Genomic DNA, 57,105 nt, shown 5'->3' on the forward strand with positions numbered 1-57,105 from the left:
TTTTAGTATCATTTGTGACTACGATCGCGATTACACAATCATCTTGTTGTTTATATACTGAGCATAAAAAAGCGGTTATTAGCAAAAAGGTGGTGCGTACTTCGCCATAATTTATTGATAATTTTATAATTAATCGCATAAAAACGAGAGTTGATGGGCTTTTCTTTCCCGGTGACACGCAGTATAGTAATGCACCGTCGCCATGTTCCTGACGACATCAAAAATGTTACTATAGAAACATTAACAGCAGGATGATGAGAGGGAAAATGGAGACTAAGCAGAAAGAACGTATCCGCCGCCTGATGGAATTATTGAAAAAAACCGATCGTATCCATCTCAAAGACGCTGCGCGGATGCTCGAAGTCTCCGTCATGACCATCCGTCGTGATTTCAGTCAGGAAGAGAGCGAACCGCTGCCGCTGACTCTGCTGGGCGGCTATATTGTTATGGTCAATAAACCAGTCCAGTCAGTTCCTCAGCCACCTGCTCTCACACCACATCATCAGAGCGATTTGCCCGTGGCTATTCTGGCTGCCGGCCTGGTCAGTGAAAACGATCTGGTTTTTTTTGATAATGGCCCGGAGATGCCGCTGGTCATTAGTATGATCCCGGACGACATCACCTTTACCGGCATTTGTTATTCGCATCGGGTCTTTATGGCTCTGAATGAAAAGCCTGGCGCGACGGCTATTCTTTGTGGTGGCACCTATCGGGCAAAAAGCGATGCTTTTTATGATACCAACCATCCATCACCGCTGGACTCGCTCAATCCGCGTAAAGTGTTTATTTCTGCCAGCGGCATCCATGAGCATTTTGGTGTGACCTGGTTTAACCCGGACGATCTGGCGACCAAGCGTAAAGCCATGGAGCACGGTCTGCGGAAAATCCTTCTGGCGCGACACGCGCTATTTGATGAAGTTGCGCCTGCCAACATGGGGCCGTTATCGGCCTTTGATGTGCTAATCAGCGATCGGGCGCTGCCCGCGGATTATGCGGCTCACTGTCGGAATGGTTTTGTGAAGGTGATTACGCCTGAATCTGAGGGTGAGTAAACGTCAGGAAAGGCTGAAGGCCGGGACCTGGCTGATACGTGTATCCGTACTATCCAGATCAAAGATAGTGACTTTATCGCTTGCCGAGAACAGGGCAAAAGAATCGCGGATATCCGGTCGGATCAGTGAGGTTTGTAGAAGCGTAAGGTGGACGTTATCCAGCTTCATAACGTTAAGCTGGCAGGTGCTGGCAAAGCCAAAAACGTTTACCCTTTCATAGGCAGAGGATAACTGGCAGATATAGTCTTCTGAAATCGAATTTAGCACAATCTCTTTCATGCCAAATAGCTGACTACTTTTCTCACGTGGATGCCTGAGGTAAACAAACGATTGCGCTGGCGTAGCGATACACTTTATTTTATCGATCAGCGCGGCAAGGTTGTTATCGTTTTTATGCGACAGAATATCTTTAAACTTGGAGCCGACAAAAACGTTAATTTCACCCTTCCGATTGAGGTTAGTGTTTACCCCATTTGGCGCTGAGGTATTATCTGTAAGAATATCGATGTAAACGACTTCACAATTTACATTCATATTCTTATTTTCGTTTTTTACTATCGAATAATGAAGCTCACTTTTTTCGGCTATCTCTCTGATACTATAAGATTTACCTAACCATAGTCGCGCCAGTTTACGACCTAATCCTTTTCTCAGCTTTATTTTTCGCTCAAGATAGCCCACGGAGTTTATACTTAAAATACCGTCATCAAAAGTTCTTATTCCGACATCTTTAGGCAGCATTTTTAAAATATACTGAACAGAAAGATGACTGATATTTGCCATATAAACATAGCGAATATTTTTATGCTTAAGGGAGTTTCTTATTTTAAGCATATTTAAGAAACCATAGTCCATACTGGCAACTAATCCGGAATCAAAGTTCCGATTAATTTCCTCATAGATATAAGGTTTTAGCTCTACTCTCGTTTTGAGATAGATGATATGGAAGCGTGCATTAGCATATCGTGCTTTAATTTGTGATACGATCCTGAGCTGAAGTGGAGAGCAAACAATAAAAAAATGTTCAACAATTTTCATTACTTACCCACTCTAATCACTTCAACTCGACCAATGATACCATTGCAGCATGATATCGTAAAGAAGGTACAACTAATACATCACAGAGATAACAATTAGCAATCTTTAGCAGTGTTCGGAAACAGAATGTTTTTTTAATTGACTCCTTAAAAACGGTGGAAGTGGAATAAGAGAACACGTAATAGATGAATGTTATGATAGCGTGTAATTGATTGGGAAAATAATGGACCCGTAAAACCGGACGATCTTTCCTTCGCCCGGTTAACGCGATTATTCAAAAAATACGGCGATTTTCGTGAACATGGAAGGGTCGGACTGACTACGGCTGATTTTGACTACATCTTCCAGTTTATCGACCTGGCTTATCATTTGCTCCAGCCGCCAGTCATCGTTTACCAGTAGCCATATTCGGCTGAGATCGCTGTTCTGTAGCGGTAGACAGAGAATACCTTCGACGTTGAATGCACGACGGGCAAACAGGCCACAGACGTGAGTCATGACGCCAGGGTGGTTGCGCACGGTAAGTTCCAGAATCACGTTTTCGCGAGTCGCTTGTTGCATGGCTTATTCTCCCACCATTTCTGTATTTGCCGCACCTGGCGGAACCATAGGATACACTTTTTCACTGGCATCAATACGTACGTGGATCAGCGCCGGTCCCGGACGATCAATAATTGCCCGCAGCGCCGCATGCGGATCGCTTTGCGCATTCAGATCGCAGGTTTGCAGACCGAATCCGGCTGCAATCTGCACAAAGTTAACGGTGCCCGGATAGGTCGCGGCAAAGACGCCCTGCGTGTAGAACAGACTCTGCTGTTGATGCACCAGTCCCAGCGCCTCGTTGTTCATGAGAATAATTTTAACATCCAGATTATTTTCGGCTGCGGTAGCCATCTCCTGAATATTCATCATCAGACTGCCATCGCCGGAAAAGCACAGCACTTTACGTTCGGGATTGGCCAGCGCAGCACCAATAGCGGCAGGCAGACCAAAGCCCATGGTCCCCAGTCCACCTGATGTCAGCCACTGACGCGGCCGATTCAGCGGATAAGCCTGAGCAGTCCACATTTGATGCTGCCCTACGTCGGTGGTAATAATCGCGCTGTCGTCAACGCAGGCCGCGACAGCATTGATCAGACCATAATGGCTAAGCGGATCGCCTGCCTGCGGGATGGTTCCGGGGAATTCCCGCTGTAAGTCCGCCACCAGCGTGCTCCATGTTTCACGCGGCTGAGGTTCGATATGGGGAATAAGCCGGGTCAGCACTTCACCCACATCGGCCTGAATCGCGACGTGCGGCTGTTTGATTTTTCCCAGCTCCGCACGGTCAATATCAATATGGATAATCTTCGCATTTGGGCAAAACTCAGCCGTTTTACCGATCGCCCGGTCATCAAAACGGGCACCGAGAACGATCAGCAAATCGGCTTCCTGCAAGATGAAATTGGTGCTGCGAACACCGTGCATTCCTAACATGCCGAGCGAAAGCGGATGCGACTTTGGTAATACGCCCAGAGCCAGAAGCGTCATGGTCGTCGGCAGGTTGGCTTTTTCTGCCAGCTGACGCACCTGCGCCGAGGCGTTAATCGTCCCGCCGCCCAGATACAGTACCGGACGTTTAGCGGCATTAATCATCGTCGCAGCCGCCAGAATATCCTGCATCTCAAAAGCCGGGGCAGGTGCGCGACCGCCCGGCTCGGGCAATTCATCGATCTCGATTTCAGCGGTCTGTACATCCTTAGGAATGTCTATCCACACCGGGCCAGGCCGTCCGGACTGCGCGATACGAAAAGCGTCGCTAATGACCTGCGGCAGTTCAGCGATATTGCGTACTAAGTAGTTGTGTTTGGTGATGGGGATAGAAATACCGTAGGTATCAACTTCCTGAAAAGCGTCCGTACCAATCATAGAGGCGGGCACCTGGCCGGGAATACAGACCAGCGGGATCGAGTCGAGGCGGGGGGCGGCAATCGCCGTGACCAGATTGGTTGCTCCCGGACCGCTACAGGCAATACAGACGGCAGGTGTACCCTGAGTACGCGCCATCCCCTGCGCAATAAATCCCGCACCCTGCTCATGGCGCGCCAGTACATGGCGAATCGTCTTGCTTTGGCTCAGGGCGTCATAAAGCGGGAGCACGGTGCCGCCTGGGATCCCCGTCACCGTGGTGATGCCCTGACGTTCCAGTAAATGAACAATCAATTGCGCGCCAGTGTAGCGCGAGGTCTGCGATATTGTGCCCGAACGTGCCATGCTCCAGTCCTTTTATTCTGGGCCGACGTTCCGGGAGGGCTTAAACGAAAAACCCCGCCCGGTTTGCGCCGGCGGGGTTTTGGAATCGTGTGTTCCGGACCCTACGGCGCATTGCCGACGACCACCACCACACGCACGACGACAGCCGCAGCGGGTAGCGCGGTTGTTAGTAGCATCGTGTTCAGCATGGAAGAGTTCATTAGGGACCTGATTACTTATGAATTGCGTGGTTTCATACAAACACAGGAATCCATCCGGGACAATCGCTTTTTGCGTATCACGGTGAAATTGGGTTATCGATCACATTTTCGTTACAAAATTGTAAAAAACAAAAAACCCCGCCGGAGCGAGGTTTTTTCAGGGTTTTACGGGTGGTAGCCGTAAAGCACACTGTGTTACGTCAACGCGAAAAGTATACGCGATCTCGCGAGAGCGCGCAATTTTCAGTCTCTTTTTTGACCCGTTGAGTATGGATCAGCGGTCTTTTTTTGTCCATAAAATACTGTTCATAAATACAGTATCTATCTATAATGGTTATGTTCACGGTGTGAGAATCGGGGGCCGCTCTATAACGGCGCGATAGATGTCCTGGCTGAAACGGGTGGTGCCGTCAGTGCCTTAACCCCGAAAGAGCACACTGTGTTACGCCAACAATACGGCTGGCAACAGGCGGCGGAAAGGTACGCCAGTCGGTCGTGCTCCTTTAGCCAAAGGAGAAGCGTATGGGCCAAATGGATATGATCATTCTTATCCTGAAACTCATTGTTGCCTTGTTGCAACTGCTTGATGCCGTCCTGAAATACTTCCGGTAAATCAGGTTCAAGTCGCACCTGGGAGGGGCGGGGAACCGCCCCTCTCTCATAAATGGCAGCTGGTTTTACTCTGCACTGTTATGTTACTTTTTTGTGACAAACCACTATAACTAATAACCATGACCCTTACCGTTTTCGGTGTTTTACTGTTTGCCGCGCTGTTGCACGCGAGCTGGAATGCCATCGTTAAAGCAGGCAGTAACAAACTGTACTCTGCTATCAGTGTTAGCGGTTCAGCAGCGCTTATCGCCCTGATTTTACTGCCCTTCTCTGCGCAGCCAACGCTAGCCAGCGTACCTTACCTGATCGCATCCTGTATGCTCCAGGTGGTGTATACCGTGCTGGTCGCGAAAACGTATCAAATCTCCGATATGAGTCAAACCTATCCACTAATGCGCGGTACCGCACCGCTGCTGGTGGCATTGGTGAGCGTGACGATACTGGGTGAATCGCTTTCTGACATGGCCTGGACCGGGATCGGCGTCATCTGCCTCGCCATTCTGGCCATGGCCTTTAACGGTCGCTTTCATTTGCAAAAAGGGGTTTATTTCGCCCTTCTTAACGCCTGTTTTATTGCGGGTTATACGCTGGTTGATGGCCATGGCGTTCGCGTCTCCGGTACGGCTCTGGGTTATACGCTATGGACGTTTTTTATGAATGGAGCCTGCCTGCTGGCCTGGGCCATGTTGGTACGCCGCCACGACGTCACGCGCTACCTGATACAAAACTGGAAAAAAGGTATTCCCGGCGGGATTGGGACAATGGGATCTTACGGCCTCGCGCTCTGGGCAATGACGCAGGCACCGCTGGCGGTGGTCGCTGCCCTGCGGGAAACATCGATTTTGTTTGGCGCGCTTATTGCCGCTCTTTTTTTGAAGGAGCGGGTAACGCCGCTACGTATGCTGGCCGCCTGTGGGATCGCGGCGGGAGCCATTTTATTAAGAATGGCGTAACAATTAGCTGAGCATTGCCATGAGTTCTCCCGGTGAACGATGCTGTTTAATTAGATCGCGCATTACCCGCATATACGGCGCGCTATATGTAAAAAACCGACGATAGCCACTGCATAAGATGGGATCGTTGATTGTGCTGCATCCCATACAAAACCGCCGCTGCTCACAGCAAAAGCACTTTGCAAAAGCCATTTCAGGTGCAACGGCGACTGACGAGATACCCCGCCAGATGCTCAGCGTGGAATCAAACAGTGAAACCGATATCCGATCAATATCCTCTCTTACCCACAGATCAAAAACCGCGCTTAAAAAGTTTCCCCATACCTCACCCGTCAACGATTCTGCGCTAAGTTTTCCCTGTGCATCGCGTATCACCACGGGCAGAAAATCAATATCGGTCAGGCATAGCGATTGTAGATAACGATAGGCTTGCTGCGGATGCCGACCGATAGCTAAATCGATCTGCATCTTTTTTTGTCCGGTGCGCCCGGGCGCAAAGGTAGCATCGTCCCTGCCAGGGTATTCCATCATAAGAATTCCTGTATCAATATTATGAGCTGTCTTATATGAGTAATAGCAAACAACAATGCGAGGGACAGGACCGCGAGGGAGATCAAAAATTTGTCACGAACTCCTTTTGGCTGAACAAAATCATTATGTTCAACATCCATTAGTCCGCGACTGCGGGTATAGCGCCATAGCAGCGTCGCGGCCACAATCAGTATGCCGATAGAGATCCAGAATAATGCTCCCGCCTGATGCCAGTGGTGTTTTACTGCCAGCGCCATCAGAGCGCTATACCCCAGTAACGTGCGAAACCAGGCCAGCGATGTTCGTTCAGGCTGAAGACCCGGATCATGTTGACGGCGATCTTTACGATTACCCGGCATACAGGAGCAACACCATTACAATGACCACGACAAGCAATAAAATTATGCTGATCGCCAGCAGGGCATGGGTGTAGGGCAGGTCCTCTTTTAGCCGCATCGCCTTTTCATTGCGCAGCCAGCGCAGGTAGCCATAAATGGATAAGCCGCCAGCAAACAAACATAATACCAGCGCCAGAAATTCGCGCATGGCAGGCGTGGCAAAGTCAGGGGCAAGCTGATCGAGGCCAATGCCACCCGCCAGGAATCCTAGCGCGGTCCGTATCCACGCTAAAAAGGTACGTTCATTTGCCAGTGAAAAGCGATAGTCCGGCGCCTCTCCAAGGCGAGAAATTTTCATAATGACTCCTGATACGGTTTTATTAATATTAACTGAAGCAATGGATACCCGGTGTAAAAATCGTAATATCAGGTCTGTCAAAGGTAAAGATTGATACCTCACACGTTTAATACCGGTGATACACTTTAGCGCGATATAAAGCAGATGAGGATAAGATATATAATGGCAGTGAGGAACCTATTCAGTTTGTCAGGCATTTTTTTCGGCGTAATCGCGCTGATGATGGGCATTGTCCATTATTCTGTTGGCCCTTTATCATCACCTGAACCCACAATAGAGCACAGGATCCAGAATAAAATCTCCGCCGTCAGACAGGGCATTATCGCCGGGTTAAAAGGAGAAAAAAGCGAAGCCGACAGCGAGATCAAGCGATCGGTTGATGTCGATCGCGTTCTGGATAATATCGGTAGAACACTTGCGATAGCCGCGTTGCTCTGCGCATTTATTGGCGGAATGCGTAAAGAAAATCGATGGGGGATTATGGGCGCGCTATTTTTTGGCGGCGCGACGCTTACCTATCATGTGGCTTTGTTTAGTCTTAGCTTAATATCCGGCATTATTCTTATCCTGATTATTTTTTTCATCCTGAGCCACTTTCTTTGCTGATATGCTCATTATTGTTCAGATAGAGATGGATAAAACAGTGGCTGGATTTCTGACAGATCTACCACAAACCCAGCCACTTCCGCCTGCTTACATCGTGGATGTCTTCACAGCAAAGTTCCGTAACACCTGCGACTATCCGCTGGATTACCGCCTTTGTCGAATGAATACCGCTAACTTATCCCCCAAAACACCACTGCCAGTAACTGCGGCGTAATAATACGCAAGAACATAACCAGCGGATAAACCGTGGCGTAGGACAGCGCGGCTGCACCGCTGGTAGCATGGAGATTGTTGGCAAAGGCCAGCGCGGGTGGATCGGTCATTGAACCGGCCAGCATGCCGCAAATCGTCAAATAATTCATTTTGGCAATAATACGCGCCAGCACACCTGCGGTGATAAGCGGAATGGCGGTAATAAAAATGCCGTACATAATCCAGTTAATACCGTCGCCGTCCACCAGCGTATGGATAAAATCACCGCCGGATTTAAGCCCCACCACCGACAGAAAAAGGACGATACCCAGCTCGCGCAGAGCCAGGTTCGCGCTCGGCGGCATAAACCAGTACAGCTTACCAATAGTGCCAATACGTCCGAGGATCAGCGCCATAATCAGCGGTCCTCCGGCCAGACCCAGTTTTAACGCCACCGGGAAGCCGGGAATAAAGAGCGGAATAGATCCCAGTAATACGCCAAGCCCAATGCCGATAAATACCGGCAGCATTTGTACCTGCTGGAGTTTTTGCTGCGCATTGCCCAGTTCAGCCGCGACGGCGTCAATCGCGGCCTGACGGCCGACCAGATTGAGGATATCGCCAAATTGCAGCGCGGCGCTGTTGCTGGCAACTAATTCGACGCCGGCGCGGTTCAGCCTTGAAATCACCACGTCATAACGCTGTTTAAAATCCAGATCGCGCAGCTTTTTACCCAGTACCTTTTCGTTGGTTACTACTACCCGCTCAACGCAAAGATCGGTACCGTGTGTTGAAAGGGCCGTTTCGACCTCCCGTCCGATGACCAGTTGCGCCGCGTGTAAATCGGCGTGTTTGCCCACCAGGTACAATAAGTCTCCTGTCTGGATCAATGTAGAGGGTGACGGCACCATTAACATCTCACCGCGTTTCAGACGCGAGCAGATTATCTTATCGCTGTTCAGTAACGGAACATCCTGAATGGCCAGATGATGCAGATTAGGGTTTTCAACGCAAAGATTAATCGTGTGCAGGTGTTGATGCCCGCTTCCCACACTGACATCAAATGCCTGCGCTTCAGTCTCAATTTTGATGCGAAAAAACAGGCGAATCAGCCACATAGAAAGGAGTATTCCGCAGATACCGAACGGATAAGCCATCGCATAGCTCATCCCCATCTGATCGATGACATCCCCGGTGACCCCAAGATCGCGCAGCACCTGCTGTCCGGCTCCGAGTGCCGGGGTATTAGTAACGGCCCCGGAGAAGATACCCAGTACCACCGGAAGCGGAATAGCAAAAAGTATATGCAGAAGCGCGGTGACCAGCCCGCCCATGATAACGATCAGAATGGCAAATAGATTTAGCCGTAGCCCGGAAACCCTCAGAGAGGTGAAAAACCCCGGCCCCACCTGAATCCCAATGGTATAGACAAACAGGATCAGGCCAAATTCCTGGATAAAATGCAGCATCGGGCCGCTAAGCGTAACGCCCGCCTGTTCGACAACGTGTCCGACAATAATCCCGCCAAACAAAACGCCACCGATGCCCAGACCCACGCCGCGGATTTTGATGTTGCCAATCCACAGTCCCACCACCGCCACCAGCGCCAGAACGCTAATGGTTAATGCTATATCACTCATCTATTTTCCTTGTGAATAACATTACAGATGAAGTGGATTCTCTCAGAGATAGCGCGGGAGGTTTGGGTGATAGCGCACAAAAAAGGCTCCGCGATGGGAGCCTGCATCTAAAACAAAAGTCGGGTATGCCCGACATAATGCCGGGCACAGGGCAACAATACTTAGCTATTCAGCGCCGGACGCTCACTAATGGCGATACGCTGAGGTGCGATGGCATCCGGAACATTGCGCACAATATCGATGTGCAGCAGGCCGTTGGCGAAGGTCGCCCCGCCGACTTCCATATACTCGGCCAGCGTAAAGGCCAGGCTGAAGGGTTGCATAACCAGCCCCTGATGCAGCCATTTCGGTTCAGATTCCGGTTTAACCGGCGATCCTTTCACGGTCAGGCGCGTGCCTTCAAGCTGAATATCAAGATCGTCCTGGCGGAAACCGGCCAGCGCCAGCGTAATGCGATAGTGGTTATCGTCGCTTTTTTCGATGTTATACGGCGGGAAGGTCTGGCCTTCAGTGGTGTTTTGCAATGCATTTGCCAGTTTATCAAAGCCGATCCACTGACGCAGTAATGGGGATACATCATAGTTACGCATTTTCATTCTCCTTCAAAGAAGCGAGTTAATCTCTGCGGGTCCGTAGACTCGCATATGCTCCCTGACGGCGAGCATGGTTTTTAAGGGGCCGCGTACCGCGACCCGGGAAAATTAGTTGATATCGATACGGCGCGGTTTTTTCGCTTCCGGAACCACACGTTCCAGATCGACATACAACAGGCCATTAACCAGATTGGCACCTTTCACATGGATATTTTCTGCCAGCTGGAATTTGCGCTCGAAGTTGCGCTCGGCAATACCCTGATAAAGGTAGGTCCGCTCTTTCTGTTCGGTGGCGTGAGAGCCTTTAACGATCAGCAGATTGTCCTGCGCGGTGATCTCCAGTTCGCTTTCTGCGAAACCGGCCACGGCAATGGCGATACGATAGTGGTTTTCATCCACCAGCTCGACGTTATACGGAGGGTAGCCGCCATTACTCTGGGTCTGGTTGTTTTCAAGCAGGTTGAACAGTCGATCAAAGCCGATGGCTGAACGATACAGTGGAGAAAGATCAAAGTTACGCATAATAAAAGCTCCTGAAATCAGCGAGAATTTTGGTACTGACCTTCCGTCATGGACAGGTCGCGGTTCCCGGAACACCCCGCAGGCGAGTTCCTCATTGGGCTACATCCTATAGATGGGTGCGAAGAAACTTCTTTCAAGAGTCGGGGTCTGATTTTTTGCACTTTAATGTATAGCGCATACACTGGAACCCATACACAAAACGTTAAAGTGCGATTACCGCCACAGAGCAGCGTTTCCGAACTTTCAATTTTGATTCACGGACGATATAACCCGGATAAGCCATTTTGCAGGGCCATAAAGATGAATAAAATATGATGAATAAAGGTGTTTTCACGCTGGCACTGGTCAGTGGCGTAATATGCTTGTGCAGTTGCTCTAGCGTGATGTCACATACGGGGGGCAAGGAAGGCATCTATCCCGGTACCCGGGCCAGCAGCAATATGCTTGAAAGCAACACCAACTGGGGCACAAAATCGCTGGTACTGCTGGATATGCCTTTTACGGCAGTGGTGGATACCATATTGTTGCCGTGGGATATGTTCCGTACGGACAGCTCAGTAAAATCACGCGTTGAAAAGAGTGAGCAGGCGTCGCTGGCAACCAATTCGGCGATCCCGCCAGCGCAAATGCCCGCACCCTGATTCAGCGTCCGGTTTCAGTCATCCATAATTGACGAAAGCCGGCTACGCTCTCCATCCAGGCAATTCGTTTACCGTCCGGCGAAAAGATCACGGCGTCGGCGGAAGGTGAGTCGCCATGACCTGTAGTCAAAAAGACGATCTCTCCGGTCTGCGCATCGCAGCGGGCGATTTTCTCCTCCAGCACAAACCCCAGCCAGTTTCCTGACGGATGCCAGTTGAAAGCAGACTGAATATCCGTCTTGTTATGCGTTAACTGCCGCGGTTCGCCCCCGTCCGGTGATATCAACCAGAGCTGGATAATGCCTGCCTCATCGCGCATTAAAAAGGCGATAAGGGTCCCCTGCGGATTGGCCCGGACCCAGTGACGTACGGCGATCGCAAGTCCGGGAAAGGGGCGCTGATGCGTGAAAGTAAGGCGACGCTGTACAACGCCTGCCGGTGGCCCGGGTAACGTTTTCTCTGTTCCGCTACTGCTCTGCTGCCAGCCATCCCGCGTTTTCGGCAGTTCGACAATAAACAGTTCAGGCACTTTTTCCCCTGCCGCTGACAGCGTATCGCCGATAAATGCCAGCCGGCTATTACCCACCCAGCCCTCTTCATATGCCCGGTTAATCTCATCGCTGCCCGGCTGGGGCGCTGGCGTGGTCTGGCTTACCAGTACGCTCCAGTAGCTTCCGGCGTGGTTTCTGTGATGCGCGCCCTGCGGGACAACCGGACCATAAGGTACGGCCACGCCGACATTGCGCAGATCCAGCGCCGGATCGCGCTCATGCAGTACGTGATCGTTATAGGTAAAGCTGACAAACTGTCCATTCGGGCTGAACACATGGACATGGGTACCGCCACGCAGCGCGCCGGGCGTATAAGGCGCGTTAATATCCATGGCATCAAGGTTTTCTGCTACGCCGTTTTCGACCATCACACCGCGGCGGTGATGAAAATCATAATGCCATTGCGCATCCGGATTTGCGGGACCATGAATAAAAACATATTTTTCTGCCTGCGGGCTGACGGTCACCACCCCAACATGCGCGCCTGCCGGTGCACGGTAAATAACCTCGACCGCGCCGGTACAGACGTTAACACGCTCAATGGTTTCACCGGTAAACGATGCGCCGGAAGGACGCACATCAAATGCCAGCCACTGGCTATCCGGCGTCCAGGCATGAATATTGGTCAACTGATGATGGCGAGGGGCGAAGGTGAGTTGTTTCATTAAATGGATCCAGCCACATGAAAGAGGCTCAGATTATCGCAAGGTTAGTCACCCTGCCAGCGGGAAGCTATTGCCCCCGACTAGCAGGGGCAATTTTTAACGTCAGAGCAATTACGGAACAGGCGTAACCAGGAGATCACCGGCAAACCAGGCTTCGACGTTCTCCAGTACCAGGCGTGACATCTCCCGACGCGTCTCCCAGGTCGCGCTCGCCATATGTGGCGTGATCACCACATTGTCGCGCTGCTGTAAAGCGTCAGGAACGTCAGGCTCCCGGGCAAACACATCCAGCGCAGCACCAGCGATAGTTTCATTTTCCAGTGCGCTAACCAGTGCATCCTCATCAACCACACTACCGCGCGAAATATTAATTAGCACACCTTCTGCACCCAGTGCTTCCAGTACAGCCTGATTAACCAGCGCTTTCGTCCCCTCGCCACCCGGCGCGCATATCATCAGAAAATCGCTTTTCTGCGCCAGCGTCAGAATATCAGGGACAAACTCCCACGTTAGTCCGTGATTTTCCTGACGATCGCTGTAGAAAATGTCCATATCAAAGGCCGCTGCCCGACGCGCAATGGCCTGTCCGATACGTCCCATTCCCAGAATACCCAGACGCTTACCGGAAACTTTACGCGTCCACTGAAAACCACTTTTATGCCAGCCTGCCTGCTCAATGAATTTTTGTGCGGCCACTATTTTACGTGATGTCGCCAGCATCAATCCCATCGCCAGATCGGCAACATCATCAGTCAATACACCTGGTGTATGGGTGACGGTTGCGCCTGCATCCCGCGCGGCAGCCACATCAACGCCATCATATCCGACGCCAAACACCGCAATTAACTTTAATTCAGGGAATGCAGAGATGAATTCACGTGTCACCACTGCCTCACCGTTAGTAATGATGACCGTAATCTCGCGGGCAATGGCGCTTAATTCCGCATCGGACAAGTGAGCCATATCATATAAATCATAACGCTGGCTCAATTCGGCTGTCAGTGCATCTGGCAGGCCCGCTTGCTTAAGTACTTTCTGTTTCATAGCATATCCAATATCAAGAGAGGCGAGAGACGGTATCATTTGCTACTTTGGACGGGTTGGGGCGAGAAATCAGAATACCGATAATGCCCCCGATAATAAGGGCTACGGCAACAACCAGCAGACCGTAGTGATAACTGTTAGTGGCATCTTTAATTTTGCCGAGCAACGGCGGTAACCCCAGCCCGACAAAGTTGGCAACAGTATTGATAAATGCAATGGATGCCGCCGCCGCTACACCTGCCAGTTTCTCAGTTGTCACGGCCCAGAAGATTGGTGTCAGGGCAAAGTTAAAGCCAACGGTTAATACCAGTAAGCAATAGGCCACCAGAAGATTACTTGAATAAATAGCAATGGCCAGTGAGATCCCGGAAATAATAAGTGGCAGACCTAAATGCAATGAGCGCTCACTGGTTTTATCGGAGTGTCGGCCATTCAGATACATAAATAAACAGGCGGCAATAAACGGAACCGCAGCAAGCAAACTGATAACAATATTGCTTTGCTCGCTGGCCATACTTTTAATAATCAGCGGTAAAAAAAGCGTAATTCCGATCGAGCCAAACGCTTGCAGAAACCACACCAGGCTGAGTAACAGCACGGTTTTATTTTTCAGAGCACTGTACCAGCTATGATTTGCGCCCACCTCTATGCTGGCGTTATCACGTGCCAGCTGTGTCTTCAGCCAGCCTTTCTGTTCGCTTGAAAGCCAGGTCGCATGATCGGGCGTTTGTGGTAGACGCCAGAGAACCAATATGCCTAATACAATAGCGGGAATGCCTTCGATAGCGAACAACCAGCGCCAGCCTGCGATATCTGCAATACCGTGCATGTTAAGGATGGTACCCGAGATGGGTAGTCCGATAATAGAGGCCATCACTGACCCCATATAAAAGAAAGACATTGCGCGAGCACGGTTACTTTTTGGGAACCAGCAGGAAATATAATAAATAATGCCTGGCGTAAATCCAGCTTCTGCCATCCCCAGCAAGAAGCGCATGACGTAGAGTTGCGTCGGCGTCTGAACCAGCGACATTCCAGCGCTGACAATACCCCAGGTGATCATGATTCGGGCAATCCAGACGCGCGCCCCCACTTTGGTCATAATAATATTACTGGGAATTTCAAAAATAATATATGAAATATAGAACATCCCTACCCCAAGACCATACATACTGGCACTCAGGCCTAAATCGGCGTTCATTTGTAGCGCCGCGATAGAAATGTTAGTTTTATCCAAATTAGCCACAAAATAACAGATAATAATAAATGGAATTATCCTGGTATTAAGCTGGCGCATCGTTGTAGAGTACAGATCGGTATTCATTACAGAACCCTCATTCTACTGAACATCGACAAAGGGATGCCCTCCGCCGATAAACAGCCGATGGTTATTAATTATTTTAAAGAGTCAGAATAGCGCTATTACCATTCGGCGACGGTGCCGTCCGCATGACGCCATAACGGATTACGCCAGTCCTGCGCGTTTTTACTCAGTTCAATGACTTTCTCTTCATCAATTTCAACACCCAGACCCGGTTTCATTAATGGTTTAAAGAAACCGCCTTCCATATTAAAGTCTTCTTTGTTTTTCACAAAGTCGAGCAGTTCGGCACCTTTATTGTAATGAATGCCCATGCTCTGCTCCTGGAATACCGCATTGTGAGAGACAAAGTCCACGTGCAGGCAGGCCGCCAGCGCAATCGGTCCCAGCGGACAGTGCGGTGCCAGCGCGACATCGTACGCTTCTGCCATACCCGCGATTTTATAGCACTCGGTAATACCGCCAGCGTGAGAAAGATCCGGCTGCAAAATTGCCAGTCCGCCAGCTTCCAGCACGCGTTTAAATTCAAAGCGGGAGAACATACGTTCACCTGCGGCAATCGGAATATGCGTTTGCGCGGCAAGGCGCGGATAATACTCCGCCTGCTCGGCTAATACCGGCTCCTCAATAAATAAGGGTCGATATTGCTCCAGCTCTTTAATTAATACTTTGGCCATTGGCGCGCTAACGCGTCCGTGGAAATCCAGACCAAATTCAATTTCGTTGCCAAAGGCTTCACGAATTTGTGCCACGGTATTAACTGCCGCGTCTACCTTGCGTGAATCATCAATAATGCCCAGTTCTTCGCAACCGTTTAATTTAAAGGTATCAAAGCCAATTTTACGCAATGTCGCGATGCCGTTAATGGCGTCTGCCGGACGATCGCCGCCGACCCAGCTGTAGGCTTTGATTTTGTCGCGTACCAGGCCGCCCATCAGTTGCCATACCGGGGCGTTATGCACTTTACCTTTGATATCCCACAATGCCTGATCGATACCGGCAATCGCGCTCATCAGGATCGGGCCGCCACGGTAAAAACCCGCGCGATACATCACCTGCCATAAATCGTTGATTCGCGCCGGATCCTGACCAATCAGGTATTCACCCAGTTCGTGTACGGCGGCTTCGACGGTACGCGAACGCCCTTCAATGACCGGTTCGCCCCAGCCAACCACGCCTTCGTCGGTTTCTATTTTGAGAAACATCCAGCGCGGGGGTAAACGATACGTGGTGAGTTTGGTTATTTTCATTTCACTGCCTCTCGATACGCTTTCACAAATGCGGTTGCCTGCTGCGCGGTACGTTCGACCGATTGCCCGGCGCGGTACAAATCGCCGCCCAGTCCGGCTCCGATACAACCGGCATCAATCCACTGCTTTAAGTTCTCCGGCGTGACGCCACCAACGGCAAACACCGGGATTTCCGGCGGCAGAACAGCTTTCAGCGCCTTGATATATTCCGGGCCAAACGCCGATGAAGGAAAAATTTTCAGCGACTGCGCGCCGGCGTTAATTGCATCAAAGGCTTCTGTTGCCGTGGCGCAGCCGGGGCATACGGTCATCCCGTGTTCGACTGCACGACGGATCAGTTCCGGCTGAATATTGGGTGTGACCATCAGCGTACAGCCCATCGCGGCAAGCTCATCAACCTGCTCAAGCTGAAGAACGGTGCCCGCCCCAATAAGCGCTTTATCGCCAAAGTCTTTCACCATGGCCGGAATGCTTTTTTGCCATTCCGGTGAATTCAGCGGGATCTCAACGGCTTCAAACCCTGCGTTAATGACCGCGGCCACGTGGGCATGTGCTTCCTCGGGTTTAATTCCGCGAAGAATGGCGATAAGCGGAAGTTTATTGTGCCACTGCATGAGCGATGCTCCTTATACCTGCCTGAAATGCGACGTCGCCGCTAAGCGTCTGACTTTGACGGCCGAAAAGTGTTAATGCCTGCTGATAGCGTGTCGTGAGCGATGGGCTGGCGACAAGCGTGACGGCCTGAGCTGTCGGGATGTCATCGGCCATACTGGCCACTTCACTGCCAATTAGCAGGCCAGAGAGGAACTCGCTCACCTGCTCACGCGGTAGAGTACCCAGTACGTGAGAGGCACGGACTTCAAACAAACGAGAAACGACATCAGGCGATTGCAGACCGCGCTCCAGCCCGGCATTAAACGCCTCGGGTGAATCGGTTTGTTGCGGCAGACCTGCGCCCACCAGCGTATGTTTAAGCAGGACATGATGAAGCTCGCCGGTCATCACCGTACGGAAACTCACCACTTCCCGATCGTTAATTTGAACCCATTTGCAGTGGGTGCCAGGCATCACATACAGCGCGGAAGGCATTAATGCCTGTGCACCGACCAGCTGCGTCTCTTCGCCGCGCATCACATTCTGGTTATCGTTCTGGTTGATGCTCAGGCCGGGTACAATCCAGACGTTCTCTTTCACACGGGTAAGATGTTGGCTGATATCCGTCAGCGTTGCCGGACAGGAAAGATACGGTACATTTATCCAGCCGGCGTTGCTTCCGACCATTCCCGCCATTACCACCGGCGTATTTTCCTGATTCCAGCCTTCCGTGATTTGCGCCAGCACCGCCTCGAAAGTGCGCCCATTCAGACGGGTGATCCCGGCTTCTGACTGCCTGCTTTCCAGACAATTTTCCCCCTGGTAGTACCAGGCTCGCAGATTTGTCGAACCCCAGTCGATGGCGATGTAGCGTGATGTCATGTGATGTCCTTTAGCCTTCGGGTTGAGCTGGCGATCATGGTCAGGGCCGCCTGCTCTGCTGCGTTACCGTCCTGATGCCGTATCGCATCGAACAGCGTTTTATGTTCCTGGAGCGTTTTTGGCATATTGGCCTCATCGCCCATCCAGGTGCGCTCAAACACCGCGCGTTGTAGCGAGCTGATCGCTACGCTCAACTGCTGTAACACCGGGTTATGCACGGCGTTTAGCACGGCTTCGTGATAACGAATATCGGCCTCATTGAACGCATCCCGATCCTGGTTGTTGGCGATCATGTCGTTCAGCGCCGCCTCAATGTGTGCCAGTTCGCTGGAGGTCGCTCGCTCCGCTGCCCAACGGGCAATGGCCGGTTCAACCAGATTACGTACCTCACTCATCGCGCTAATCAGACGCGGGTCGTAATCATTTTCCAGCACCCATTGCAGTACCTCTGTATCGAGGTAGTTCCACTGGTTACGCGCGGCGACAAACGCGCCGCGATAGCGTTTCATCTCAATCAGCCGCTTCGCGGTTAGCGAACGGAATACTTCGCGAATGATATTGCGCGACGTTTCAAACTCTTCGCACAGATCCGTCTCTGAAGGCAGCGCTGCGCCTGGCGTATATTTACCGTTAACAATCTGCCGCCCCAGGGTGACGATGATGCGATCGGTTTTAGTAATGGTCATTGAAAGTCCTCAACACGATTTCGTTTCCATTACTGTATCCCCGGTGACGTTAAAACCCCCAGCATTGAAGTACAAAATTGCGGAGTCTTTATCGTTCTCTGAGCGGATAGTAGTACGATTAACACCTGTTGTACTACAATCCAGATCACAAAAACGACAATTGATAAAAAAACGTTAAGAAGTTCACCTGCGGTCGGTAATGTATTCGCGATCGCGCAGAACAGCGCGACGATATCGGGGGAATGTCCTGAAAGCAGAAGAAGCGCACACGCATCCACGCTATCAGAAGACAAGATGACGTCGACGCCACATAGGGTAGGGTAAGATTAGGCAAGCGAACCCGCTGGCGTAGCTGCGTCAGCGGGTTCCGATACGGGGCAGGCCTGAAGACAAAAGAAAAAACGTTATCCCCGGCAAATACCGGGACAGACGTTTAGTTCAGGGCAAATTTTTCAATCGCAAAGGCGACGCCATCTTCAAGATTTGATTTGGTAACAAAGTTGGCGATCTCTTTCACCGAGTCGATGGCATTATCCATCGCCACGCCCATTCCGGCGTATTCAATCATCGCGATATCGTTTTCCTGATCGCCAATCGCCATGATCTCTTCCGGTTTAATTCCCAGGGAATCAGCCAGCGACTTGACGCCGGTACCTTTATTCACGCGCTTATCGAGAATTTCGAGGAAGTACGGCGCGCTTTTCAGCACGGTATATTTCTCTTTTACCTCTTGCGGAATGCGGGTGATGGCTTTGTCGAGGATCGCCGGTTCATCAATCATCATGACTTTCAGGAACTGGGTTGCCGGATCCATTTTTTCCGCTTCACAGAACACCAGCGGGATGGTTGCAACATAGGATTCATGTACGGTGTAGTAGCTAATATCGCGGTTAGCCGTGTAAAGCGTATTACGATCCAGCGCGTGGAAGTGCGAACCCACGTCGCGGGAGAGCTGCTCGAGGTAGCGATAATCATCATAATTCAGTGCGGTCTGCGCCACGGTACTGCCGTCGCCCGCTTTCTGCACCAGCGCACCGTTGTACGTAATGCAGTAATCGCCTTCCTGCTCCATATGCAACTCTTTCAGGTATTTGTGTACGCCTGCATAGGGACGTCCGGTGGTCAGGACGACATTAACGCCGCGCTCGCGGGCAGCGGCAATGGCGTTTTTAACGGCCGGCGAAATACTGTGATCGGGCAGCAGCAGCGTGCCGTCCATGTCGATTGCGATAAGTTTTATAGCCATGATATCCCCGTTTAAATGAGTCCTGACTCATGCTAACCCGATTAGACGCAAAAAACAGTAAAGAAAATGAGGATCGGACAGGAAGGACGATTCCTCTTTTCTTAGGCCGCGGGAAAAAATGCCATGAGGAAATTATTTATCGCTATATTATTACTTACTCTGTAAAACCCGCTTTTTCTATAATGGCATAATGTAATTGCAAAAATATATTGTCGCATGATGTCTCTCGTGACAATAATAATACTTACCCTGTCATAAGAAGCGTTATGAAAACATTAAAAAATTTGCTTATCATTTCTGTGGTTTTTTGCTTAACCGGTTGTATTACATTGAATCTGCTTGATGACATTAAAGCGGACAGCAGGCCATTCCAGGCAGTCTGGAAAGCCGACAAAATTGAAGGTGTTAAACAATCCACGGCTGCCAGTGGTGAAAAAGTCTGGACATTCGTCGGTCAACATAATAGCTACCTGCTTAATATAAAAGATGACGACAGCCGTAAAATTAGCAGAAATATCACTACCGTATTGAACAATCCTGCTCTCGATAAGCAGAATATTGAGTTTACACAAACCATCAACTGTTCTACCGGCAATGAAAAAGACAAGGTGCAAAACATATTTAGCTGTAAAAACACGCTTATCCAATACAGCGTAAATAACTTAACGGAAACCGAGAAATTAAACGTCCAAAAAGCACTTTTTTTACATGATAACGGTCGGGATGTCCCTTTCCGCTTTACGCTTGCCGGTGAAATACGGCCAAAAGAGGCCAGCAATAGTAATGTGATTGTGCTTGAATCGCCCGCCGGGATCGAATTTGTACGTGAAGAACAACACTTTTCGCCTAAAGTTTTTTTACTGCCCTTTTCCGTCATCGGCGATATCGTGACGTCGCCTTTACAGATCGCTGGCTATATCATGATTATGAACGATAAGCCGTAGCAATAGAGCACGCCCTGTTAGCGACTTTTCAGGCGGCGAAACCAATAAAAAACGCCTGAATATTCAGGCGTTTTTTGCACGGGGTTTTCGCGATTAAATATCGATGTTCGCCGCTTTCAGCGCATTCTCTTCGATAAATGCACGACGCGGTTCAACGGCATCGCCCATCAGCGTGGTAAACAACTGATCGGCAGCAATCGCATCTTTGACGGTGACGCGCAGCATACGGCGGCTTTCCGGGTCCATGGTAGTTTCCCACAGCTGATCCGGGTTCATTTCACCCAGCCCTTTATAACGCTGAATAGCCAGGCCACGACGAGATTCTTTTACCAGCCATTCCAGCGCCTGCTCGAAGCTGGCCACCGGCTGACGACGCTCACCACGTTCGATAAACGCATCTTCTTCGATCAGACCGCGAAGCTTCTCGCCGAGCGTGCACAGGCGACGATATTCTGCCCCCATCACGAATTCATGATCCAGCGGATAGTCGGTATCTACACCGTGCGTACGCACGCGAACGATCGGCTCAAACTGCTGTAGCTCTTCGTTTTCGCCAATATCGTATTTCCATACGCTACCGTGCTGCTCGTTCTCATTCAGAACGGTGATCAGCTGTGATATCCAACGGGTCACAGTCTGCTCACTGGACAGATCGGCTTCGCTCAGCGTCGGTTGATAAACCAGTTCTTTCAGCAGCGCGCGCGGGAAGCGACGCTCCATGCGGTTGATCATCTTCTGTGCGCCGTTGTATTCCGACACCAGTTTTTCGAGCGGCTCGCCGGCCAGCGCTGGCGCATGAGCATTAGCGTGCAGAGAGGCCCCATCAAGCGCGATTGAAAGCTGGTACTGATCCATCGCTTCATCGTCTTTGATGTACTGCTCTTGCTTGCCTTTTTTCACTTTATACAGCGGCGGCTGAGCAATATAGACGTGCCCGCGCTCGACAATTTCCGGCATCTGACGATAGAAGAACGTCAGCAGCAGCGTACGGATGTGCGAGCCATCGACGTCCGCATCGGTCATGATGATGATGCTGTGATAACGCAGTTTATCCGGGTTGTACTCATCGCGGCCGATACCACAGCCAAGCGCGGTGATAAGGGTAGCGACTTCCTGAGACGCGAGCATTTTGTCAAAGCGCGCTTTTTCAACGTTGAGGATTTTGCCTTTCAACGGCAGGATCGCCTGATTCTTACGGTTACGCCCCTGTTTTGCAGAGCCGCCCGCAGAGTCCCCTTCCACCAGGTACAATTCAGAGTGGGCCGGATCGCGTTCCTGGCAGTCTGCCAGCTTGCCCGGCAGACCGGCTAAGTCCAGCGCGCCTTTACGACGGGTCATTTCACGCGCGCGGCGTGCTGCTTCACGGGCGCGGGCGGCATCAATAATTTTGCCAACCACGATTTTAGCGTCAGACGGGTTTTCCAGCAGATATTCGCCCAGCAGCTCGTTCATTTGCTGCTCTACGGCCGTTTTCACTTCTGAAGAGACCAGTTTGTCTTTGGTCTGTGAAGAGAATTTCGGGTCCGGTACTTTTACCGAAACGACGGCAATCAGACCTTCACGCGCATCGTCGCCGGTCGCGCTGACTTTGGCCTTTTTGCTGTAGCCTTCTTTGTCCATATAGGCGTTCAGCGTACGGGTCATCGCCGCACGGAAGCCGGCGAGGTGAGTACCGCCATCGCGCTGCGGAATGTTGTTGGTGAAGCAGTAAATGTTTTCCTGGAAACCGTCATTCCACTGCAGCGCCACTTCCACGCCAATACCGTCTTTTTCGGTAGAGAAGTAGAACACATTCGGGTGGATAGGCGTTTTGTTCTTGTTCAGATACTCAACAAACGCCTTAATGCCGCCCTCATAATGGTAATGGTCTTCTTTACCATCACGCTTGTCGCGCAGGCGAATAGACACGCCCGAGTTCAGGAACGACAGCTCGCGCAGGCGTTTTGCCAGAATTTCGTATTCGAATTCCACGACGTTGGTAAATGTTTCATGGCTTGGCCAGAAACGTACCTGCGTACCGGTCACATCGGTGTCACCGGTAACCGTCAGCGGTGCCTGCGGCACACCGTGAACGTAGGTTTGCTGATGCACTTTGCCTTCGCGGCGGATCAGCAGTTCCAGCTTCTGCGACAGGGCGTTAACCACCGAGACCCCAACGCCGTGCAGGCCGCCAGAGACTTTATAAGAGTTATCATCGAATTTACCGCCCGCATGCAGAACGGTCATGATCACTTCTGCCGCCGAGACGCCTTCTTCCGGGTGGATCCCCGTCGGAATACCACGGCCATCATCCGTTACGGAAACGGAGTTGTCAGCATGGATGGTCACGACGATATCTTTACAGTGACCGGCGAGCGCTTCGTCGATAGCGTTATCTACCACCTCGAATACCATATGGTGCAGACCGGTGCCGTCATCCGTATCGCCGATATACATACCCGGGCGCTTACGTACCGCATCCAGCCCTTTCAGGACTTTGATACTGGAGGAGTCATAAGAATTCGACATCAACGTTTCTCGCTCATTTTATCTTGGGTTAATCCGCTATTTTACCCTTTTCCACGGTGAACATCTTCGAATTTTTGTCCGACATGTCCATAACGTGCTCAGCGCTAATAGCGCTGACGAAGACCTGCGACTGCGTGGCTTTTAAGCGGCTGGCAAGCAGTCCGCGACGCGCATCGTCAAGTTCAGAGGCAAAATCATCTATCAGGTATAAGCAGCGCCGTCCGCTTTCACGGGTTAAAAACTCGCCCTGCGCCAGACGTAGCGCGCACATCAGGAGTTTTAGCTGCCCGCGCGACAGGGTATCTTCTACCGGCGCGCCGTCAGCACGAATGCGGAAATCCGCTTTGTGCGGGCCGTGCGCGGTATAGGTCAACATGCGGTCGCGTTCGAAACTGCGTTCCAGCACCTCAGCATACTCCGTCTCTTTTTCCCAGCCGCGCTGGAAGGAGAAGCTCAGGGTGAACTCAGGTAAAAATTGTTTGCAGGTATCTGCCATATCTTCAGCAATAGCCGCACTGTATTCAGCGCGCCAGCGGCTGATTTGTTCCGCCAGCGGGATCAGTTCTTTGTCCCACGGACGTAACTGCGCGTAGTGGCTCACCTGGCGCAGCGCCGCATTGCGCTGTTTAAGCAGCCGTTTAAGGTTACTCCAGGCGGTAAAGAAACCGGCTTCATTATGGAAGCATCCCCAGTCAAGGAATGCTCTTCTGTATTTGGGGCCGCCGTTGAGTAAAGTAAACCCCTCGGGAGTGATTAACTGCATTGGCATCAGGTGTGCCAGCTCGGCCACTTTATGGCCGTCAGTGCCGTCAATGCGCACTTTACTGTCACCCTGCTTATCTTTGGTCAGACCGATGGAAACTTCGCGCTCTTGTGTCTGCAACCGTCCATGCAGAATAAATGCATCCTGATCATGACGAATAACCCGGCCGATTTGCAAACTGCGAAACGCCCGGCCATGGCCGAGCGTATAGATGGCTTCCAGCACGCTGGTTTTGCCGCTGCCGTTCGCCCCAACCAGAAAATTAAAGCCGGGTGAGAGCGCGAGATCCGCGTTTTCTATGTTGCGAAAATCGCGGATCGCTAAACGCGAAAGGGACATTACAGTCTCATTGGCATGACAACGTAGGCCGCACTTTGCGAGGCGGCGTCTTCGATCTGCACGCTTGATACGGAATCGGTCAGCATAATGCGGACGTTTTCACATTTCAGCGCGTTCAGAACGTCCAGCACGTAGCTGACGTTGAAGCCAATTTCCATTTCCGTTCCGGCATAGGTGACGTCGAGAATTTCTTCGGCTTCTTCCTGCTCCGGGTTGTTGGCGGTAATTTTGATCTGATTTTCGCTTACGTACAGGCGTACACCGCGAAACTTCTCGTTGGAGAGAATAGCCGCACGGGCAAAAGCCTGCTTGAGGATATCGCAGCCCGCTTCCAGATGTTTATCCGGATTCTTTGGCAGGACGCGGCGATAATCCGGGAAACGACCATCTACCAGCTTCGAGGTAAAGATAAAGTCGCCAACGTGAGCGCGAATATTGTTGCTGCCGATCTGCACGCGCAGCGGCGTATCGCCGCCGTCGAGCATCCGCATCAGTTCGATAACGCCTTTACGTGGAACGATCACCGAATGGCTGGGCAACGATTCACCGAGTGGCATCGAGCAGACCGCCAGACGGTGCCCGTCGGTAGCCACGGTACGCAGCTCGTCCCCTTCAGTTTCGAATAACATTCCGTTCAGGTAGTAGCGCACGTCCTGATGGGCCATAGAGAACTGTGTCGCTTCGATCAGCCGTTTCATGGTGGCCTGCGGCAGGGTGAATTCGACTTCGCTCTGCCAGTCATCCAGATTAGGGAAATCCGCTGCGGGTAACGTAGAAAGCGAGAAACGGCTACGCCCGGAGCGCACCAGCATACGGTCGCCCTCCAGCTTCACATCGATTTCCGCGCCTTCCGGCAGACCACGGCAAATATCAAAGAATTTACGCGCAGGTACGGTCGTTGCCCCCGGCTCGTGCGGCTGGAGCAGCGCAACCCGCGCCACCATTTCCATCTCGAGGTCGGTGCCGGTTAACGAAAGCGTACCGTCCGCCACCTGCAACAGGAGATTACCCAGAATCGGCAGCGTAGGACGTCCGCCTAACGGACCGCTGACCTGCTGGAGCGGTTTTAATAAATGTTCACGTTCAACGGTAAATTTCATAGGTCACGACGATAATGTTCGGATTAAATTAGAGAAATCTTCTTTAATATCATGGCTTTCTTCACGTAACTGCTCGATTTTACGGCAGGCATGAAGCACGGTAGTGTGGTCGCGACCACCAAAAGCATCGCCGATTTCTGGCAGGCTGTGGTTGGTCAGTTCCTTTGCCAGCGCCATTGCCATCTGGCGAGGTCGGGCTACCGAGCGAGAGCGGCGTTTGGACAGGAGATCCGCCACTTTAATTTTATAGTACTCTGCCACCGTCTTCTGAATATTGTCGATGGTGACCAGCTTTTCCTGCAGCGCCAGCAGGTCGCGCAGTGCTTCGCGCACGAAGTCGATAGTAATCGCCCGGCCGGTAAAATTGGCGTTAGCGATCACACGGTTCAGTGCACCTTCCAGCTCACGTACGTTAGAGCGCAGACGCTTGGCAATAAAGAACGCGACTTCACCCGGCAAACGAATGTCGTTTTCGTCCGCTTTTTTCATCAGGATCGCGACGCGCGTTTCCAGTTCAGGCGGCTCAATGGCGACAGTCAGACCCCAGCCAAAGCGGGATTTCAGACGATCCTCAACCCCGTTGATCTCTTTAGGATAGCGATCTGAGGTCAGAATGATCTGCTGATTGCCCTCGAGCAGCGCATTAAAGGTGTGGAAAAACTCTTCCTGAGATCGTTCTTTATTGGCAAAAAACTGAATGTCATCGATCAATAATGCATCGACGGAACGGTAGTAGCGTTTAAACTCTTCAATAGCGTTATTTTGCAGGGCTTTGACCATGTCCTGCACAAAACGCTCAGAGTGCATATAGACAACCTTAGCATTGGGCTTGCGGGCCACGATACCATTGCCTACCGCATGTAAAAGGTGTGTCTTGCCAAGGCCAGTACCGCCGTACAAGAACAGCGGATTATACGCTCCGCCTGGGTTATCAGCCACCTGACGGGCCGCTGCGCGGGCCAGCTGGTTTGATTTACCTTCAACAAAGTTATCGAACGTATTCTTGAAGTTAACGTTAGAGCGATAGGTTGGCTCTGCGGGTGCCGGTACGTTATCCCAGCCGGGACGCGCCACCGGAATCGGCCGTGGAACGTGGATTTGCGTGGTCTGGGCGGGTGCCGCAACGCTAACCGTGCTTTTTAACGTCTGGGAAACCGGCTTCGTGCCAACTTCAAAACGCATTTGCGGCGCATCTGAGCCACAAAATTCATTAAGCAGTCCATTGATATTATGCAGGTATTTGTCTCTTACCCAATCGAGTACAAAACGATTTGGCGCGTACAAAGTCAGCGTGTTATCGCTTAATTCCGCCTGTAATGGGCGTATCCACATACTGAATTCTGTGGCTGGTAACTCATCCTGCAATCGGGCAAGACATTGCTGCCAAAGCGAAAGTGACACGGCGGACTCCACTCGAACAAAAGTCGATAATGACAAAGGCTGAAACGTTCATGATTGTTGACGCACGGCGAAAAGACCCACGTAAGGGTGACGTGCGAACCGCTATCTGCGGTTTTTACCCGATCTCGATCTCTGGATCCGATCGGGAGGCGGATCATAGCGTAAACTGAGCCAGAGATCTTCTGTTTCTCACAGATTCTTCCCGATTTATCCACAGGGAGGATCGCGACCGGCTAAGTGTAAACGATCCTGAATAAGGTCGGCACGATTTAGGCCGCATATCGTAAAAATTCATGATCGCCGACAACATCGGGCATAAATGATCTTACCAGGATCTCACGCGATCCTTGCGCTTTAACCAGCAGGTCGTATAATCCTCCACCCGGCGCGCTAGTGCGTTTTCTGGTGAGGTTTTACGCAAGAAAACGTGCGAAAATACGCGGGATATAAGGAAAGAGAATTGACTCCGGAGTGTACAATTATTACAATCCGGCCTCTTTAATCACCCACACTGTGGCGTTAGTCGTTCGAAATTCGTTCGGTCATACGCAAAAGTCAGTGAATTTATTCAAGTTTAGGTAGAAATCGCCATGAAACGCACTTTTCAACCGTCTGTACTGAAGCGCAACCGTTCTCACGGCTTCCGTGCTCGTATGGCTAATAAAAATGGTCGTCAGGTTCTGGCACGTCGTCGTGCTAAAGGCCGTTCTCGTCTGACCGTTTCTAAGTAATAAAGCTAACCCTGCGTGGTTAAGCTCGCATTTCCCAGGGAGTTACGTTTGTTAACTCCCAGTCATTTCACATTCGTCTTCCAGCAGCCACAACGTGCTGGCACGCCGCAAATCACCATCCTCGGCCGCCAGAATTCGCTGGGGCATCCCCGCATCGGTCTCACGGTCGCCAAGAAAAACGTCAAGCGCGCACATGAACGCAATCGGATTAAACGTCTGACGCGTGAAAGTTTTCGCTTACGTCAACACGAGCTTCCAGCAATGGACTTCGTGATCGTGGCGAAAAAAGGGGTTGCCGACCTCGATAATCGTGCCCTTACGGAAGCACTGGAAAAATTATGGCGTCGCCACTGTCGGTTGGCTCAAGGCTCCTGATAGCCCTTATCCGGGTCTATCAACGCCTAATCAGCCCGCTGCTTGGGCCACATTGCCGTTTCACTCCAACCTGCTCGCAATACGGAATTGAGGCATTGCGCAGGTTTGGAATGATAAAAGGCAGTTGGTTGACGGTGAAACGCGTATTAAAATGCCACCCTTTACACCCGGGTGGTGACGATCCCGTCCCGCCCGGACCCTTTGATACCAGAGAACACTAACGATGGATTCGCAACGCAATCTTCTAGTCATCGCTTTGTTGTTCGTGTCTTTCATGATCTGGCAAGCATGGGAGCAGGATAAAAATCCTCAGCCCCAGCAGCAGATCACGCAGACTACGACCACCGCAGCGGGTAGTGCCGCAGACCAGGGCGTACCAGCCAGTGGCCAGGGTAAACTGATTACGGTTAAGACCGATGTGCTGGAACTGACGATCAACACCCGTGGTGGTGACATTGAGCAGGCCCAGCTGTTGACCTACCCGAAAGAACTGGGTTCTAACGAGCCGTTCCAGTTACTCGAAACCACGCCGCAGTTTATCTATCAGGCTCAAAGCGGCCTGACCGGTCGTGACGGCCCCGATAACCCGGCTAATGGTTCTCGCCCGCTGTATAACGCTGACCGCGATGCGTTTGTCCTGGAGAATGGCCAGAACGAACTGGCAATCCCACTGACCTGGACCGATGCCGCAGGTAATACCTTCACTAAAACGTTCGTCCTGAAGCGCGGCGAATTTGCAGTGAATGTTAACTACGACGTGCAGAACGCCGGTGCGAAACCGCTGGAAGTCTCTTCCTTTGGTCAGCTGAAGCAGTCTATCAACTTGCCTGCTGAACGCGACACGGGCAGCAGCAACTTTGCATTGCATACGTTCCGCGGTGCGGCGTATTCCACGCCGGACGAGAAGTATGAAAAATACAAATTTGATAAAATTGCCGACAATGAAAACCTTAACCTGAGCTCTCAGGGGGGTTGGGTGGCTATGTTGCAGCAGTACTTTGCAACGGCCTGGGTCCCGCCGGCTAACAGCGCTAACAACTTCTACACCAGCAATCTGGGTAATGGTATCGCAGCAATTGGCTATAAGTCTCAGCCGCTGCTGGTTCAGCCAGGTCAAACCGGTAAACTGGGCAGCACCCTGTGGGTCGGCCCGGAAATCCAGGACAAAATGGCGGCTGTCGCTCCGCACCTGGATCTGACCGTGGATTACGGCTGGCTGTGGTTTATCTCTCAGCCGCTGTTTAAACTGCTGAAATGGATCCACAGCTTCCTGGGTAACTGGGGCTTCTCCATCATCATGATCACCTTTATCGTTCGTGGCATCATGTACCCGCTGACCAAAGCGCAGTACACCTCCATGGCGAAGATGCGTATGCTACAGCCGAAGATTGCGGCGATGCGTGAGCGTCTGGGCGATGACAAACAGCGTCAGAGCCAGGAAATGATGGCCCTGTACAAAGCTGAGAAGGTTAACCCGCTGGGTGGCTGCTTACCGCTGGTCATTCAGATGCCAATCTTCCTGGCGCTGTACTACATGCTGATGGGCTCGATTGAACTGCGACATGCGCCGTTCGCTCTGTGGATACATGACCTGTCCGCACAGGACCCGTACTACATCCTGCCGATCCTGATGGGCCTGACGATGTTCTTCATTCAGAAGATGTCGCCAACCACCGTGACCGACCCGATGCAGCAGAAGATCATGACCTTTATGCCGGTCATCTTCACGGTGTTCTTCCTGTGGTTCCCGTCAGGTCTGGTGCTGTACTATATCGTCAGCAACACCGTAACGATTATTCAGCAGCAGCTGATTTATCGTGGTCTGGAAAAACGTGGCCTGCATAGCCGCGAAAAGAAAAAGTCCTGACAGACGCTGTAGCCGGGTAAGCAAAGCGCCACCCGGCAAACGGAACGAACAGAGGGCGGTCGAATGACCGCCTTTTTTTATCGCCATTAAATGAGATACACCATGAGCCATAACGACACTATCGTTGCCCAGGCTACGCCGCCAGGTCGTGGCGGCGTGGGCATCCTGCGCATCTCGGGCCTGCACGCGCGCGACGTCGCGCACGCGGTGCTCGGCAAGCTGCCGAAGCCACGCTATGCCGATTACCTGCCGTTTAAGGACACCGACGGTTCGCCGCTGGATCAGGGCATCGCGCTATGGTTTCCTGGTCCTAATTCCTTTACCGGTGAAGACGTGCTGGAACTGCAGGGGCACGGCGGGCCGGTGATCCTTGACCTGCTGTTAAAGCGCATTCTGACGCTGCCTAATCTGCGGATCGCCAGACCCGGCGAATTCTCCGAGCGGGCTTTTCTGAACGATAAGCTCGATCTCGCCCAGGCGGAAGCCATCGCCGATCTGATTGACGCCAGCTCCGAGCAGGCGGCGCGTTCAGCGCTCAACTCGTTGCAGGGCGCCTTTTCTGCGCGGGTCAATCATCTGGTAGAAGCCCTGACGCATCTGCGCATTTACGTCGAAGCCGCCATCGACTTCCCGGATGAAGAGATTGATTTTCTCTCCGATGGCAAAATAGAAGCACAGCTTAACGGCGTCATGGCCGATCTGGATGCGGTCCGTGCCGAAGCGCGTCAGGGCAGCCTGCTGCGCGAAGGGATGAAAGTGGTTATCGCCGGACGCCCTAACGCCGGAAAATCCAGCCTTCTTAACGCGCTTGCCGGACGTGAAGCCGCGATCGTCACCGACATCGCCGGGACAACCCGTGACGTGCTGCGCGAGCATATTCACATTGATGGTATGCCGCTGCACATCATTGACACCGCCGGACTGCGTGAAGCAAATGATGAAGTCGAGCGTATCGGTATTGAGCGCGCCTGGCTGGAGATTGAACAAGCGGATCGTGTGCTGTTTATGGTAGACGGTACGACGACCGAAGCGGTAGACCCAGCTGAGATATGGCCAGACTTTATTGCCCGACTGCCGCAAAAGCTACCGATTACGGTGGTGCGTAATAAAGCTGATATTACCGGTGAAACACTGGGTTTCAGTGAAGTGAACAGTTACTCACTTGTTCGCCTGTCCGCCCGCACCGGCGAGGGTATTGACGTCCTGCGCGATCATCTCAAGCAAAGTATGGGTTTTGATACCCGGATGGAAGGCGGCTTTCTCGCCCGTCGTCGCCATTTACAGGCGCTGGAAACCGCCGCCAGTCATCTTGAGCAGGGAAAAGCACAGCTGCTGGGAGCCTGGGCCGGTGAGTTGCTGGCTGAAGAGCTGAGACTGGCTCAGCAGAGCCTGAGCGAAATCACCGGGGAGTTTACCTCGGACGATTTACTGGGACGGATTTTCTCAAGCTTCTGTATTGGGAAATAACTCGGATTTTCATACAAACCGCAGAGGTTCTGGACCCGCATTACGCCACGTTTAATGCGGGTTTTTTATGCTCAGGACCCGGACTGCGCGCGAAAATATACGCGCTCAATCGTCGACCATCGCATCGCGGATTTATTACTGCGCTATCGCAAAAACCCTGCCGCCAGTAAAAGCATCGCCCGAATCAAAGGATTTGTAAAAAAGAGGTTCAGGATCTTCTCATTTACGTCGTTTACGTTTAAAACGAAAGCGTTTAACAGACAGCATGCTTTTGTTGTTTACCATTGACCATTATCACGGAGCGAAAAATGGCTACGCACTTTGCAAGAGGGACTCTTGGCGACGCTTATCGCCTTTCAACCCGCCTTTCTTCAGCCTGTCATCAGCAGGCACGGCGGCTGCCGGAACACCGTCAGTCACGTTATCTGGCTTCCCGGGCGCTGCTCGCTGAACTGCTGTTTATGTTATACGGAATCGGTGAACTGCCGGACATGGCTGTTTTGCCCGGCGGCAGACCGGCTTTTGTTGATCCCACACTCCCCCAATTTTCTATCGCGTATGCCGGAAATATTGCCGGTGTAGCGTTAACTACCGAAGGCGACTGTGGCCTTGCGCTCGCCCTTCAGCGTACGTTGCCAGGCACACACCCGGCGCATCTGCCTGAACGCTATCACTTCACCAGCAATGAAGCGCTGTGGATTAATAATCAAAACGATCCCTATGAAGCCCGAATCCAGCTGCTGGCGCTGCGCCGGAGCATAGTAAAACTGACGGGCAACATGGAGAGCGATACTCAGGGATTACAACTGCTGCCGGGTGCAGGACGATTGCGGACAGGTAATGCCGTGCACGTTGAAGCCATATGCGACGCTGAAGCTGTGCTGGTATGGTCAGTCGCAGCCACGCCGGCAATTGAACGCCTGAAAGTCTGGGAGCATAACGGTCAGGGGAGCTGGCGCTGCCTGCCGGACACCCAAGTGCGCGCCAATGAACCTTCCGGCCGCCTGATGCGGTTTACCAGTATAACGGCTGAAAAAATGGTTACACTTAACGAATACGATCAAAACTAATCTCCACCACACGAAGGAGCTATGATGTCTGATACGGTGAATGTTGTTACGTTATTAGGAAGCCTGCGTAAAGGATCGTTTAATGCGATGGTCGCGCGGACGCTGCCGAAAATCGCTCCGGCAGGTATGCAGGTCAGTGCGCTGCCGTCAATTGGTGATATTCCGCTGTACGATGCAGACGTACAGGAAGAAGAAGGCTTTCCGGCGACTGTAGAAGCGCTGGCTGAACAAATTCGCCAGGCAGACGGTGTGGTTATCGTGACGCCGGAATATAACTACTCTGTACCGGGCGGGCTAAAAAATGCCATCGACTGGCTGTCCCGCCTGCCCGATCAGCCACTGGCCGGAAAACCCGTGCTGATCCAGACCAGCTCAATGGGTGTCATTGGCGGTGCGCGCTGTCAGTATCATCTGCGTCAAATTCTGGTCTTTCTTGACGCGATGGTTATGAATAAGCCGGAGTTTATGGGCGGTGCAATCCAGAACAAGGTGGATGCGCAAACGGGTGAGGTTGTCGATCAGAGCACCCTGGATCACCTGACAGGTCAGCTGACCGCATTTGCCGATTTTATCGAGCGGGTTAAAGCCTGATAAGTATTCGCCTTCTCACCGAGTGAGAAGGCGAATTAGCGCTTAGTGTGCGTCGATAAATACAATTTTCAGCACAAACAGTAACGCCACAATAATGACGCACGGGCTGAGATCGCGCAGACGCCCCGTCCCTATCTTCATCACGCAATAAGAAATAAAGCCCAGCGCGATGCCTTCAGTAATCGAGAAACTAAACGGCATCATTACGGCGGTAATAAACGCCGGAACGGATTCCGTCAGGTCTTCCCATTTCACACGCGCCAGGCTTGAGGTCATCAGGACGCCAACGTAAATCAGCGCACCTGCCGCGGCATAAGAAGGAACCATGCCAGCCAGCGGTGAGAGGAAAATGACCAGCAGGAACAGGATGCCGACGACGACAGCGGTTAAACCGGTGCGACCGCCAACGGAAACGCCGGAAGAAGATTCGATATACGCGGTCACCGACGAGGTTCCGATGAACGCGCCTGCGACGGAAGAGATGCTGTCGACATACAGCGCCTGCTTCATGCGCGGGAATTTCCCTTTCTCGTCTGCCAGGCCGGCTTTATCGGTTACGCCAATCAGAGTACCGGAAGAGTCGAACAGGTTAACCAGCATGAAGGAGAAGATCACCCCGGCGAGGCCCAGGTTGAATGAACCGGCTAAATCAACGTGACCAATTACTGTGCTAACGCTTGGCGGGGCGGAAACAATCCCCTGATAGTGAACATCGCCCAGCATCCAGCCCAGCAGTGTGGTGACCACAATAGAGACCAGCACCGCAGCGTGAATGTTACGTGACGCCAGGATTGCAATGATAAAGAATCCCAGCACGCCCAGCAGCACGCTATGCGAGGTCAGATTGCCGATGCTTACCAGCGTTTCCGGATTTGCGACGATCACGCCTGCGTTTTTCAGGCCCATCATGCCGATAAACAGCCCAATACCGCTAGTGATGCCAACCCGCAGGCTTAGCGGAATATTGGCAATCATCCAGTAACGAACGCGGAAAATCGTCAGCAGCAGCAGACCTATCGCGCCCCAGAAGATCGCACCCATGCCTACTTGCCACGGCAGACCCATGGCCTGCACCACGACAAAGGCGAAAAAGGCATTAAGTCCCATCGCCGGAGCCAGTGCGACCGGCAGGTTGGCGAAGATCCCCATCAGAATACTGCCCAGCGCAGCGATTAAGCAGGTCGTCACGAAAACAGCGCTGGTGTCCATTCCGGCCACACCGAGGATCTGCGGGTTAACGAAAACGATATAAACCATCGTCAGAAAGGTGGTAAACCCGGCAATGACTTCAGTACGTGCCGTCGTGCCATGTGCCCGTAATTTAAACACGCGCTCAAGTATTCCCTGACCAGACGCCTGGGTATGGTGTTGTTGACTCATTATCTGTTTCCGAGAAAAGGAGGGAAAATCCGTCGCTATCCTATACCAAAATGAGACAATGGGAAGATTCAGAAGCGACTTTTTTCATTGATTTTGCTTATACGGCAACGATTGCGTAGCCTAAATTTCACCGGATAAACGTTAAACTTATTGAAAGGGAAACAGGTATGTCCCCCATTGAGGCAGTATTTTTTGATTGTGACGGTACGCTGGTCGACAGCGAAGTCATTTGCTCCCGTGCCTACGTGCATATGTTTCAGCAGTACGGAATTACGCTCGATCTGGAAACGATTTTTAAGCGTTTTAAAGGCGTTAAGCTTTATGAAATTATCGACACCATTAACGCGGAGTACGGTGTTAATCTGGCAAAGGCCGATCTAGAACCGGTATATCGCGCTGAAGTCGCCCGCCTGTTTGATTCAGAGCTGGTGGGTATTGATGGCGCAAACGCGCTGCTGGATAGCATTATCGTGCCAATGTGCGTGGTATCGAATGGTCCGGTCAGCAAGATGCAACACTCTCTGGGCCGTACCGGTATGCTGCATCATTTTCCGGAAAAATTGTTCAGCGGCTACGACATCCAGCGCTGGAAGCCCGATCCAGCGTTGATGTTTCACGCGGCAAAAGCAATGAATGTTAACGCCGAGCGTTCAGTGCTGGTGGACGATTCAGTGGCCGGTGCCCAGTCGGGGATCGCCGCCGGAATGGACGTATTTTATTTTTGCGCCGATCCGCATAACAAGCCGATCGATCATCCAAAAGTAACGACGTTTACCGATCTTGCCGAGCTACCGGCATTATGGAAAGCCCGCGGCTGGACGATCACGCGATAAAGGTTGAATGGCGGGGACGGGTTGGCAGAGTTATTTCATACTTCATTAGCGTTTCCGCTAACGCTTAAAAAAGCCTGACGGGTGATGCCAGTCGTTCAGGCTTTTATGGTAACCGGGTCTTATGCAGAGCGACTATTTTTCCAGTCAAACTCGCCGAAGCGAGTTTTTATAAATAAATCATTTCCTATTTTCACAACCGGGCAGCATTCTGTCGATGACCAGATCGCCTTCAACGCTATAACCCACCGCACCCACTATAACAGCATACATATTTTGTCTAATGACAGTATCACTTAAAGCAACAGCACAGCTGTCTTTCTCTATGGCTTTATCAGCAGCTTCTTCAACGTCCGGCAGACCCAACGGAAACAATATCACCGGAACATAGTCATCACCCCTAACACGACTTCCTTTAACAAACCGTGGCTTATTACTCAATTTATACGAGTCACTGGGGTCTGCATTGAGATTAATATTTTTGGTACTTGCCACCGTAAGATCGGCTATACGAAAACTACATCCAGAAATGAATATCGCCGCAATAATAAAAACTGAGCTTATTTTCATTTTGTTGCTCCATGCATTTAAAACCGTACGATAGCATTGGGGAAAATAAAACCTTCACTGAGGATACAGGTTTAGATAATTTTCGGATTTTATAAAGGTCAGCAGCGTGTTCTTCCTGCCCGGTGGCGCTGCGCTTACCGGGCCTGCATTTCGTCTGACGCAGCTGGTATTGTATCCGAAGGGCTATTTTTCCGTTGTCGATTCACGCTCAATATCCTGCGGCCAGCGAACCGTCTTAAACGGCGTCCAGCTCAGCGGCACCTCTGTTATCAGCGGCCTGTCAGAGACCGCTTTCCCCTGCATGTACTGGCAGCAGTGGCTCCACAGCCCGTAAATCATGCGGATATCGCCTACCGTCCAGTTAAGGATAAACCGGTCCACTACTTCATAGGTTCCCGGCTTACAGACCGCGCAGTACAGCTGATGACCGTAATTCCCGCGACCGGCCACAAACACCCGCTCGCCGTGAATATCGGCCCAGTCCAATACCTTGATGGTGACTGGCCAGCGTTTCCATGGCCATACATGTTGCTGATGCTCGTAGACGTAGACTTTCTGCCGCTTACGGTTGAAGCGTACGGGGGCACCGCGGGGGACAAATAAGACCATCCTGAAACACCAAAAACATAAGGTTAATACTGTGAAGCTGGCAAGCATAAACATTAATATGAGATCCACAGAAACATGATTAAAAATACCCGGCAACTGAAGAAATAACATGCTGTTAATGAAAAAAACTAACAGCATTATTGCGTAGAACCATAATCCACCCCAGCCGTGATTGACGTAGCGGGGGATTTCCATCCAGACATCATTAATCTCATTCACCCGAATCAGCCGGGGATAAACACGCTGCTCCTCTGTTATTTCGGGTAAGTCCTCATCCCAGTATTTAACCTGTGGAAACAGGCGGGAGGTTTTTAGCGCCATTGCATTACTGTCCTTGTTATATTAATTTCCGGTCCGCTTATTCAGGCGCAGTGGTCGATTCACGCTCAACATCCTGCGGCCAGCGAACCGTCTTAAACGGCGTCCAGCTCAGCGGCACCTCGGTTATCAGCGGCCTGTCAGAGACCGCTTTCCCCTGCATGTACTGGCAGCAGTGGCTCCACAGGCCGTAAATCATGCGGATATCACCTACCGTCCAGTTAAGGATAAACCGGTCCACCACTTCATAGGTTCCCGGCTTACAGACCGCGCAGTGCAGCTGATGACCGTAATTCCCGCGACCGGCCACAAACACCCGCTCGCCGTGAATATCGGCCCAGTCGAATACCTTGATGGTGACTGGCCAGCGCTTCCATGGCCACACATGTTGCTGATGCTCGTAAACATAGACTTTCTGCCGCTTACGGTTGAAGCGTACGGGAGCGCCGCGAGGGACGAATAAGGCCATTCGTAATAAATATGCAGTCATACTGGTAAATGCAAACATTGCAACCAGCAGAAATAATTTAAATCCTCGATCTGGCTCCGACCAAGAAATAATAAATGCAAAGCAACATAATAGTATAGACGGAATTGAAATCAATAAGAATAAGTAAAACCCACCCCAGCCGTGATTGACGTAGCGGGGGATTTCCATACAGACATCATTAATCTCATTCACCCGAATCAGCCGGGGATAAACACGCTGCTCCTCTTGCGGCTCGGGTAAGTTTTCATCCCAGTATTTAACCTGTGGGAATAAGCGGGAAGTTTTTAGCGCCATCGCATTACTGTCCTTGTTATATTAATTTCCGGTCCGCTTATTCAGGCGAAGTTGTCGATTCACGCTCAATATCCTGCGGCCAGCGAACCGTCTTAAACGGCGTCCAGCTCAGCGGCACCTCTGTTATCAGCGGCCTGTCAGAGACCGCTTTCCCCTGCATGTACTGGCAGCAGTGGCTCCACAGCCCGTAAATCATGCGGATATCGCCTACCGTCCAGTTAAGGATAAACCGGTCCACTACTTCATAGGTTCCCGGCTTACAGACCGCGCAGTACAGCTGATGACCGTAATTCCCGCGACCGGCCACAAATACCCGCTCACCGTGAATATCGGCCCAGTCCAATACCTTGATGGTGACTGGCCAGCGTTTCCATGGCCATACATGTTGCTGATGCTCGTAGACGTAGACTTTCTGCCGCTTACGGTTGAAGCGTACGGGAGCGCCGCGAGGGACGAATAAGACCATCCTGAAACACCAGACTACAAATGATAGTAAAAAGAAGTTGGAAAATATAAGCATTATTTTCATATCTATAGATGCCCTATCGAAAACACCCGGCAACTGAAGAAATAACATGCTGTTAATGAAAAAAACTAACAGCATTATTGCGTAGAACCATAACCCACCCCAGCCATGATTGACGTAGCGCGGAATTTCCATCCAGACATCATTAATCTCATTCACCCTAATCAGCCGGGGATAAACACGCTGCTCCTCTTGCGGTTCGGGTAAATCTTCATCCCAGTATTTAACCTGCGGAAACAGGCGGGAGGTTTTTAGCGCCATTGCATTACTGTCCTTGTTATATTAATTTCCGGTCCGCTTATTCAGGCGCAGTGGTCGATTCACGCTCAACATCCTGCGGCCAGCGAACCGTCTTAAACGGCGTCCAGCTCAGCGGCACCTCGGTTATCAGCGGCCTGTCAGAGACCGCTTTCCCCTGCATGTACTGGCAGCAGTGGCTCCACAGGCCGTAAATCATGCGGATATCACCTACCGTCCAGTTAAGGATAAACCGGTCCACCACTTCATAGGTTCCCGGCTTACAGACCGCGCAGTACAGCTGATGACCGTAATTCCCGCGACCGGCCACAAACACCCGCTCACCGTGAATATCGGCCCAGTCGAATACCTTGATGGTGACTGGCCAGCGCTTCCACGGCCATACATGTTGCTGATGTTCGTAGACGTAGACTTTCTGCCGCTTGCGGTTGAAACGCACAGGGGCACCGCGAGGGACAAATAACACCATCCTGAAACACCAGACTACAAATGATAGTAAAAAGAAGTTGGAAAATATAAGCATTATTTTCATATCTATAGATGCCCTATCGAAAACACCCGGCAACTGAAGAAATAACATGCTGTTAATGAAAAAAACTAACAGCATTATTGCGTAGAACCATAACCCACCCCAGCCATGATTGACGTAGCGGGGGATTTCCATCCAGATATCGTTAATTTCATTCACCCGAATCAGCCGGGGATAAACACGCTGTTCCTCTGTTATTTCGGGTAGGTCTTCATCCCAGTATTTAACCTGCGGAAACAGGCGGGAGGTTTTTAGCGCCATTGCATTACTTTCCTTGTTATATTAATTTCCGGTCCGCTTATTCAGGCGAAGTTGTCGATTCACGATCAACATCCTGCGGCCAGCGAACCGTCTTAAACGGCGTCCAGCTCAGCGGCACCTCTGTTATCAGCGGCCTGTCAGAGACCGCTTTCCCCTGCATGTACTGGCAGCAGTGGCTCCACAGCCCGTAAATCATGCGGATATCGCCTACCGTCCAGTTCAGGATAAACCGGTCCACCACTTCATAGGTTCCCGGCTTACAGACCGCGCAGTACAGCTGATGACCATAATTCCCGCGACCGGCCACAAACACCCGCTCGCCGTGAATATCGGCCCAGTCGAATACCTTGATGGTGACTGGCCAGCGCTTCCATGGCCACACATGTTGCTGATGCTCGTAGACGTAGACTTTCTGCCGCTTGCGGTTGAAACGTACGGGGGCACCGCGAGGGACGAATAAGGCCGTTCTTAATAAATATGCAGTTATAGTTAAAAAATTAAAAATAATTACAATTAATAATAACTTAAAGCTTCCATCTGGCTCAGGCCATGAAATAACAAATATAAAACTAAATAAAAAAACAAGAGGGATTGGGATCAACAAAAAAAAATAAAATCCACCCCAGCCGTGATTGACGTAGCGGGGGATTTCCATCCAGATATCGTTAATCTCATTCACCCGAATCAGCCGGGGATAAACACGCTGCTCCTCTGTTATTTCGGGTAGGTCTTCATCCCAGTATTTAACCTGTGGAAATAAGCGGGAGCTTTTTAGTGCCATTGCATTACTGTCCTTGTTATATTGATTTCCGGTCCGCTTATTCAGGCGCAGTGGTCGATTCACGCTCAACATCCTGCGGCCAGCGAACCGTCTTAAACGGCGTCCAGCTCAGCGGCACATCTGTTATCAGCGGCCTGTCAGAGACCGCTTTCCCCTGCATGTACTGGCAGCAGTGGCTCCACAGCCCGTAAATCATGCGGATATCGCCTACCGTCCAGTTCAGGATAAACCGGTCCACCACTTCATAGGTTCCCGGCTTACAGACCGCGCAGTGCAGCTGATGACCGTAATTCCCGCGACCGGCCACAAACACCCGCTCGCCGTGAATATCGGCCCAGTCGAATACCTTGATGGTGACTGGCCAGCGTTTCCACGGCCATACATATTGCTGATACTCGTAGACGTAGACTTTCTGCCGCTTACGGTTGAAGCGCACGGGAGCGCCGCGAGGGACAAATAACACCATTTTGATTAGAAATAAAATAAAAGAAACAATAAAAAAAGCCAATGTGTAAAATAATAAATCTAATCTATCAATATTATTAAATAATGAATCACTGACAATAAATAATGGAAACAATGCTAAAATCAAAAAAAACCATAATCCACCCCAGCCATGATTGACGTAGCGGGGGATTTCCATCCAGACATCATTAATCTCATTCACCCGAATCAGCCGGGGATAAACACGTTGCTCCTCTTGCGGTTCGGGTAAGTCTTCATCCCAGTGTTTAACCTGTGGGAATAAGCGGGAAGTTTTTAGCGCCATTGTATTATTTCCATTTTGGCCATCCGTGTAGTCCTGTTGCGGAAATTCCACCTTCCCACCAGCCACGAGTCGTCCTGATGGTTAAGGCCAGCTTATTATGAGTATCTGATTTATCTGGCCAATAGTTGGTAACAAGCGTAACAACAGGATTGGAACTCTGTTTAACCCAGACGGTAATCCGGATAATCAGACTTCCATTTTCGAGACTCTGCTGATAAGAATCTGAATAGCGCTCTGAATAAGTTATCGATGCGCGATCCTTTACTGCCGTTAGATTATGTGACTTTGAAAATAGCACATTATTATCACCACCTTCCAGAAACAGTTCCCAGGCTGAAATGGTATCATCATAACCCGGCAAGCATATTTTTATGTCTATCCGATTATAATCCACGGTTTGAATTGCAGCGGTACCGGTAATATCAACTTCGGCGATCATACCACTAGTAATGGCATAATAAGCTTCAAGTGCGCTATTTAGATCTTTTTCGCTATTTTCATGCCATACAAAATCGCTGTCATGAGGTATACCGAAGCAGCAGCTTCGTAACCAGACTTCAAAGGGCGTACTTCGCTTGTGGCTAGCCTCCCAGGCAAGGATCATACCTTGCAAAATCAATACGGCTCCCCATCCTGCGGGGCCAAGTAGAAAAGTATCACTTAATAAAGTAAATATACCTGAAAATGCTCCAGCTCCACCAATGATGCCCCCCGTAATAGTTAGTGTACCAGCAACAAAATAATCTATGTATGTTGCCTTATCACCATCTTTCAAGGCTTCTAACCCATTAACCACCATCCTCACCCCATCCACCACCGATGCCGCTCCCGCCAGCACGCCGCCGAACTTCACCAGCGGGTGAACAAAGTCCGGTCCCCAGACTATCCAGTTCTTTTTAATGGTTAGCATATGCGCAAAACCCGCGGTTTCAGCGACTGCACCGGTCACCATCAGACGATTGATAGCGTAATCGGCTACCGCGTCGGGCGTGTTATTTACCGCATCCTGCACGCTTTTGGCTTTCGCTTGCCAGTCGGCCATCTGTAGCGCCAGCATGCCCATTGCCAGTACTACGCCAAAACCATTGCCGCTGATATAGCGCCGCATTCGTTCATTAAAGGCATCAATTTGAGGTCGACTCATCATAATATTAACGTGAGGTGGGTTCTGTAATGAAATGCCAGAAATATGCATATTGTGGACGTGATCAAGCAGTTGCGGATGACTAAGCGGAAGATCGGTTTGACCGATATCCTCTAAAACCCGCTTGATATCCTCAAGGGTTCCGAGAATACTTTTTTGTACAACGATCTCCTGGGCGAGAAGATTTTTTTGCTGAATACCGATAATCCAGTCGGTTGCTGAGGTGCTACCATTTTTTATCAAGCCACCAAAGGCCGTTTCGTTTTTTGCCATGGCTGGCGAGAACCATTTTGCTGCTTTAATCTCTTTCTGAAGCTGTCCAATAGTGGTTTTATATTCGAACACCACGACGGATTCCCCGGTGGCTGTCAGCAGTGCGGCCTGCATCATCCGTTGAAAACCCTGGTACGCGGCTTCATCCAGTTTGTTGTTCAGGCGAGCAACCGATCCACTCAGGGCGGCCATACGGCTGGTCCAGCTCTGTTTTATCGCTATGCCTTTTAAATAGTTGCCATATTCATCCGAGAGCACGGCAGTCTTAAGATTGCTATAGACATTGCCGCCACTAAAAATAATGTCGATTAAGGATGACTGCATCCCGGCAAATCCGATATAAGCGGGAGAGCCGGGATTTTTTATCCACTCAGACCAGACATCGTCGGTTTCGGTATCCATTCCTCCGCCCTGAATACAGGCGGAAACGGTGAGAAATTGTCTTACCCAGCTTCGTACTGAGATATCCGGCGCATAGTCATGTCCGATTGCCATTAACCAGCTTTTAGCCCGATACCATGCCGCCAGGTCTTTACCGATGGCTTTATTTCTGTCTTCCCAGGTTTCCATTCTGCTGGCGTAGTCGGTAATAAATGCTGCGCGCACAGGTTCGTTATAACTTTTTCTCAGGCGGTTAAATTGTTCAGCAAATGTCTCTTCGGCCGCCTGCTCAGCAGTAATGACTTTGCCGCCCCAGACCGTTGGCTGATTTTCAGGAAACTTATATTTTGCCTGACTACTGCGATCGATCGCTTTTTGCGTAGAATCAAGATATTGACCAATTGCTTGTGAAATTAAATATTTATGCAATATTTCTGGCCTGGAGGTATACGCCTGACAGGCGTCCGCCACCTGTATCCGGGCATTATTTAACTCCTCGACGATACCCACCTCGTCGGGGAGGATCAGTGCCGCTATCGGACACTTAAACTGCGATTGCAGTTGCGCGATACGGATTGCCAGCGCTTCTGCGCCCTCATGTCGTGGATAAAATCCGTGGGCGCTTGCTGAAATATTACTTTCGGGATTTTCAAACCACGGATAGAACGTTGCCGCAAACTCAGCCACATTTGCTTTTAAGACTGATAATGACGGATCCAGCACCCGCGCCTGTGGAATTGAGGCGGGATTTTGCTTCAGGGTGTTAAGATCTATTTGCGTAAAGCGCGTCGACAGCTCCGGACTACTCTGGTACTTATCCAGAACGTCGCTGCTCCACGGATCGCGACTAAATGCCAGCCAGGCCTGAGAATATGCCGTGTCGATATTGATAAAACTGGCGGCAATTTCATGACCTCTTTTTACACAGACCGGCGCTAACGGGGTGACTGTATCGCCTTCCGGCATAATAGAGGGCGTAATCTGCCGCAAATAGCCTTCGGTGGTGACCTCATAGGCCTGCCAGTATTTTTTATCGAGTAAAACATATAAATAGCCCATCCGCAGGGTGCGCAGTGCATATTTAAACAGTCCACCCGTTAATTCAACGTTTGGATCGGGTACCGCCGGCACCCAGTTTCTGCCCGCCATTTTCTGTGGTACAACCGCAACCCGTAATGGAAAAACAGGCAGGCCTTTACGCTCACAGACTTTACATCCAGAGGGAATTTGCGCCATCTGCAGAGTAACGCCCGCGTTCTGATTAATCTGTTCTTTAAGCCCCATAGTGGATGCTCCCTTGCTGACAACTGAATTTTGTTGCTCTCTGGCTTTCCAGTTCCAGCCAGACCGTATCGGGTACTGTCTGTATTAGCGGCAGGATACGCTGAGACGGATTGGCGATAGCCTGTTGCACTAGCGCGGCAATAACCGGGTGCTGTTCGATATCGATGCCCTGCGTGAGTCGGGTCAGCGCCAGAAACTGGCGATCGTCACGGTCGGGCAAGCCGGTTTTCTCGCTGTATTTGAAAGCATCATAGAGTTTGCTGACGGCATCATGAGGTAGTTGGTGACTTATCTGATGCCACGAAAAGAGTAATTTCCACAGGAAGTGAAGGTATTGCTGGGCATTTTGCATCGCCCAGCTCATTTGCCACTTTTCTTGCGTCGGTGCCCCGGTTTGATCAAGGACTTCACCGGTTACCGACATGTACCACCAGTGACTTACCGGCCATAAATACCCGGCAAACGCTGATTGACTGCTCATCGCCTGCAACAATTCAAAACGTAACGGCTCAAAAAAAGGCAGGCACTCCGTTTCATTTAGCCGATCGCATTGCGCTGCCAGCGTAGTTGCCAGTTGCGCAGGCTGTTCAGTGCTGCTGAGCCACCCACAAAGGTAGCGTTTACTGAAAAATATCTCTGAACGCGCATATTCTTCTGTCTGCTCAAGCCAGGGATAATGACAGCATTCGCCAGGCGAGGCCAGGAGGACCAGAAATGGACAGTGCCCGGGGGTATAAGCCAGATCGCGACGCAAGACGGGATAAATAGCGCGATCGCCCAAAGTTTTGCGCAAATTTGACAGGTGTAGCGGATTTGCAATTGATACCGCTTTTAGAGGATCGAGTAATAAATAGCGATACTCATTAACAGGTTGATTCAGCCTGTCTTTTATATTTGATCTTTCTGTATACGTCATTGTCTATCCTTATTTACGGGCTGTTTACCGAACATCTTTATCAGCCACGCTACCGCCTCAGGTTTTATCTACTCCTGGAACCACGACGAGCATATTAACGTGGTTTTTTTGACGCATGCTTAGTGTGGTATTTTCTTATTCATTGATTAAGTAAATTAATAAAAAACTACCGCTTAATGCTATACATTGTGAAATGGAAAACATAAAAAGATATGATCGTTATCATTTAAGCTAAAAGAATGCTGGGAATAAAACGACAGTTTGCTATTTACAATGAAGAGGAATTAATGATTTTATAACAAGATATTTAGCTGAATTTATAAGACTGGCTAACACATTGGCCAAAATAATATATTAAAGCAGAGTAAACCTGTTAGCAGGCCCGATAAGCGCAGCGCTTATCGGGCACTCATTGAGCGGACTTATTTAAATAGCTTCTGCACAAATTCAGCATATGCCGGACGCCAGACGTCCATTTCATGCCCAAGATGGGGGTATATTTTATAGTCGTTGTGAATACCCTGTTTGTCCAGGAGCACTTTCAGTTGGTTGATATCCTTTCCCGTCACCTCATCGTTCGCGCCAATCACCAGGGTGAAATTACGCAGTTGCTGATTAACAGACTGTGGATCGGCCAGGCGCTGTGCAACGGTTTTATCAGGCACGGTAACGGTGGTCACGCCGCTGAATAGGCCCAGCCAGCCAAAACTTTCCGGATTTTTTAGCGCCGAAAGCTCGGCCTGGTAACCGCCCTGCGACAGCCCGGCAATCGCCCGTCCAGCGATGTCCCTACGCACGTTGTAGCGCTGGTCGATAAGCGGAATGATATCGTGCATTAACTCACGATCGCCAAGCGTGGCATTAGGCAGATAGAATTGCGGCCGGATCTCACTGTAGCGGTAGTTTTCTGGCGTTGTGCCGGATGTGTCGGTTTCAGTTTCCGGCACAACCACCAGCATCGGTTTAATTTTCCCCTCGGCCAGCAGGTTGTCCATTATCTGCGGAATACGCCCCTGGTCGATGGCTGAAAGCGTGGTATCGCCAAAGCCGTGATAGTAATACAGCACCGGCAGCGGATCTTTACTGGCCTGATAGCCCGGCGGCGTCCAGACGTAAACCTGACGCTCGGCGTTAAGCTCGTGTGAGTGATAGGTGAGTAAATGCAGTTCACCGTGCGGTACGTTGCGCGTGTCGAGCAGGCTTCCCGGTACCAGAATCAGACTGGTATTGACCTGGCGCTGCGGTTTGGTGCGGGCGCTACCGGGATCGATCGTTCGCAGGCCGTCAACATCATAAAAATATTCATACAGATTACCGGCAAGTACCGGACTGCGCCATGTCCAGACGCCATTTTGATCTTTCTGCATGGGATGCGTTACATGGCTTTCATCCGTTGCACCGGTCACTACGCTGACCTTTCTGGCATTCGGCGCCCAGAGTCTGAATGTGACGCTGCGGTCTTGATGAACCTGAGTAATAAATTGACTAACGGGGACGGCTTCACCGGGTTGTGACAATACTGGAGTAGCCTGAGCCTGGCTGATTAGGGCGGTCAGCGCCAAAGTAAGAGGAAGTATTTTCATGAGCATGTCCTTGCACAATAATTATCCGAAAAAGAGTAACAGCAGTCACTATGACCTTTTGTGATGAACAACGAAAACCGGGCTTTTCATCCGTAAAGCGGTGTTTTAACGTAGGTGTTAATACTGTGTGATAAAAGGAAACGCGATGTCTACCGCTAATAAGCTCCTGCCAACGTTCAAGTACCACCCACAGCCGCTGGAAACGGGCGCATTCAAACAGGATCAGACCGTAACCTGCGACTGCTGCGAACAGCCGACGCCGGTCTATTACACCAATCCCTTTTATAGCGTTGATGATATTGATCATCTGTGCCCATGGTGTATTGCTGACGGTAAGGCCGCGGAAAAATACGCGGGCAGTTTTCAGGACGATGCCAGTATCGAAGGAGTAGAAGCCCAATATGATGAGAAGGGCGACTACGAAGGGGCGCAGCTTTCCTGTTCTGAAGATGCACTGAGAGAAGTAACGGAGCGCACGCCGGGTTATTGCGGCTGGCAGCAGGAGCACTGGCTGGCACACTGTGGTGATTTATGCGCCTTTATTGGTTACGTTGGCTGGAATGAAATTAAGGACCGGCTGGATGCGTTTGCGCACCTGGCAGAGGATTGCGAGGCGTTTGGCCTGCCTTATGAGGATTTGCCCAAATATCTGTATAACGAAGGTGATTGTCAGGGCTACCTGTTTCGCTGTCTGAAATGTGACAAATTACGCCTGTGGGCCGATTTTTCATGATCGGGTGTCAAATCAAGGAGTAAACATTTATGCCGGATTTACTGTCACGCTATCAGGGCTGCTTACTGGGATTAGCCAGCGGCGATGCCGTCGGAACCACGGTTGAATTCCGGGCCAAAGATTCGTTCACGCCGCTCACCACCATGCAGGGCGGCGGCCCTTTTGCACTACAGCGCGGCCAGTGGACGGACGATACGTCGATGGCGCTGTGCCTCGCGCAAAGTCTGATTACCTGCCGGGGATTTGATGCAGGCGATCAGATGAACCGCTATCTGAACTGGTGGCGCTGGGGCTATTTCAGCTCAACAGGTGAATGCTTTGATATTGGTACCACCGTCGCCCGGGCGCTGGGAAAGTTTGCGCTGGATGGCGAGCCTTACGCAGGCTCCAGCGCGCCGAATACCGCGGGTAACGGCTCGCTGATGCGCCTCGCACCGGCCGTTCTGTACGCCTTTCCCGATCGCCAGCAGGCTCTGGCGTATGCTGAAGATTCTTCCCGCACCACGCACGCCGCACCGGAGGCTATCGCCAGTTGCCGCCTGTTCGCGCAGTATTTGCTGAATGCGCTGAGCGGAAAAGATAAAGCAGCGACGCTTGCTGACCTTGACGCGCTGCCCGCACAGGAAAATCTGCGCCAGATTGCCCTCGGAGGCTATCAGCAAAAACCTCGTTCGGCGATCCACGGTACCGGCTATTGCGTACAAAGCCTTGAGGCGGCGCTGTGGTGTTTTTATCACGGGGAGAGTTTTGAAGAGACGATCCTGCTGGCGGCAAATCTGGGCGACGATGCCGACACCACGGCTGCGATAGTAGGTCAGCTTGCCGGCGCATTCTACGGGGTAGACGCAATACCCCAGACGTGGCGGGACTGGCTGTGGCAGTACGAGGATATTGACGCCCTGGCTCGTCAGCTGCTGGAGAGGCCTCTGGCATAAAAGATATCGCCGGGAGCAGCCCTGCTTCCCGGCGATATTCAGGCATTACTCTTTCGGATCGCGACCGGCCAGCAGCTTATCCAGTTCATCTCCGCCGATGTGACGGAAATCCTGTCCTTTGACAAAATAGAAAATAAACTCACAAATGTTCTGACAGCGGTCGCCGATACGCTCGATAGAGCGTGCGCAGAACAGGGCGGTGAGCACGCTGGGAATAGTGCGCGGATCTTCCATCATGTAAGTCATCAGCTGACGCACGATGCCTTCATATTCCTGATCCACTTTTTTATCTTCCCGATAAATGCGTACCGCTTCATCAAGATCCATACGCGCAAAGGCGTCCAGCACGTCATGCAGCATCTGCACCGTGTGCCGTCCCAGCGACTCAAGGCTCACCAGTAGCGGCTGGTGCTGCTGAGAGAACTTCTCCAGCGCGGTGCGGCAGATTTTGTCCGCGACATCACCAATACGTTCCAGTTCGGCGATGGTTTTGATGATAGCCATTACCAGCCGCAGATCGCTTGCCGTCGGCTGGCGCCTGGCAATAATACGTACGCAGGCTTCATCGATGGCGACTTCCATCATGTTGACCTGCTTGTCGCCTTCGATCACGCGCTTCGCCAGTTCGCTATCCTGATTATGCATCGCGGTGATCGCATCAGATAACTGCTGCTCTACCAGGCCGCCCATCGTCATGACTTCGGTGCGAATATGCTCCAGTTCAGCATTAAACTGACCGGAAATGTGTTTATTAAGATTTAAGTTTTCCATGACGCACTCCTGAATCAACCGTAGCGGCCGGTGATATAATCTTCAGTCTGTTTTTTCGCGGGCTTGGTAAACAGATCGTCGGTGTGACTAAACTCGATCAACTCGCCAAGATACATAAATGCCGTATGATCGGAGCAACGCGCCGCCTGCTGCATGTTGTGGGTCACAATCACTACGGTGTAGTCCTGTTTTAGTTCTGTGATCAACTCTTCTATGCGCCCGGTAGAAATCGGGTCCAGCGCCGAGCACGGCTCATCCAGCAGCAGAACCTCAGGACGAATAGCAATGCCGCGCGCAATGCACAAACGCTGCTGCTGGCCGCCTGAAAGAGAGTAGCCGCTCTGATGCAGCTTATCTTTGGTTTCGTTCCACAACGCCGCCTTGGTTAAGGCCCACTGCACCCGCTCGTCCATGTCGGGACGGGAGAGTTTTTCAAACAGGCGAACGCCAAACGCAATGTTGTCATAGATAGACATCGGAAACGGTGTCGGTTTCTGAAAAACCATGCCGACTTTAGCGCGTAGCAGGGCAATATCCTGCGCATGGTTGAGAATATTTTCGCCATCCAGCAGGATCTCACCTTCTGCACGCTGTTCCGGATACAGCTCATACATTTTATTGAACGTGCGCAGCAGCGTAGACTTACCGCAGCCTGACGGCCCGATGAATGCCGTGACCTGATTTTTAGCAATATCCAGATTGATGTTTTTCAGGGCATGGAATTTGCCGTAGTAGAAGTTCAGATCGCGAACCTTAATTTTACCCGGTGCCGTGTTAACCATACTCATCTCACTCTTTTCCTCATCCAGCGCCGCCGCAGGCCGCGCCGTAAAATTGTGCCGGATAAGACGCCATCCGGCAGGATGTCTTAACCGTGTTTCTGCTTCGCGAAAACCACGCGCGCCAGAATATTCAGTAGCAATACGCACAGGGTAATGATCAACACGCCTGCCCAGGCTAACTGTTGCCACTCCGCAAACGGGCTCATCGCAAACTTAAAGATAGTGACCGGCAGGTTGGCGATAGGCTGCATCATATCGGTGCTCCAGAACTGGTTGGAGAGGGCGGTAAACAGCAGCGGAGCAGTCTCACCCGCGATGCGCGCAATCGCCAGCAGCACGCCGGTCATAATGCCGGATACGGAAGCTTTAAGGGTAATGGCGGAAATCATCTTCCACTTTGGCGTTCCCAGGGCATAGGCCGCTTCACGCAGGCTATCCGGCACCAGTTTAAGCATGTTTTCCGTGGTCCGGATGACGATTGGCACCTGCAACAGCGCCAGCGCAATGACGCCTGCCCAGCCGGAGAAGTGCTGCATTTGCGCCACGACCACGGTGTAAACGAACAGGCCAACGACAATAGACGGCGCGGAAAGCAGAATGTCGTTAATAAAGCGGATGACTTCGGCCAGCCATGATTTACGTCCGTACTCCGCCAGATAAATCCCCGCCATAATCCCCAGCGGCGTGCCAATGGCGGTGGCCCAGAAGATTAACAAACCCCTGCCGGCCAGCGCACTCGCCCGACCCCCCCCCGCCGTATTGGGCGGCGGCGTCATTTCAGTAAACAGCGCCAGTGACATTCCGTCGATACCACGCGTAATGGTGGACATCAGGATCCAGATAAGCCAGAACAGCCCGAATGCCATGGTGGCCATTGAGAGCGTCAGCGCAATACGGTTTTTCAGGCGGCGCCTGGCCTGCATTTTGCGCCGCGATTCTGCCAGCTGCGCCGTGTTTTGCATGTCGAGCGTAGTCATTAGCGCGCCCCTTCATTTTTGGCCAGACGCAGCACCATGAATTTAGAGATAGCCAGCACGATAAAGGTAATTACAAACAGGATCAGCCCCAGCTCCATCAGCGCAGCAACGTGCAGGCCGGATTCCGCTTCGGCAAATTCATTAGCCAGCGCAGAGGTAATGCTGTTACCCGGCATGTACAGCGAGATGCTGTCGAGCTGGTAGGTATTACCGATGATAAAGGTGACCGCCATGGTTTCACCCAACGCGCGCCCGAGGCCGAGCATCACGCCGCCAATAACACCATTTTTGGTGAACGGCAGCACGATGCGCCAGATAACTTCCCAGGTGGTACAGCCGATGCCGTAGGCCGACTCTTTCATCATCACCGGGGTTTGTTCAAACACATCGCGCATCACCGCCGCAATGTAGGGAATAATCATAATGGCGAGGATCACGCCTGCGGCCAGGATACCAATACCAAAGGCCGGGCCAGAGAACAGCGCACCAACGAACGGGATATTGGACAGAATATTGCCGACCGGCTCCTGAAAATAGGTGGCAAACAGCGGAGCGAAAATAAACAGCCCCCACATGCCGTAGACAATGCTGGGGATCGCCGCCAGCAGTTCGATCGCAATCCCGAGCGGGCGCTTAAGCCAGGCCGGAGCCAGCTCAGTCAGGAATAGTGCAATGCCGAAGCTGACAGGCACGGCAATCAGCAGGGCAATAATAGAGGTCGCCAGGGTGCCGTAAATCGGTACCAGCGCACCGTAGATATCATTCGGAGCATCCCACTCTTTGGTCCACAGGAATGAGAAACCAAACTTCTCAATACTGGGCCAGGACGAAATGATCAGGGAGACGATAATACCGCCCAGCATCAATAGCACGATCAGCGCAGCCAGTTTTACCAGCGCGCTGAATATCATGTCACCCTTTTTACCCGGTGGGTTAAATACACTCCTGGTTGCAGCCATAAATTACTCTTTAGTTAACGACGCCTTACGAATATGCCCGGTAGCATGACGCTTGCCGGGCCTACAGTGTGTAGCTGTAAGGCGGGTAAGCACTTTGCCGCCCGCCATGTTCGTCAGTCTGGCTTATTAGTACAGCGCTTTACCGCTGCTGTCTTTCACGTTGGTTTTCCATGCAGCGCGAACCTGCTCAACTACGTTATCCGGCAGGCTGGCGTAATCCAGATCGTTTGCCTGTTTAGCACCGTCTTTATATGCCCAGTCGAAGAACTTCAGCACTTCAACACCCTGCTCAGGTTTTTTCTGCTCTTTATGGATCAGAATGAACGTGGTGGAGGTAATCGGCCACGCTTCGTCACCTTTCTGATTCGTCAGGTCCTGCGCAAAAGATTTGCTCCAGTCCACACCTTTTGCTGCATTAGCAAAGCTGTCTTCCGTCGGGCTGACCGGCTTGCCATCCGCAGAAATCAATTTGGTGTAAGCCAGATTATTTTGCTTCGCATAGGCGTATTCGACATAGCCAATGGACCCTGGCAGACGCTGGACAAACGCGGCGATACCGTCGTTGCCTTTACCGCCCAGACCGGTTGGCCAGTTTACCGTCGAGCCTGCGCCAATTTTAGATTTCCACTCTTCGTTCACTTTCGCCAGATAGCTGGTGAACACGAAAGAAGTACCAGAACCGTCGGCACGGCGAACGACTGCGATATTCTGCGAAGGCAGTTTCAGACCCGGGTTCAGTTTGGTGATAGCCGCATCATCCCACTTCTTAATTTTACCGAGATAAATGTCGCCCAGCGTCTTACCGTCCAGAACCAGCTCACCTGATTTCAGGCCGGGAATGTTAACGGCCAGAACGACGCCGCCGATAACGGTCGGAAACTGAAACAGACCTTCCTGCTGGAGCTTTTCGTCAGACAGCGGCGCATCTGATGCCCCGAAGTCGACCGTGTTAGCGATGATCTGTTTTACGCCGCCGGAGGAACCAATACCCTGATAGTTAATCTTATTGCCGGTAGATTTGTTGTAGGTGTCGGCCCATTTGGCATACACCGGCGCAGGAAAAGTTGCACCTGCACCTGTCAGGCTTGCTGCCGCGTTAACAGCGAAAGCGCTCATGGATAAGGTTGCGGTGACAACCGTTGCGACAGTGGTACGCATAACGTTCATAATGTCTCCTGCTGGGATTCGTAAATCATTGTTAAGTGGCTACGAGGAGCAAAGTAGGACAATCTGGTGACAGTTATATGTAATGTTCATGACAGTTTAATGACAATGAGGCTTGTTTTTTTAACCTCATGAAAAACAACTGTATTTATTTAAGACCGATTGGGTTTATCGCCTTTTTTATCCGGAGGACTGCGGTTTAAAAAACGGAATATGACAAAATTTTTATTGTTTCAGGCATAAAAAAGGCGACATCCCAGGGGCAGTCGCCTTATAAAAAGAAATTATTCGTTATTCAACGGTAACGGATTTCGCCAGATTACGCGGCTGATCGACATCCGTACCTTTTATCAGGGCAACATGATAAGCCAGTAACTGAAGAGGAACGGTATAGAAAATAGGGGCAATGACCTCTTCCACATGCGGCATTTCAATAATATGCATGTTATCGCTGCTGGTGAAACCGGCATCCTGGTCGGCAAAAACATAAAGCTGACCGCCACGAGCACGAACTTCTTCGATGTTCGACTTCAGTTTTTCCAGAAGATCGTTGTTGGGTGCAACAACAATAACCGGCATATCGGCATCAATCAGCGCCAGCGGTCCGTGTTTCAGCTCGCCAGCGGCGTAAGCTTCTGCATGAATATAGGAGATCTCTTTCAGCTTCAGCGCGCCTTCCAGCGCGATGGGATACTGATCGCCACGGCCGAGGAACAACGCGTGATGTTTGTCAGAGAAATCTTCCGCCAGCGCTTCAATACGCTTATCCTGCGATAACATCTGCTCAATGCGGCTTGGCAATGCCTGAAGCCCGTGAACGATATCGTGTTCAACAGACGCATCCAGCCCTTTCAGCCGGGACAGTCGGGCCACCAGCATCAGCAGGACGGTCAACTGCGTGGTAAACGCTTTGGTCGAAGCAACGCCAATCTCAGTGCCTGCATTCGTCATCATTGCCAGATCGGATTCACGCACCAGCGACGAGCCGGGAACGTTACAGATGGCAAGAGAGCCAAGATAACCGAGTTCTTTGGACAGGCGCAGACCTGCCAGAGTATCTGCGGTTTCTCCTGACTGAGACAGGGTAATCATCAGGCTATTACGACGCACAGCAGATTTGCGGTAGCGGAATTCCGACGCAATTTCGACGTCGCATGGAATACCGGCCAGTGATTCAAACCAGTAGCGGGAAACCATTCCCGAGTTGTAAGACGTACCGCAGGCGATAATCTGGATATGTTCAACTTGCGCCAGCAAATCGTTAGCGTTCGGACCCAGTTCACTTAAATCGACCTCGCCATGATTAATACGCCCGGTCAGGGTGTTTTTAATCGCGTTCGGCTGCTCATAGATTTCTTTCTGCATGTAGTGACGATAGATGCCTCTATCGCCAGCATCATATTGCAGGTTAGACTCGATATCCTGACGTTTTACTTCTGCGCCAGTTTTATCAAATATGGAAACCGTACGGCGGGTCACTTCTGCAATATCACCTTCTTCAAGGAAGATAAAGCGACGAGTAACCGGCAGCAGGGCCAGCTGGTCAGAAGCAATAAAGTTTTCACCCATGCCGAGACCGATGACCAGCGGACTGCCTGAACGTGCCGCCAGCAGCGTGTCCGGCTTGCGGGTATCCATGATAACCGTGCCGTAAGCACCGCGAAGCTGCGGTATCGTACGCAGAACAGCCTCACGCAGGCTCCCGCCTTGCTCCAGCTCCCAGTGAACTAAGTGAGCAATCACTTCGGTGTCAGTTTCAGAGACGAAGGTATAACCACGTGATTTAAGCATGTCACGTAACGGTTCATGGTTTTCAATGATCCCGTTATGTACCACCACAATGTGTTCAGAGACATGCGGGTGAGCATTTACTTCTGAAGGTTCGCCGTGGGTTGCCCAGCGAGTATGGGCAATCCCCGTACCGCCATGCAGCGGCTGTTCTTCCGCCGCCTGAGAAAGCATATTAACTTTACCAAGGCGACGCAGACGGGTCATATTCCCTTCTTTGTCGACCACAGCCAGACCCGCAGAGTCATAGCCACGGTATTCCAGACGACGTAAACCTTCGAGAAGGATTTCCGCTACATCACGCTGCGCGATAGCGCCAACAATTCCACACATAGTTTTCGATTCCGATTTTGGCATTACGCCATGTGTTGTCGGTCAACCTGTATGTCCGTTTACCGGACGCCCCGAGCCTTGTAGAGAGTGGGGTTATTTTTATGGGTGCTGCCTTTGGGCGGGAAATATATCTTTATCTCCTCGCCCTGTGTCTACCTGAGTTCGGCTATGCCTTATCAGGCTGACAAAATGTGGAGTCTGCCACGTCTTACTTCTTTTTCACCGGACGTCGCCAGCCCTTTTTATTCGTCTGGGGCACACGGCTTAATACCAGTTCGTTATCGGCAACATCGCGAGTGACGGTGGTGCCTGCGGCAATAGTTACGCCATCACCGACGCTTACCGGGGCGACCAGTTGCGTATCCGATCCCACAAAGACATCGTTGCCGATAACTGTTTTATGCTTATTCGCACCATCATAGTTACAGGTAATAGTACCCGCGCCAATATTAACGTTATCACCAATTTCCGCATCGCCGAGGTAGCTCAGATGACCCGCTTTAGATCCTCTACCCAGACGGGCTTTTTTCATCTCAACGAAATTGCCAACGTGCGCGCCTTCCAGCAGTTCAGCGCCGGGACGTAGACGAGCAAAGGGGCCGATAGTGCAGGCCTGCTCAAGATGCGCCTCTTCTAACACGCTGTAAGGGCTTATCTCACAGTCATCGCCAATCGTACTGTTTTTAATGACGCAACCGGTGCCGATTTTTACGCGGTGCCCCAGCGTGACGTTCCCTTCAAAGATAACGTTAGTATCTATTTCAATATCACGCCCGTGTTGCAGCGTACCGCGCAGATCAAAACGCGCAGGATCGCGGAGCATAACGCCCGCCAGCAGTAGTTTTTCTGCCTGCTCTGCCTGATAAACGCGCTCCAGACGCGAAAGCTGGAGACGGTTGTTAACGCCGTCAACTTCACTCAGGCGCTGCGGATGTACGGTAGCAATCTCATGCCCTTCCTGCCAGGCAAGGGCGATGATATCGGTGATGTAATATTCGCCCTGAACATTATTATTGGTAAGTTTAGACAGCCAGCGTTTCATATCCGCGCCATTAGCGATAAGAATACCGGTGTTAATCTCTGCGATCTGGCGCTGTTCTTCGGTTGCATCTTTATGTTCAACGATGCCAGTCACTTTCCCGTTTTCCCGGGTAATACGACCATAGCCGCTCGGATCGTCAAGCTTAACGGTCAGTAAACCAATGCCGCCCTGCGGCTTTGCCTCACGCAACCGTTGCAGCGTTTCCACTGAAATCAGCGGCACATCACCGTAGAGCATCAGAATATCTTCATCGTCGGCAAAAAACGGTGCGGCCTGCTGCATCGCGTGACCGGTGCCCAGTTGCTCTGCCTGGAGAACCCAATTCAGATTATCGTTACGCAACGTTTGTTTAAGCAAGGCACCACCGTGACCATAGACAAGGTGAACCTTCGTCGCACCTAAATGATTAGCAGCATCAATGACATGCTGTACCATGGGCTTACCGCCCAGGGTATGCAGCACTTTAGGGAGATCGGAATACATGCGCGTGCCTTTGCCTGCCGCAAGGATCACTACGCTCATCGCACTGTTCAACATACGCATCCTGACTATAATTTACGCTCAAATTTATCCTGTTTTACTTTGAATATTCTACATTTTTTTCATCAAAAATGTATGTTAGCCAAAATGTCGGCTTCAGGGACACCTGGGGTGTGTGATGAGACATTTTTAGCTAACGAATTCGTTTTTGTCGTATAAAAAGTCAGAATTTTGATGATGAAAATTCTAGCGTGATGTTTTTTCTATTTTTTTTCACTAAAAATAAAGACTCAATAACCATGCGCGCGCAAGCTTTTGTTTCAGCGATGGCTTGTTACTCCATTTCTGGTAGCAGAGTTATTACCGTCAGAAAAGAAGGTCAGAAGCATTGTTAGCGAGCTCGGTTTCTCATTTTCGCTATCTCGCTTAAAGTACCATTTAAATCTATTCCATTACTTGTACTAGTGGAGGTTTGTGATTTAACAGCGGAGCCAACGACATCTCGCAAGTTTAGCAACTCAGCTTGATCTTGCTTTGTCATTTTCGTCGAACCAATAAATCTATCCAAATTAAGATTGAGTTTGAGAGTGTCATGCGCAATAGCATTATAATTTTTCAAAAGTCCATTTTTCTCTAATTTTTTACCATTTACAATAATTCGGTTGCATTCCCGATTTAGTTTTTTATAGTAATGATCTGTTTTACTGCCAGCTCCCACCTCGGAGCTATCAAGCTTTTCAGCGCTTTGTTTGACTTCCTGCAGTTTATCCATTAATTGGGATGTGGCCTCCTTTAGTACATCAAGAGATTTGATTTTAATATTTTGCGTTTGCACAGGGGTATGATGAAACAATCTGGATAAATTAATAGACATGTTAAGACTCCTTTAGTTTATATTTAAAAACACTTAAACTATTTAAATAATTAATTATTCACCACCATTCATTCCATCTGTGTATGAACAGTGATAGTTTAAATCTTCATAATTTTGATTAGAGTCAGAAAATAGCGCTATAAAATT

57 protein-coding genes and 1 other annotated feature are annotated in these 57,105 nt (G+C 51.0%); of the genes, 16 read left to right on the top strand and 41 right to left on the bottom strand.

Annotated elements, in window-relative coordinates:
• The first annotated feature begins 266 nt into the window (after nucleotides 1-266).
• Entirely contained in the window at nucleotides 267-1,052 is a 786-nt protein-coding gene (locus tag AC791_RS05060) for a DeoR family transcriptional regulator (protein WP_049839389.1), read from the top strand.
• Between the two features lie 3 nt (nucleotides 1,053-1,055).
• On the opposite strand, the gene AC791_RS05065 is transcribed toward AC791_RS05060, so the two are convergent.
• From AC791_RS05065 to ivbL, 4 genes are all read right to left on the bottom strand, one after another.
• Nucleotides 1,056-2,090, bottom strand: coding sequence for a glycosyltransferase family 52 (locus tag AC791_RS05065; protein WP_049839390.1), 1,035 nt, complete (start codon nucleotides 2,088-2,090; stop codon nucleotides 1,056-1,058).
• A 270-nt stretch (nucleotides 2,091-2,360) separates the two neighbouring features.
• Nucleotides 2,361-2,651, bottom strand: coding sequence for an acetolactate synthase small subunit (gene ilvN, locus AC791_RS05070; RefSeq protein WP_049839391.1), 291 nt, complete (start codon nucleotides 2,649-2,651; stop codon nucleotides 2,361-2,363).
• 3 nt (nucleotides 2,652-2,654) lie between these two features.
• The gene (ilvB, locus tag AC791_RS05075; RefSeq protein ID WP_049839392.1) at nucleotides 2,655-4,343 is read right to left on the bottom strand and encodes an acetolactate synthase large subunit; all 1,689 of its coding nucleotides are present in this window, start codon (nucleotides 4,341-4,343) and stop codon (nucleotides 2,655-2,657) included.
• A 101-nt stretch (nucleotides 4,344-4,444) separates the two neighbouring features.
• The gene (ivbL, locus tag AC791_RS20165; RefSeq protein ID WP_077264605.1) at nucleotides 4,445-4,543 is read right to left on the bottom strand and encodes an ilvB operon leader peptide IvbL; all 99 of its coding nucleotides are present in this window, start codon (nucleotides 4,541-4,543) and stop codon (nucleotides 4,445-4,447) included.
• 522 nt (nucleotides 4,544-5,065) lie between these two features.
• Here ivbL and tisB point away from each other — a divergent pair.
• Both tisB and AC791_RS05080 read left to right on the top strand, forming a co-directional pair.
• Nucleotides 5,066-5,155 carry a type I toxin-antitoxin system toxin TisB gene (tisB, locus tag AC791_RS19570; protein ID WP_072094286.1) on the top strand — a complete coding sequence of 30 codons (90 nt, stop codon included), beginning with the start codon at nucleotides 5,066-5,068 and terminating at the stop codon, nucleotides 5,153-5,155.
• A 119-nt stretch (nucleotides 5,156-5,274) separates the two neighbouring features.
• A complete protein-coding gene (locus AC791_RS05080; RefSeq protein WP_049839393.1) occupies nucleotides 5,275-6,108 on the top strand; it encodes a DMT family transporter in 834 nt (277 codons plus the stop codon).
• 3 nt (nucleotides 6,109-6,111) lie between these two features.
• Here AC791_RS05080 and AC791_RS05085 read toward each other — a convergent pair whose 3' ends face one another.
• From AC791_RS05085 to AC791_RS05095, 3 genes are read right to left on the bottom strand one after another with little or no spacing between them, the layout of a single operon-like run.
• Nucleotides 6,112-6,639, bottom strand: a complete 528-nt coding sequence (locus AC791_RS05085) for a radical SAM protein (protein ID WP_228136882.1) — start codon at nucleotides 6,637-6,639, stop codon at nucleotides 6,112-6,114.
• The gene (locus AC791_RS05090) at nucleotides 6,636-6,998 is read right to left on the bottom strand and encodes a DUF202 domain-containing protein (protein WP_049839394.1); all 363 of its coding nucleotides are present in this window, start codon (nucleotides 6,996-6,998) and stop codon (nucleotides 6,636-6,638) included. Before AC791_RS05090 ends, AC791_RS05085 begins: the two co-directional genes overlap by 4 nt.
• On the bottom strand, nucleotides 6,988-7,335 hold the full coding sequence (locus tag AC791_RS05095) for a YidH family protein (RefSeq protein WP_049839395.1): 348 nt from the start codon (nucleotides 7,333-7,335) through the stop codon (nucleotides 6,988-6,990). Before AC791_RS05095 ends, AC791_RS05090 begins: the two co-directional genes overlap by 11 nt.
• A 186-nt stretch (nucleotides 7,336-7,521) precedes the next feature.
• Here AC791_RS05095 and AC791_RS05100 point away from each other — a divergent pair, with 186 nt between their 5' ends.
• On the top strand, nucleotides 7,522-7,941 hold the full coding sequence (locus tag AC791_RS05100) for a hypothetical protein (RefSeq protein WP_416202289.1): 420 nt from the start codon (nucleotides 7,522-7,524) through the stop codon (nucleotides 7,939-7,941).
• A gap of 170 nt (nucleotides 7,942-8,111) precedes the next feature.
• Here AC791_RS05100 and AC791_RS05105 read toward each other — a convergent pair whose 3' ends face one another.
• The 3 genes from AC791_RS05105 to ibpA all read right to left on the bottom strand — a co-directional run bounded on the left by AC791_RS05105 (nucleotide 8,112) and on the right by ibpA (nucleotide 10,888).
• Nucleotides 8,112-9,773 carry a putative transporter gene (locus AC791_RS05105; RefSeq protein ID WP_049839397.1) on the bottom strand — a complete coding sequence of 554 codons (1,662 nt, stop codon included), beginning with the start codon at nucleotides 9,771-9,773 and terminating at the stop codon, nucleotides 8,112-8,114.
• Between the two features lie 161 nt (nucleotides 9,774-9,934).
• Entirely contained in the window at nucleotides 9,935-10,363 is a 429-nt protein-coding gene (gene ibpB / locus AC791_RS05110; protein ID WP_049839398.1) for a small heat shock chaperone IbpB, read from the bottom strand.
• A gap of 111 nt (nucleotides 10,364-10,474) precedes the next feature.
• The gene (ibpA, locus tag AC791_RS05115; protein WP_049839399.1) at nucleotides 10,475-10,888 is read right to left on the bottom strand and encodes a small heat shock chaperone IbpA; all 414 of its coding nucleotides are present in this window, start codon (nucleotides 10,886-10,888) and stop codon (nucleotides 10,475-10,477) included.
• Nucleotides 10,882-10,959: a sequence feature (ROSE (Repression Of Heat Shock gene Expression) occurs in the 5'-region of heat shock genes and acts as an RNA thermometer to modulate expression.), on the bottom strand. It overlaps the preceding gene by 7 nt.
• Before the next feature lie 240 nt (nucleotides 10,960-11,199).
• Between ibpA and AC791_RS05120 the strand changes: the two genes are divergently transcribed.
• A complete protein-coding gene (locus AC791_RS05120) occupies nucleotides 11,200-11,529 on the top strand; it encodes a YceK/YidQ family lipoprotein (protein WP_049839400.1) in 330 nt (109 codons plus the stop codon).
• Between the two features lies 1 nt (nucleotide 11,530).
• On the opposite strand, the gene AC791_RS05125 is transcribed toward AC791_RS05120, so the two are convergent.
• From AC791_RS05125 to yidA, 8 genes are all read right to left on the bottom strand, one after another.
• Nucleotides 11,531-12,745, bottom strand: coding sequence for a DUF3748 domain-containing protein (locus AC791_RS05125; protein ID WP_049839401.1), 1,215 nt, complete (start codon nucleotides 12,743-12,745; stop codon nucleotides 11,531-11,533).
• A 111-nt stretch (nucleotides 12,746-12,856) separates the two neighbouring features.
• The gene (locus AC791_RS05130; protein ID WP_049839402.1) at nucleotides 12,857-13,789 is read right to left on the bottom strand and encodes a 2-hydroxyacid dehydrogenase; all 933 of its coding nucleotides are present in this window, start codon (nucleotides 13,787-13,789) and stop codon (nucleotides 12,857-12,859) included.
• A 13-nt stretch (nucleotides 13,790-13,802) separates the two neighbouring features.
• Nucleotides 13,803-15,113: an MFS transporter gene (locus AC791_RS05135; RefSeq protein ID WP_049839403.1), complete on the bottom strand. Its 1,311-nt coding sequence runs from the start codon at nucleotides 15,111-15,113 to the stop codon at nucleotides 13,803-13,805.
• Nucleotides 15,114-15,211: 98 nt separating this feature from the next.
• Nucleotides 15,212-16,360, bottom strand: a complete 1,149-nt coding sequence (gene dgoD / locus AC791_RS05140) for a galactonate dehydratase (RefSeq protein WP_049839404.1) — start codon at nucleotides 16,358-16,360, stop codon at nucleotides 15,212-15,214.
• Nucleotides 16,357-16,974: a 2-dehydro-3-deoxy-6-phosphogalactonate aldolase gene (locus tag AC791_RS05145; protein ID WP_049839405.1), complete on the bottom strand. Its 618-nt coding sequence runs from the start codon at nucleotides 16,972-16,974 to the stop codon at nucleotides 16,357-16,359. Before AC791_RS05145 ends, dgoD begins: the two co-directional genes overlap by 4 nt.
• Nucleotides 16,958-17,836 (bottom strand): 2-dehydro-3-deoxygalactonokinase, encoded by an 879-nt coding sequence (locus AC791_RS05150; protein WP_049839406.1) that lies wholly within the window; start codon nucleotides 17,834-17,836, stop codon nucleotides 16,958-16,960. Before AC791_RS05150 ends, AC791_RS05145 begins: the two co-directional genes overlap by 17 nt.
• Nucleotides 17,833-18,522: a D-galactonate utilization transcriptional regulator DgoR gene (gene dgoR / locus AC791_RS05155; RefSeq protein WP_049839407.1), complete on the bottom strand. Its 690-nt coding sequence runs from the start codon at nucleotides 18,520-18,522 to the stop codon at nucleotides 17,833-17,835. Before dgoR ends, AC791_RS05150 begins: the two co-directional genes overlap by 4 nt.
• Before the next feature lie 433 nt (nucleotides 18,523-18,955).
• Complete coding sequence (gene yidA, locus AC791_RS05160) at nucleotides 18,956-19,768, bottom strand: sugar-phosphatase (protein ID WP_049839408.1); 813 nt, start codon at nucleotides 19,766-19,768, stop codon at nucleotides 18,956-18,958.
• Nucleotides 19,769-20,034: 266 nt separating this feature from the next.
• Here yidA and AC791_RS05165 point away from each other — a divergent pair, with 266 nt between their 5' ends.
• On the top strand, nucleotides 20,035-20,712 hold the full coding sequence (locus tag AC791_RS05165; RefSeq protein WP_049839409.1) for a hypothetical protein: 678 nt from the start codon (nucleotides 20,035-20,037) through the stop codon (nucleotides 20,710-20,712).
• Between the two features lie 93 nt (nucleotides 20,713-20,805).
• On the opposite strand, the gene gyrB is transcribed toward AC791_RS05165, so the two are convergent.
• Genes gyrB through dnaA form a run of 4 tightly spaced genes read right to left on the bottom strand, consistent with a single transcriptional unit; the run spans nucleotide 20,806 to nucleotide 26,823 of the window.
• The gene (gene gyrB / locus AC791_RS05170) at nucleotides 20,806-23,220 is read right to left on the bottom strand and encodes a DNA topoisomerase (ATP-hydrolyzing) subunit B (RefSeq protein WP_049839410.1); all 2,415 of its coding nucleotides are present in this window, start codon (nucleotides 23,218-23,220) and stop codon (nucleotides 20,806-20,808) included.
• Nucleotides 23,221-23,248: 28 nt separating this feature from the next.
• On the bottom strand, nucleotides 23,249-24,322 hold the full coding sequence (gene recF, locus AC791_RS05175; protein WP_049839411.1) for a DNA replication/repair protein RecF: 1,074 nt from the start codon (nucleotides 24,320-24,322) through the stop codon (nucleotides 23,249-23,251).
• Complete coding sequence (gene dnaN / locus AC791_RS05180) at nucleotides 24,322-25,422, bottom strand: DNA polymerase III subunit beta (RefSeq protein ID WP_049839412.1); 1,101 nt, start codon at nucleotides 25,420-25,422, stop codon at nucleotides 24,322-24,324. Before dnaN ends, recF begins: the two co-directional genes overlap by 1 nt.
• 3 nt (nucleotides 25,423-25,425) lie before the next feature.
• Complete coding sequence (dnaA, locus tag AC791_RS05185) at nucleotides 25,426-26,823, bottom strand: chromosomal replication initiator protein DnaA (protein ID WP_049839413.1); 1,398 nt, start codon at nucleotides 26,821-26,823, stop codon at nucleotides 25,426-25,428.
• 590 nt (nucleotides 26,824-27,413) lie between these two features.
• Here dnaA and rpmH point away from each other — a divergent pair.
• From rpmH to AC791_RS05215, 7 genes are all read left to right on the top strand, one after another.
• On the top strand, nucleotides 27,414-27,554 hold the full coding sequence (gene rpmH / locus AC791_RS19580; RefSeq protein WP_003023858.1) for a 50S ribosomal protein L34: 141 nt from the start codon (nucleotides 27,414-27,416) through the stop codon (nucleotides 27,552-27,554).
• A gap of 15 nt (nucleotides 27,555-27,569) precedes the next feature.
• Nucleotides 27,570-27,929 (top strand): ribonuclease P protein component, encoded by a 360-nt coding sequence (gene rnpA, locus AC791_RS05190; protein ID WP_049839414.1) that lies wholly within the window; start codon nucleotides 27,570-27,572, stop codon nucleotides 27,927-27,929.
• A complete protein-coding gene (yidD, locus tag AC791_RS19585) occupies nucleotides 27,893-28,150 on the top strand; it encodes a membrane protein insertion efficiency factor YidD (RefSeq protein WP_072094287.1) in 258 nt (85 codons plus the stop codon). The genes rnpA and yidD overlap by 37 nt, the downstream gene beginning before the upstream one ends.
• A 2-nt stretch (nucleotides 28,151-28,152) precedes the next feature.
• A complete protein-coding gene (yidC, locus tag AC791_RS05195) occupies nucleotides 28,153-29,796 on the top strand; it encodes a membrane protein insertase YidC (protein ID WP_049839415.1) in 1,644 nt (547 codons plus the stop codon).
• Between the two features lie 102 nt (nucleotides 29,797-29,898).
• Entirely contained in the window at nucleotides 29,899-31,263 is a 1,365-nt protein-coding gene (gene mnmE, locus AC791_RS05200; RefSeq protein ID WP_049839416.1) for a tRNA uridine-5-carboxymethylaminomethyl(34) synthesis GTPase MnmE, read from the top strand.
• 308 nt (nucleotides 31,264-31,571) lie between these two features.
• On the top strand, nucleotides 31,572-32,333 hold the full coding sequence (locus AC791_RS05210; protein WP_049839418.1) for a 4'-phosphopantetheinyl transferase family protein: 762 nt from the start codon (nucleotides 31,572-31,574) through the stop codon (nucleotides 32,331-32,333).
• A gap of 24 nt (nucleotides 32,334-32,357) precedes the next feature.
• Nucleotides 32,358-32,924 carry an NADPH-dependent FMN reductase gene (locus AC791_RS05215; RefSeq protein WP_049839419.1) on the top strand — a complete coding sequence of 189 codons (567 nt, stop codon included), beginning with the start codon at nucleotides 32,358-32,360 and terminating at the stop codon, nucleotides 32,922-32,924.
• A 42-nt stretch (nucleotides 32,925-32,966) separates the two neighbouring features.
• On the opposite strand, the gene adeP is transcribed toward AC791_RS05215, so the two are convergent.
• Nucleotides 32,967-34,304: an adenine permease AdeP gene (gene adeP, locus AC791_RS05220; protein ID WP_148677760.1), complete on the bottom strand. Its 1,338-nt coding sequence runs from the start codon at nucleotides 34,302-34,304 to the stop codon at nucleotides 32,967-32,969.
• Between the two features lie 167 nt (nucleotides 34,305-34,471).
• Between adeP and yieH the strand changes: the two genes are divergently transcribed.
• Nucleotides 34,472-35,137 carry a 6-phosphogluconate phosphatase gene (yieH, locus tag AC791_RS05225; RefSeq protein WP_049839421.1) on the top strand — a complete coding sequence of 222 codons (666 nt, stop codon included), beginning with the start codon at nucleotides 34,472-34,474 and terminating at the stop codon, nucleotides 35,135-35,137.
• A gap of 177 nt (nucleotides 35,138-35,314) precedes the next feature.
• Here the strand turns inward: yieH and AC791_RS05230 are convergent, their stop codons facing one another.
• From AC791_RS05230 to AC791_RS05275, 10 genes are all read right to left on the bottom strand, one after another.
• On the bottom strand, nucleotides 35,315-35,704 hold the full coding sequence (locus AC791_RS05230) for a hypothetical protein (protein ID WP_049839422.1): 390 nt from the start codon (nucleotides 35,702-35,704) through the stop codon (nucleotides 35,315-35,317).
• A 183-nt stretch (nucleotides 35,705-35,887) separates the two neighbouring features.
• Nucleotides 35,888-36,634 (bottom strand): DUF6708 domain-containing protein, encoded by a 747-nt coding sequence (locus tag AC791_RS05235; RefSeq protein WP_049839423.1) that lies wholly within the window; start codon nucleotides 36,632-36,634, stop codon nucleotides 35,888-35,890.
• A gap of 37 nt (nucleotides 36,635-36,671) precedes the next feature.
• Nucleotides 36,672-37,415, bottom strand: coding sequence for a DUF6708 domain-containing protein (locus AC791_RS20900; RefSeq protein WP_049839424.1), 744 nt, complete (start codon nucleotides 37,413-37,415; stop codon nucleotides 36,672-36,674).
• 37 nt (nucleotides 37,416-37,452) lie between these two features.
• Nucleotides 37,453-38,202: a DUF6708 domain-containing protein gene (locus AC791_RS05245; protein WP_049839425.1), complete on the bottom strand. Its 750-nt coding sequence runs from the start codon at nucleotides 38,200-38,202 to the stop codon at nucleotides 37,453-37,455.
• Between the two features lie 37 nt (nucleotides 38,203-38,239).
• The gene (locus AC791_RS05250) at nucleotides 38,240-38,989 is read right to left on the bottom strand and encodes a DUF6708 domain-containing protein (RefSeq protein ID WP_049839426.1); all 750 of its coding nucleotides are present in this window, start codon (nucleotides 38,987-38,989) and stop codon (nucleotides 38,240-38,242) included.
• A 37-nt stretch (nucleotides 38,990-39,026) separates the two neighbouring features.
• Complete coding sequence (locus tag AC791_RS20905; protein WP_322842780.1) at nucleotides 39,027-39,842, bottom strand: DUF6708 domain-containing protein; 816 nt, start codon at nucleotides 39,840-39,842, stop codon at nucleotides 39,027-39,029.
• Entirely contained in the window at nucleotides 39,808-40,539 is a 732-nt protein-coding gene (locus tag AC791_RS05260; protein WP_049839427.1) for a DUF6708 domain-containing protein, read from the bottom strand. Before AC791_RS05260 ends, AC791_RS20905 begins: the two co-directional genes overlap by 35 nt.
• A gap of 4 nt (nucleotides 40,540-40,543) precedes the next feature.
• Nucleotides 40,544-43,621, bottom strand: coding sequence for a T6SS effector BTH_I2691 family protein (locus AC791_RS05265; RefSeq protein ID WP_049839428.1), 3,078 nt, complete (start codon nucleotides 43,619-43,621; stop codon nucleotides 40,544-40,546).
• Nucleotides 43,611-44,537, bottom strand: a complete 927-nt coding sequence (locus AC791_RS05270; RefSeq protein ID WP_049839429.1) for a hypothetical protein — start codon at nucleotides 44,535-44,537, stop codon at nucleotides 43,611-43,613. Before AC791_RS05270 ends, AC791_RS05265 begins: the two co-directional genes overlap by 11 nt.
• 422 nt (nucleotides 44,538-44,959) lie before the next feature.
• Entirely contained in the window at nucleotides 44,960-46,126 is a 1,167-nt protein-coding gene (locus AC791_RS05275) for an esterase (RefSeq protein WP_049839430.1), read from the bottom strand.
• A gap of 139 nt (nucleotides 46,127-46,265) precedes the next feature.
• Between AC791_RS05275 and cbrC the strand changes: the two genes are divergently transcribed.
• Complete coding sequence (gene cbrC / locus AC791_RS05280; RefSeq protein ID WP_049839431.1) at nucleotides 46,266-46,853, top strand: PF03691 family colicin E2 tolerance protein CbrC; 588 nt, start codon at nucleotides 46,266-46,268, stop codon at nucleotides 46,851-46,853.
• A gap of 29 nt (nucleotides 46,854-46,882) precedes the next feature.
• On the top strand, nucleotides 46,883-47,788 hold the full coding sequence (locus AC791_RS05285) for an ADP-ribosylglycohydrolase family protein (protein ID WP_049839432.1): 906 nt from the start codon (nucleotides 46,883-46,885) through the stop codon (nucleotides 47,786-47,788).
• 45 nt (nucleotides 47,789-47,833) lie between these two features.
• Here the strand turns inward: AC791_RS05285 and phoU are convergent, their stop codons facing one another.
• The 8 genes from phoU to AC791_RS05325 all read right to left on the bottom strand — a co-directional run bounded on the left by phoU (nucleotide 47,834) and on the right by AC791_RS05325 (nucleotide 56,958).
• Entirely contained in the window at nucleotides 47,834-48,559 is a 726-nt protein-coding gene (gene phoU, locus AC791_RS05290; RefSeq protein ID WP_049839433.1) for a phosphate signaling complex protein PhoU, read from the bottom strand.
• 14 nt (nucleotides 48,560-48,573) lie between these two features.
• Nucleotides 48,574-49,347, bottom strand: coding sequence for a phosphate ABC transporter ATP-binding protein PstB (pstB, locus tag AC791_RS05295; RefSeq protein WP_049839434.1), 774 nt, complete (start codon nucleotides 49,345-49,347; stop codon nucleotides 48,574-48,576).
• Nucleotides 49,348-49,427: 80 nt separating this feature from the next.
• On the bottom strand, nucleotides 49,428-50,318 hold the full coding sequence (pstA, locus tag AC791_RS05300; RefSeq protein ID WP_049839435.1) for a phosphate ABC transporter permease PstA: 891 nt from the start codon (nucleotides 50,316-50,318) through the stop codon (nucleotides 49,428-49,430).
• Nucleotides 50,318-51,277, bottom strand: coding sequence for a phosphate ABC transporter permease PstC (gene pstC / locus AC791_RS05305; protein ID WP_049839436.1), 960 nt, complete (start codon nucleotides 51,275-51,277; stop codon nucleotides 50,318-50,320). Before pstC ends, pstA begins: the two co-directional genes overlap by 1 nt.
• A 126-nt stretch (nucleotides 51,278-51,403) precedes the next feature.
• Nucleotides 51,404-52,444 carry a phosphate ABC transporter substrate-binding protein PstS gene (pstS, locus tag AC791_RS05310; RefSeq protein WP_049839437.1) on the bottom strand — a complete coding sequence of 347 codons (1,041 nt, stop codon included), beginning with the start codon at nucleotides 52,442-52,444 and terminating at the stop codon, nucleotides 51,404-51,406.
• Nucleotides 52,445-52,732: 288 nt separating this feature from the next.
• Complete coding sequence (gene glmS / locus AC791_RS05315; RefSeq protein ID WP_049839438.1) at nucleotides 52,733-54,562, bottom strand: glutamine--fructose-6-phosphate transaminase (isomerizing); 1,830 nt, start codon at nucleotides 54,560-54,562, stop codon at nucleotides 52,733-52,735.
• Between the two features lie 208 nt (nucleotides 54,563-54,770).
• On the bottom strand, nucleotides 54,771-56,141 hold the full coding sequence (gene glmU / locus AC791_RS05320) for a bifunctional UDP-N-acetylglucosamine diphosphorylase/glucosamine-1-phosphate N-acetyltransferase GlmU (RefSeq protein ID WP_049839439.1): 1,371 nt from the start codon (nucleotides 56,139-56,141) through the stop codon (nucleotides 54,771-54,773).
• 334 nt (nucleotides 56,142-56,475) lie between these two features.
• Nucleotides 56,476-56,958 (bottom strand): hypothetical protein, encoded by a 483-nt coding sequence (locus AC791_RS05325; protein WP_049839440.1) that lies wholly within the window; start codon nucleotides 56,956-56,958, stop codon nucleotides 56,476-56,478.
• Nucleotides 56,959-57,105: the final 147 nt, after the last annotated feature.

The sequence above is a fragment of the Klebsiella sp. RIT-PI-d genome, from assembly GCF_001187865.1.
In the GTDB taxonomy this organism is placed as follows: domain Bacteria; phylum Pseudomonadota; class Gammaproteobacteria; order Enterobacterales; family Enterobacteriaceae; genus Superficieibacter.

Bases quoted from the DNA above. Each gene is read 5' to 3' on its own strand.
- AC791_RS05125 (WP_049839401.1), bottom strand. From the start codon at position 12,745: ATGAAACAACTCACCTTCGCCCCTCGCCATCATCAGTTGACCAATATT.
- AC791_RS05230 (WP_049839422.1), bottom strand. From the start codon at position 35,704: ATGAAAATAAGCTCAGTTTTTATTATTGCGGCGATATTCATTTCTGGA.
- yidD (WP_072094287.1), top strand. From the start codon at position 27,893: ATGGCGTCGCCACTGTCGGTTGGCTCAAGGCTCCTGATAGCCCTTATC.
- yidA (WP_049839408.1), bottom strand. From the start codon at position 19,768: ATGGCTATAAAACTTATCGCAATCGACATGGACGGCACGCTGCTGCTG.
- dnaN (WP_049839412.1), bottom strand. From the start codon at position 25,422: ATGAAATTTACCGTTGAACGTGAACATTTATTAAAACCGCTCCAGCAG.
- AC791_RS05090 (WP_049839394.1), bottom strand. From the start codon at position 6,998: ATGCCGGGTAATCGTAAAGATCGCCGTCAACATGATCCGGGTCTTCAG.
- AC791_RS05130 (WP_049839402.1), bottom strand. From the start codon at position 13,789: ATGAAACAGAAAGTACTTAAGCAAGCGGGCCTGCCAGATGCACTGACA.
- AC791_RS05210 (WP_049839418.1), top strand. From the start codon at position 31,572: ATGGCTACGCACTTTGCAAGAGGGACTCTTGGCGACGCTTATCGCCTT.
- AC791_RS05265 (WP_049839428.1), bottom strand. From the start codon at position 43,621: ATGGGGCTTAAAGAACAGATTAATCAGAACGCGGGCGTTACTCTGCAG.
- AC791_RS05270 (WP_049839429.1), bottom strand. From the start codon at position 44,537: ATGACGTATACAGAAAGATCAAATATAAAAGACAGGCTGAATCAACCT.
- AC791_RS05145 (WP_049839405.1), bottom strand. From the start codon at position 16,974: ATGCAGTGGCACAATAAACTTCCGCTTATCGCCATTCTTCGCGGAATT.
- AC791_RS05060 (WP_049839389.1), top strand. From the start codon at position 267: ATGGAGACTAAGCAGAAAGAACGTATCCGCCGCCTGATGGAATTATTG.
- ilvB (WP_049839392.1), bottom strand. From the start codon at position 4,343: ATGGCACGTTCGGGCACAATATCGCAGACCTCGCGCTACACTGGCGCG.
- cbrC (WP_049839431.1), top strand. From the start codon at position 46,266: ATGTCTACCGCTAATAAGCTCCTGCCAACGTTCAAGTACCACCCACAG.
- AC791_RS05245 (WP_049839425.1), bottom strand. From the start codon at position 38,202: ATGGCGCTAAAAACCTCCCGCCTGTTTCCGCAGGTTAAATACTGGGAT.
- ibpB (WP_049839398.1), bottom strand. From the start codon at position 10,363: ATGCGTAACTATGATGTATCCCCATTACTGCGTCAGTGGATCGGCTTT.
- AC791_RS05120 (WP_049839400.1), top strand. From the start codon at position 11,200: ATGATGAATAAAGGTGTTTTCACGCTGGCACTGGTCAGTGGCGTAATA.
- recF (WP_049839411.1), bottom strand. From the start codon at position 24,322: ATGTCCCTTTCGCGTTTAGCGATCCGCGATTTTCGCAACATAGAAAAC.
- ivbL (WP_077264605.1), bottom strand. From the start codon at position 4,543: ATGAACTCTTCCATGCTGAACACGATGCTACTAACAACCGCGCTACCC.
- AC791_RS05065 (WP_049839390.1), bottom strand. From the start codon at position 2,090: ATGAAAATTGTTGAACATTTTTTTATTGTTTGCTCTCCACTTCAGCTC.
- ibpA (WP_049839399.1), bottom strand. From the start codon at position 10,888: ATGCGTAACTTTGATCTTTCTCCACTGTATCGTTCAGCCATCGGCTTT.
- adeP (WP_148677760.1), bottom strand. From the start codon at position 34,304: ATGAGTCAACAACACCATACCCAGGCGTCTGGTCAGGGAATACTTGAG.
- pstC (WP_049839436.1), bottom strand. From the start codon at position 51,277: ATGGCTGCAACCAGGAGTGTATTTAACCCACCGGGTAAAAAGGGTGAC.
- AC791_RS05325 (WP_049839440.1), bottom strand. From the start codon at position 56,958: ATGTCTATTAATTTATCCAGATTGTTTCATCATACCCCTGTGCAAACG.
- AC791_RS05085 (WP_228136882.1), bottom strand. From the start codon at position 6,639: ATGATGGAATACCCTGGCAGGGACGATGCTACCTTTGCGCCCGGGCGC.
- pstS (WP_049839437.1), bottom strand. From the start codon at position 52,444: ATGAACGTTATGCGTACCACTGTCGCAACGGTTGTCACCGCAACCTTA.
- phoU (WP_049839433.1), bottom strand. From the start codon at position 48,559: ATGGAAAACTTAAATCTTAATAAACACATTTCCGGTCAGTTTAATGCT.
- dgoR (WP_049839407.1), bottom strand. From the start codon at position 18,522: ATGACCATTACTAAAACCGATCGCATCATCGTCACCCTGGGGCGGCAG.
- tisB (WP_072094286.1), top strand. From the start codon at position 5,066: ATGGGCCAAATGGATATGATCATTCTTATCCTGAAACTCATTGTTGCC.
- AC791_RS05285 (WP_049839432.1), top strand. From the start codon at position 46,883: ATGCCGGATTTACTGTCACGCTATCAGGGCTGCTTACTGGGATTAGCC.
- yidC (WP_049839415.1), top strand. From the start codon at position 28,153: ATGGATTCGCAACGCAATCTTCTAGTCATCGCTTTGTTGTTCGTGTCT.
- yieH (WP_049839421.1), top strand. From the start codon at position 34,472: ATGTCCCCCATTGAGGCAGTATTTTTTGATTGTGACGGTACGCTGGTC.
- gyrB (WP_049839410.1), bottom strand. From the start codon at position 23,220: ATGTCGAATTCTTATGACTCCTCCAGTATCAAAGTCCTGAAAGGGCTG.
- mnmE (WP_049839416.1), top strand. From the start codon at position 29,899: ATGAGCCATAACGACACTATCGTTGCCCAGGCTACGCCGCCAGGTCGT.
- ilvN (WP_049839391.1), bottom strand. From the start codon at position 2,651: ATGCAACAAGCGACTCGCGAAAACGTGATTCTGGAACTTACCGTGCGC.
- rpmH (WP_003023858.1), top strand. From the start codon at position 27,414: ATGAAACGCACTTTTCAACCGTCTGTACTGAAGCGCAACCGTTCTCAC.
- AC791_RS05095 (WP_049839395.1), bottom strand. From the start codon at position 7,335: ATGAAAATTTCTCGCCTTGGAGAGGCGCCGGACTATCGCTTTTCACTG.
- AC791_RS05235 (WP_049839423.1), bottom strand. From the start codon at position 36,634: ATGGCGCTAAAAACCTCCCGCCTGTTTCCACAGGTTAAATACTGGGAT.
- glmU (WP_049839439.1), bottom strand. From the start codon at position 56,141: ATGTTGAACAGTGCGATGAGCGTAGTGATCCTTGCGGCAGGCAAAGGC.
- AC791_RS05250 (WP_049839426.1), bottom strand. From the start codon at position 38,989: ATGGCGCTAAAAACCTCCCGCCTGTTTCCGCAGGTTAAATACTGGGAT.
- AC791_RS05165 (WP_049839409.1), top strand. From the start codon at position 20,035: ATGAAAACATTAAAAAATTTGCTTATCATTTCTGTGGTTTTTTGCTTA.
- AC791_RS20905 (WP_322842780.1), bottom strand. From the start codon at position 39,842: ATGTTGAGCGTGAATCGACCACTGCGCCTGAATAAGCGGACCGGAAAT.
- AC791_RS05150 (WP_049839406.1), bottom strand. From the start codon at position 17,836: ATGACATCACGCTACATCGCCATCGACTGGGGTTCGACAAATCTGCGA.
- pstA (WP_049839435.1), bottom strand. From the start codon at position 50,318: ATGACTACGCTCGACATGCAAAACACGGCGCAGCTGGCAGAATCGCGG.
- AC791_RS05215 (WP_049839419.1), top strand. From the start codon at position 32,358: ATGTCTGATACGGTGAATGTTGTTACGTTATTAGGAAGCCTGCGTAAA.
- AC791_RS05275 (WP_049839430.1), bottom strand. From the start codon at position 46,126: ATGCTCATGAAAATACTTCCTCTTACTTTGGCGCTGACCGCCCTAATC.
- glmS (WP_049839438.1), bottom strand. From the start codon at position 54,562: ATGTGTGGAATTGTTGGCGCTATCGCGCAGCGTGATGTAGCGGAAATC.
- AC791_RS20900 (WP_049839424.1), bottom strand. From the start codon at position 37,415: ATGGCGCTAAAAACTTCCCGCTTATTCCCACAGGTTAAATACTGGGAT.
- AC791_RS05105 (WP_049839397.1), bottom strand. From the start codon at position 9,773: ATGAGTGATATAGCATTAACCATTAGCGTTCTGGCGCTGGTGGCGGTG.
- dgoD (WP_049839404.1), bottom strand. From the start codon at position 16,360: ATGAAAATAACCAAACTCACCACGTATCGTTTACCCCCGCGCTGGATG.
- AC791_RS05260 (WP_049839427.1), bottom strand. From the start codon at position 40,539: ATGGCGCTAAAAACTTCCCGCTTATTCCCACAGGTTAAACACTGGGAT.
- AC791_RS05080 (WP_049839393.1), top strand. From the start codon at position 5,275: ATGACCCTTACCGTTTTCGGTGTTTTACTGTTTGCCGCGCTGTTGCAC.
- AC791_RS05135 (WP_049839403.1), bottom strand. From the start codon at position 15,113: ATGAATACCGATCTGTACTCTACAACGATGCGCCAGCTTAATACCAGG.
- pstB (WP_049839434.1), bottom strand. From the start codon at position 49,347: ATGAGTATGGTTAACACGGCACCGGGTAAAATTAAGGTTCGCGATCTG.